Source organism: Mesomycoplasma neurolyticum (genome assembly GCF_900660485.1).
Taxonomy (GTDB): domain Bacteria; phylum Bacillota_I; class Bacilli_A; order Mycoplasmatales; family Metamycoplasmataceae; genus Mesomycoplasma_A; species Mesomycoplasma_A neurolyticum.
The window spans coordinates 1-57,671 of sequence record NZ_LR214951.1 but is presented as its reverse complement, the minus strand read 5'-3'; the positions used below and the strand labels follow the sequence as shown (position 1 = coordinate 57,671).

Below are 57,671 nucleotides of genomic sequence, written 5' to 3'. Positions count from 1 at the left end.
AATCAATTCGACTCTAAATAAAAACAAATAGTTTTTATTTTATAAATTTTATTACCTGTGTAACCCGAGATCCCGCATCATAAATTATATGAATGTCAATAATTAATTTCTTTTAAATATTTTAAAATTTTATTTGGATTATTTGTTGTATAAATATCAATTTCGACTTTCTTATATTTTGGATAAATAATATTAATAAAATAACTACTAATAAATATATATAAAATAGTTGAAAATGCTTGAACACCAAAAAAATGAATTATTTTTGTATTACCAATTTTAAAATTTGTAAAAAGTATTAATATGATAAATGAAAAAATAAATACATTTAAGTTAAATATAATAATAACTCTGCCAATAGATCTTTTCTTTTTGGTTGAATAATAATAAGTAAAAAAATCACTTCCACCACTAGTTGCACCATTTTTTCAAGCAATCCCAAGTGATAACCCTATAATAGTTGAACCCAAAAATGTGTAATAAATTATTGGTCAAATTTTTTTGTTTTCTTCAATTACCTTATCTATTCCCATTTCTTCAAATTCCTGATCAACAGCAAAATGAAAATGTAGTCATTTATTTAAAACTTCTATATTAAAAATTACATTGAAAATATTTTGAAATGCCATTCATAAAAGCGACATATAAATTAATTTTCTTTTAATTTTTTTTCAAAAAAATATAATCAATGGTATGTTAAAAGCTAAAAACATCAAACTAAAGTATGGTTTAGTTTCAGGAATTATATAAGTAATAATTGAAGGTAGTGCTGTTAAACCAGTTGGAATAGTTTTAGATTTTGCAAAAATAACGTTGATAGCAAAAGAAAACAACAAAGCACTAATAGCAATTAAAAATATTTTTCATGGTTTTTTTTTAATGTTGCTATAAAACTATCATTGTAATCAGAAAAATCATAATTAAAGTTTTTTTTGGTCTGCATTTTAATCCTAACTTTTAAATTAACTCATTTAAATAACATTTACTAATTTAATATAAAACTTTATATTAAAGCTTAATAAATAAAAAATATATAAAATTATAACTTTTTTTTGTGTTTTTTATGCTTAAAAAGTTATAATTTTATTTTTAAATAAAAAAAGAAAGGAAAAATGAGAATTTTTAATTATTTTCCAAAAAACAAAAGTAAATGACTAAGTTATTCTATTGTTGCTATTCCTATTATTTTTTCAGGTTTTTTAATTACACTAAATTCATTTATTGATAATTTTATGGTATCAACAATAAAAAATGGGTTAAATTCATTAAATTTTGCTAATATTTTTACATCTTTTATTGTTGGCATTTTTGTAAGTTTGAATATTATAATAACCCCTCTTTTAGGTAAATACTTAGGGACAAATCAAAAAGAAAATATAAAATCAATAGTTAGAGCAAGATATATACTATCTTTTGGTTTTGCAATTCTTTTTTCAATTATTATAATTCCTTTTTCTCGCTTTTTTATTTTACTAGTTGCTAAAAAAGAAGATAATTTTTCAGATAAAGAATTTGAACAAATAATAAACCAATCAGTGGAATATTTAGAAATCATTTTTTTACAATGAATTTTAAATTCAATATTATTTTCTGCTATTGAGTTTGTAAGACAAAGCAAAAAATCATGAATTTCGTTGCTTGTTTCTTGTGTTATTTTGACCATTAATATAATTGGAAATTTAATTTTAATTAATTTTTTAGGTGTTAAGGGTCTTGCTATTAGTTCTGTTATTTCTTCATTGATTGGACTCATTGTTATTTTTTTAATTATTGCAAAAACTAACAAAATATTTTTAATAAATTTTGCTAATATTTTTCGCATTAACAAAAAAATTTGAAAAGAAATTTTAAATAAAACCCCAGGTTTTATATTAAATTCTTTAACTTTTATTTTTGTTTTTTCAAGAAACATTCTTTGAGTTCAAGGGTTTAAAATCGGATCTTTAGGTTATGGAGAATATTCACAATATTGATCAATTGGAGCGGCTACTATTTTAGGATTGATTAGTTCTATTTCAGGAGTACTTTTTGCTGGCATAACATCTATTGCCCCAAATATTGCTGTCTTTGTTTCTCAAAACTTAGGAAAAAAAGATTATAAATTAGCACAACAAAATTCAAAAGAATTAAAAGGTTTTCATTTAACAATAGGTTTTATTTTATTCATAATTATGCTTGTAGTAGCATTTTTAATTCCAAATTTTTCATTTTTAACAAATGGAATATCTAAAAGCATTAAAATTCAACTAGAAAAATTAAAACTTGCTCCTGATATGATACAAAATGAAATAAATAAAGCATCAACATATTTTTTAACAGAATTAAAATTTTGTATTATTGTTTCATCTTTTTTTAGTTTAGTTTGAATTATATTTATTACAGATATTCAAATTTTAAACGCTAAGGGAAAAAACAATTTCACATCTATATTTCAATTCATTTTGAATATTATCCAAATATTAATATTAGCTATCTTAGTTTTTTTAATTATTCCTATATTTTCAAAAAGTGATAAAGTTTATATTTTCAGTTTTTATTGATTTATTCTTTTGTGTTTTGACATAGTGAAGCTATTTTTCTTTGAATATTTTTATTTTAAAGAAAAGTGGTCTTAATTTTATCTGAAATCATAATAAAAATTTAAAAATGTAGTAAAATTTAAATAAAATATTATATTAAGAGGTTGTTATGGTTTCAATTAAAAAAATATATTTAGATTTTGAAAAACACTTAGAAAAAACTATTAAAATTAAAGGTTGAGTTTCTAATTTAAGGGGAAATTTAAAGATCAAATTTTTAGATTTAAATGATGGTTCTACAGTTGAAAATTTACAAATTGTTTTAAAAGAAAATGATATTAATTTAGAACTAGTAGACAAAGCTAGGTTAGGTGCCGCCGTTGAAGTGGAGGGTATTTTAAAAGAAAGCAAAACTTCAAAGCAAAAGGTTGAGCTTGAAGCTAAAAAATTTAATTTACTAAAAAACACTGATGAAGATTTTCCGATTCAAAAAAAAGAAATATCAAGAGAAGCTTTAAGAGAAATACCACATTTAAGGCATAGAACTAAACTTTTGAAAACAATAATGTTGATAAGGTCAACATTAACTTTTGAAGTTCATAATTTTTTCAATGAAAATGGGTTTTTAAACATGGCTGCTCCGATTATTACATCAAATGATGGTGAAGGTTCAGGAGAAATGTTTATTGTTGATGACGAAAGTGAAAAACACTTTTTTGGTAAAGTGGCTAAATTAGGAGTAACAGGTCAATTGCATGCAGAAGCTTATGCAGTTGGGCTTAATAAAGTTTATACTTTTGCACCTATTTTTAGAGCAGAAAATTCACACACTAAAAAACACGCAGCGGAATTTTGGATGATAGAGCCTGAAGTTGCTTTTTATGATTTACAAAAAATTATTAAATTGGCTGATCAACTTTTAAAATATGTTATTAAAAATACATTGAAAAAAAATAAATCAGAATTTAAATTTTTAGAATCTACAATTTCACCTGGAATTATTGAAAAACTTAGTTCATTTATCTCTTCTCCTGTAAACATTATTGAATACAAAGATGCCATTGAAATTTTAAAAAAAGAAAGAGATGTATTTGAAGAAAAAAATATTTACTTTGGAATGGATTTAGCAACTGAACATGAAAGATACTTAGCTGAAAATGTTTTCAATGCTCCAGTTTGTGTTATAAACTATCCAAAAGGTATAAAAGCATTTTACATGTTTTTAAATCCTGATAATGAAACAGTTGCATCATTTGATATGTTAGTTCCGGGAATTGGTGAACTTATTGGTGGTTCACAAAGAGAAAATGATTATCAAAAATTAGTACAAAGAATTAAAGAATTAAATATTCCTCAAGATGAAATGCAATGATATCTTGATCTAAGAAGATTTGGAGATGCTGGATCTTCAGGTTTTGGTGTTGGTTTTGAGAGATTGATTATGTTTGTAACTGGGATAGACAATATAAGAGACACAATACCATTCCCAAGAACTACAAATAATTTAAAAACATAATTTTACTAGTTATAGTTAGTATGAAAGGAGGGATGGGATGAAATTATCATTATTAGTTTATACATATAAACAAAAAAATGAATTAAATATTTTTTTAGAAAATTGCACTAATCAAATTGATGAAAATTTTGAAATTATTTTAAGTTTGAACAAACCCACTTTAGAAGAATTAGAAATCATATATAAATACAAAAAGAAATTAGAAAACAAAATTCAGGTTTTAATCAATGATAAAAGACAAATGTTTTCAAGTGAATTTATTAAAATGTTGAATTTAGCTAAAGGTGAATACATTGCATTTATAAATCCAAGTACATTTTTAGAAAGTGAATTTACCCAATTATTTTCTACTTTTTCAAACAAACACAAAGCGGATATGATTGAATTCAAACCATCATATAAAGGTTTTTTTGAAATCGAACTAAGACAAAGAATTGCTGAGAAAAAAGTTTTTAATTTAAAAGAAGAGAAAAAAGTTTTAGCTTACATATTACCAATAATTTTTAATAAATTTTTTAACAGAGAAAAATTTATAAAAATTTTACCTAAATTAGAAAACAAAAATATTTCTAATTCTAAAATATGAATAGATTTAGTTTTTAAGTTTCTTTTAAACACTGAGACATATGTTTATATAAACACTGTTTTAATTAGCGATTTTAATGAAAAGAACTTTGTTAACAACCCATCTGCTTTAATTAAAGAATGAGACGGCATAGAGAAATATATTAAAAATGAATTTCCAGATTTTATTCAAGAAATACAATATAACAAAATTTATAATTTAGCTTTATTTTTGCCAGGTATTTTAAATCCTTATACAAAACATAGAATAAAAAACTTTATTTTTAAAAATCATTTGCCTACATCAATTTCAAGATTTTATAAAAAAATTAAAGATATGAAAGTTAATGAATTTTTCATAATAATTTCTTTAAATAAATATTTTTTAGATAATGATTGAGAAAAAATGGTTATTTTAAAAGATTTAGCCCCTAACAAATGAAAAAATTTAACTAGAAAGTTGTAGTTTAAATTGAAAAAACATTTAAAAGCAAGTTATAAAATTAGACTTTTAGCAGGTTTAATTGATATTTTATGTTTTATGCTTTTAACTTTTCTTATAACATTTATATTTTTTAATAATTTCAATTTTTGAGAGCAAAATTTTAATATTAATAAATTTAAATATTTTTATTATTTTTGATTTATTATTGAAATTTTTATAATAATTTTTTTACAAATAATTGTTCCAGCTTTTATATTTAAAGGATGCACCATTGGTCGATTAGTTACAAAAATTAAAGTTGTTTTAAACAGAGAAAACACATATAAAAAAAGTAAATGAGTTATTGCTTTGATTAAAAAAGAATGCTTTTATTCCCTTAATTGAATTATTTTAATTTTGATATTTCTTTTTGTGATCACACCAAAGGATTTTGTAATTTTATCCAAAGAAAACAAAATATTAAAAGATAAAATAATAAATATCGAAATTAAAGAAATAAAATCATATATAAAAATATTTTTAACAGTTTTTTGAACTATTAGCAATTTTTTTGTTATAAGTAACTATTTTATTTCTTTAACTATTTTAAAAAAAACACGTATTAGTTTGATTGATTCTTTTTCAAGTACTATAACTATTTACAAAAACAAATTTGAAACCGAAGATAAATTTAAAAATGCTTTCCAACCACAAAAATTAAATTGGGAAAGTGTAGAAATAATGCAATAAATTAAAGGAGGATTGTCATGGAAGCAAAAATAGAAAAATTAATTTCAATATTAAATCCACAACAAAAAGAAGCAGTGGTTTATAATGACTCTCATTTAAAAATTATTGCTGGTGCAGGTAGTGGAAAAACAGGTGTATTAACAAGAAAAATTGCTTACTTAATAGAAACTCAAGAAGCAGAACCAGATAAAATATTAGCTGTAACTTTCACTAATAAAGCCGCTAATGAAATGCTTGAAAGAGTAGAAGGTTTAATTACACACCATGAAAATGATAAAAAACCTTATATTATGACATTCCACTCTTTTTGTAATTTAGTTTTAAGAAGAGAAATACATAATTTTAAAAATTTTGATGCTAAATTCGATATTTTAGATACATCAGATCAAAAAACTATTTTAGAATCTATTTATAATAATTTAGCCTTAAGTCCAAAAGATATTAGTTATTCTAGTGCTTTGGAGACTATATCTAAATGAAAAAATTATGAAAAATCATATGATCAAATTGATAAAGAAATTTTAGATGAAAAAGAATTAAAAATTTTGCAAATCTACAAATTGTATGATGAAGAATTAAAAAAAATGAAAGTTTTAGATTTTGATGATTTGCTTTTGTATACTTTAAAATTGTTTGAAAAGTTCCCGTCTATTGCTCAGAAGTGAAAAAATAGATTTAGTCATATTTTAATAGATGAATTTCAAGATACATCTATTATTCAATTAAGAATTATTGAACATTTAATTAGTGAAAAAAACAAAATCACAATTGTGGGTGATCCAAATCAGTCTATTTATTCATGAAGAGGTGCTGATGCTAATCTTATTAATGATTTTGATAAAAAATTTCCAAATGTGCATATTATAAAGCTTTCACAAAATTATCGTTCAACAAAAAGAATTCTAGATTCTGCAAATAAATTAATTAAAAACAACAAAACTAGAGTTGATAATGATCTTTTTACTGAAAAAGAAAATTTTGAAGAGATTGAATTTTACCATGGCTTTAGTTTAGAAGCTGAAGCTAGATGGGTTATTAATAAAATAAATGAATTAAAAAAGAAAAAATCTCAATTGAAAAATATAGCTATTTTATATCGCTCTAATTTTTATTCTCGATATTTTGAAGATATGCTTATAAAAGAAAATATACCTTATAAAATTTTAGGGTCTCAAAAATTTTATGAAAAAAAGATAATCAAAGATGTTATTGCTTTTTTAAAAGTAATAGATCATGGTTCTACAATTGCATTAACTAGAATCATTAATGTACCACCAAAAAAAATTGGACCAAGTACCATTAATAAAATTTTAGAATTTGCTAAAAAAAGAAAATTAGAATTATTTGATTCACTTATAGAATATTTTAAAAACTTTAAAAATGCTAGTGATAAAAAGAGAAAAGAACTAGATTTAACCACTAAAACCAAACAAGAATTAGTTGAATTTTTAAATAAAATAAATTGAGCAAGAGCTTGCATTGCTAAAAACAAATCTATAGCCGATACAATAAATCAATTTTTAAAATTAATAAATTATTTTTCAATATATCAAAATAATACGCAAAACGTTTTAGATTTTAAAGAAGCTTATGAAAATTTCAATATTTTGCTTCAATCAATTAAAAATTGAGAAAAACAAAACCCTGAAAAAAAAATATCAGATTATTTAATTGATATTTCAGTTCTAACAGATTTAAACTCAATTTCTTCAAGTGTTGCAATCAATTTGATGACTGTACATAATTCTAAAGGTCTTGAATTTGAAAATGTTTTCTTAGTTGGAATGTCTGAAGGAATTTTCCCAAATAATAAAACATTAGATAATGATGAAAGTATTGAAGAAGAAAGAAGACTTGCTTATGTTGCTATAACTAGAGCTAAAGAAAGGCTTTTTATATCCAATTCAAGCAAAAATTATTTTGATAATAAAAGAGAAAACTTATACAAAACATCAAGATTTGTTGAAGAGTTAGAATTAAAAGCTTTTAAATTACAAACATTTACCAAAATAGACCAAATAACAGGCAAACTTAGTTATGCTAAAAATAAAAAAGATGATTTCATTGTTGGTGATGCAGTTAACCATTTAACTTTTGGTTTTGGTGTTATTGTAGAAATAATCGGAGATATTGCTCACATTTCTTTTAAAAACGAAAAAGAAATTAAAAAAATAAAAAAAGACCACAAATCATTAGAAAAGGTTATTTAAATATGTATATTGTTTGAATATTATTTGTTTTGATGCTTATATTTTTAGTTTTTACAATTATTTTTATTAGTGTAAAAATTTATTTTATAAAAAAAAGAAGTGCAGAAAGTAACTCAATTATATTGCCATTTATTTTTGAAATTCAAAATAATAGAATTAGAGTTTTTGATTCTAACTTTTTTAGCATTGCTAAAAAAGTTTTTTATACAAATGAAAAACTTTTAAATGGAGAATGACTGTCTATTGAAAAATTTGCAGATTTATTGATTACAAATGATAAAGAAAAATTTTTAAAAAATATAAAAACATTTGAGTATAAAACATTAGAACTATGTTTTAAAAATAATTTAAGCAACAAATATACTTTTATATTCACAAATAAAGAAGATAATTTTTTGATTTTATATAGAGATACAAGTATTTTAACTGAAAACAAAAGAAGAAAATGATTAAAAAAAGAGAGAAAAATTTATAATTTTCAAAATATAAACTTAAATAAAAAATATAATTTATTTTTAGCTTTTGAACTTAAGAAAATTTTCCAGCAAAACATAAATATTTTAGAACATATAAGAAATTTATGTGAAGAAATAGTGATCTTAAACTTTTTTAATTTTAAAACAATTTATCAAAATGAATATTTAGTTTTAGTTTTTGAATCGAATATAAAGAAAAAATTATTTTTAGTTAAAAAATATTTTTTAAAAAAGTTAAGAAAGTATAAAAATTATTTTTTCTTTAATAATTTTGCATTAGTTTTTGAAAAAAATAAAATAGATGAAAATTATTATACTTTAGAAAAAAAAATTGATTTCGCAATTAACAAAGCATCTGAAATAAAAAATGGTTTTGTTTTAAGTGATGATTTTATTTTGAGTAAAAGTTGAGAACTACAAAAATATAATGAAAAAATAGAAAACTATAAAAATATTGTTAATGAGAAAAAAATAAATTTACAAAGTTCTGAAATAATGATAAAAAACAAAGCTACTGCTTCTAAAATTTATATAGATAACACAATTAATGAAGCTTATAAATATTCTTTAGTAAAAAAAATAAAAAATGAACATGAAAATTTAATTTTAAAAAACGCAAATATAATTGGTCAAAATAATTTTATAATTATAAAACCAGGAGCTTTTTTTGACAATTATCAGAAGCTAAATTCTAAAAGCCCAAATATTGTTGTTGACATAGAAGACTTCACAGAATTTATATATAAATATAAAAAAATAAATCAGAAAAATTTTAATAAATGAGGAATATATTTACAAAAATACGGTAACTTAATTTTTAATTACTTATTAGAATTAAAACCTTTTTTCTTAATTATTTCTAAAAAGCTAACAGATGAATTAAACAACAACAATGAATTATTATTTTTTTTAGAAACACTTTCCAATATTTGTGATGAAAATAATATTTTTATTATTTATGAGATTGATTATAGCAAAACTTTGCCATCTATTTTAAAAAAAATAAAATGTAATTATAATTACAAAATTTAGTTTATTAGTTTATAATGTATAACATTATGAAAAAAATAGGTATTTTAGTAGACTCATTTTGTGGATTATCAGAAGACCAAGTAAAAAATGAGTATTTTGAATTTTTGCCTTTACAATTTTCCATTGATGGCAAAAATTATATTGATAATGGCAAAGAAATTTCAAAAAAAGATTTAGCAATTTTAATAGCAAAGTCAGAAAAAGCATTTACTTCTTTACCTTCTTTAAATACAATTGAAGAAACACTTGAAAGAATGGATAAAAAATTTGAAAAGGTTTTTGTTTTTTTAACATCTTCAGCTCTTTCATCAACTTTTCAAACAGTAAGTGTTGCAGCTAAAAAATATAAAGATAAATTTATAATGATTGACAATCATTTTTTTGCTAATCAAGTTATTGAAATCGGAAATTTTTTAATTAAAAAAGCTAAGCAAGGTGTTGGAATTGAAAGACTTATTGAATTAGCTAAAGAAATAAATGAAAAAAGTATTAATTTTTTAATTGTTAAAGATTTAACAAACTTAATAAAAGGTGGAAGAATTAAAGGAATAAAAAAATTAGTTTTAAATACTTTTGGTTTAGTTTTGATTTTAAAGGTTACACAATACGGCATAACTTTTAGTGGTATCAAAAAAACAATTAAAGGTTCAATGAAAAAAGTGAGTGAAAAATTAATTGATTTTATTGGTGGAATTGAAAATTTAAAAAATTATGAATTTAAATTTATGAATGCAGCTAATGAAGAAATGATAGTAACTGCTAAAAATATAGTTTCCAAGTTTGGAAAAGATATAGATGAAAAGACACAAGCATCAGCTACTGTTATGATTCATACTGGTGTTGAATGTTCATCATTGGGTATTTGACCAAAATTATCTGAACTAAAAATTTAGTAAAATAATTAATGCAAAAAAATAAAATAACCATTTTAATTCCTTGTTATAATAAAGAAAAATTTTACTCTCGCTTATTTAAAACATTGTTAAAACAAAAAGATCAAAGATTTAACATTATTTTTTTAAATGATGCTTCCATAGATAATACATTTGATATTTTGAATAAATTTAAGAAAAATAATTTAAATAAAAATATAAAAATTATTAATTTAGAAAAACAAGTAGGGATAGCTGAGGCTAGAAATATTTTAATTAATAATTGTGAAAGTGAATATTTTTATTTTATAGATGCAGATGATTTTATTTCAAAAAATACAATCAAAAACCTTAATAATATAATTTATAAAGAAGACAAAGAAATTGTTTTATCTAATTTTAGAACTTTAATTAAAAAAATAAATGTTTTTAATTTTCTTGTTAATCCATTTGTTAAAATTAAAAATAATATTGATTATTTACAAAAAGGTATTTTTTTTGTTTGAAATGTTTTAATAAACAAAAAATGATTTTTAGATAAAAATATTTTATTTAAACCTAATTTTATTTATGAAGATTTTTCAGTATCTATTCCTTTAATTCTAAGTGCTCAAAATTTTACATATATAAATAAATTCGCATATTCATATGATTTAAATTTGGGCGGAGCTTCTAAAAAACACAATAGTTTTAAAATTGAGTCTATTGCTGAAAATATTAATTATCTTTATTCAAATCTTGAAAATATGAATTTATATTCACAATTCAAACAACATAAAATTGAAAAACATTTTTTGAGCTATATTTGAATTCATATGTTTTTTGCTTGAAATTATAAAAAAATAATTAAAAATTTTGAGCAGTTTAAACCTTCATTAAATAAATTAATAAATATTGATGAAAAATATAATATTGAGAAAAAATTAAAAAAGATATATAAAACTAAGAATTTGTTTTTTAAAAATGCTTTTAATAATTATATAAAAGTAAAAAAAATACTAAAAAAAAATAAAACCCTTAACAATAAATAGGGGTTTTATTTTTTTAATATCATTTTATTTTTTTAATTATTTTATAGTTATTATATTTCATTAAAAATGGGATTGTTGGAACTAAAAATGCTGTATATAAAGGTATTGTAATAACCCCTTTTAAAATGATAGGAGCAAAATAGATATAATACTTGTCCGAAATATCAAATGCGCTACCTTTTTTAGCAATAAAACGATTGTAATACTTTATAAAAGCAAATGGGCCTCACAATCATCTAAAAATAACATTTATTATAAAAATTATGGAAATGATGAAAAAAATCAAATAATAAATTTCATTTTTAGTTTTTCATCATAAAAGAGATAAAACTATTAACCCTCCTAAAAAAACAACAAAAAAACAAATAAGTAAAATTGTTATATTGCTTTTATTAAAAATCTTTTTAAACGTTTTATCAATAGTTTTGTCAACAGGTTGTATTAATTCAAAAATAAAAACTGAAAGCATTAATGTCATTGTAGCTACTACAAATAATGATAAAATTATAAAATTTTTAATATTTTTTTTGTTATAAAAAAACATTAAAAGTCATGAAACAATTACTACTAGCGGGGGCACAATTGCGTATTCAATGGTTCAAAAAGGTATTAAACCTCTAATTAATAAATTAAGTGTGTCTGCTATAATAGCTAAAACAACACCTTTAAAAGGGCCTAAAACAATACCATAAACAATAAAAATAATATATTCAAATTGTATGTTTAATTTACCATGTAATACAGTAAGTCTTAACAAAAAAATTAGTCCTAAATAAATTGCTAAAAATATAGAACTAATTGCTATATCGTAAACTGTATATTTACAATATTTATTTATTATTTTTTGAAAAGAAATTAAAATTTTGTTATTTTCTTTTAGCTTCATTGCTATCTAAAACATCAACACATGTATCATTAAAACAAACATAATTTGAATTATTATCATTATTATCTTTTTTTGTTAAATGGTGGTGGTGTTCTACTAACTTTAATTGACAATCTGACTCTTTACCACAAATAGCACTTTTTTCTTTAGGTGTGACTATTATTTCTTCTTCATCAATGTTAGATTCTTCAACTAAAATTGGTTCTTCTTCTTCTTCTTCTTCAATTGTAGTTTCTTCAACTAAAATTGGTTGCTCTTCTTCAATTTCTTCAATTGTAGATTCTTCAAATACTGTCTCAACTACATCATCTTCAATAAGATTTTCATCAACAAAAACAACTTCTTGTTCTTGTGTTGGTTCAACATCATAAACATATTCTTCTGTTGGTAAATCAATAGTGTCATTTAAAAAGTATTCATTGGTTTCGTTGTTTGTATCATTTATTTCTTCAACAAATTCTTCAACTATATCATCATGTGATTCTTCTTCGAAATAATCCACTTCTTGTGTTGGTTCTTCAATATAGTCAACAATTGGTTCTTCAATTATTTCTTCAACTTCTATATCTTCCTCAGGATTATCATCAACTAAGTCAAAAGTCTGCATTACAAAATGTTTTAAAAAGTTATATTCAAAGTTGAAATGTTTATAAACTTGTTCACCAGGAGCTGAAATTCCAAAACTATCAATCCCTACATTGCAACGAGCATATTTTTCTCATCCAAATGTTGTTGCAGCTTCAAATGATATTGATTTATTTGGATCTCAAAGAACTTTACCATCTCAATTGGATGCTGAAATAACATTAAGGTTTAATCTTTTACCAATTCTTTGTGCAAGTTTCAATTCACTTCCTGTTGCAATCAATGCATAAGGTGAATCAGTTTTTTGTAAGAAATAACTTCCTTTTTTAAAACTTTCAAATGATGTTTCATCAAGTGATTTAATATTTTGTCTTGTTGTAACAATGATATGCGGTTTTCTTCTAGAATTTATTGCTAACTCAAAAGCAGCTTTTGTTTCTGTTTCATCTGCAGGTCTTAGAACTTTAACACCAGGAATTGAACGCAACATAGCTAATTGTTCTATTGGTTGGTGAGTTGGACCATCTTCACCAACAAAAACAGAATCATGACTAAAAATATATGTTACAGGTAAATTCATCATTGATGATAATCTAATAGCCGGTTTTAAATAATCAGAAAATACGAAAAATGTAGAAACAAATGGTCTTAATGTTGAGTGTAAAGCAATACCATTAGCAATACCAGCCATTGCAAATTCTCTTACACCAAATAAAATATTTCTTCCTGCACGATTAACAGGGCAAAAATCACCATCAGAACCTTTAACTTTTGTAGAAACTGATAAGTCAGCTGATCCTCCAATTCAATTGCTTGATTTTTCGCCTAAATAATCAACAATTTTTCCTGAATAATTTCTTGTTGAATCATTTTTAGATAAATCTAAATCAACAAACATTGGTTCAAAAGATTTTTTCAAGAAATCTTTTAAATATTCTGAAGCAACAAATTTATTTTCAGCTTCTTTAAATCTTTCATCTAAAGCTTGTCTATAGTAGTCTCTAACTTCATCAGGGAGAGCAAATTCATCATATGATCAATTTAATTTTTCTTTTAAAAGTTCAAGATCTTTACCTAAAGGTGTTCCATGAACATCAGTAGTATTTTCTTTTGTTGAACCTTCACCAATAATTGTTCTAACTTCAATAAATGAAGGTTTTAATGATTTTTTAGCTTTGGCAATAGCTTTTGAAATTTTCTTAATTTTGTTTGGAACACTTTGGTAGTGGAAACCTAAAGCTTCCATTTTTAATCTTAAATCTTCATTAAATACATCACTCACTGGTGTATCAAGTTGGATTCTATTTGAATCATGAAGAATAATGAGTTTATTTAATTGTTGTCTCCCAGCAAAAGATAACGCTTCATTAGCTACACCTTCTTGTAAATCACCATCTCCAACTAAAACATAAGTATAGTGATTAATTTCAGGATATTTAGAATTTAAATGGCTTTCAGCTACAGTTAAGCCAACAGCATTAGCAATGCCTTGCCCAAGTGGTCCTGTTGTTGCATCAACTCCTAATGTTTGGAAATTTTCAGGGTGACCAGGAGTTTTAGAATGAATTTGTCTAAATTCTTCTAAATCTTTTTGTGTAAGTAATCCTAATGCTCTTAATTGTGCATACAATAATGCTGAACCATGTCCCGCTGATAAAACAAAACGGTCACGATTAATTCATTTTGGAGCTTTTGAACTGAAAACTAAATGTCTTGTAAAAAGTGTGTGCATAATGTTTGCGGCACTTAAAACAATCCCTGAATGTCCTGAATTAGCTTTATTTATTGCAGCTAATGCATTAATTTTCAATGTATTAACTGCTAATAGGTCTAAATTTTTATCAAATTTCATTTTTTACCTCTTTTTATAATTTAAATTATTTTTTTTAGTTCCATTGTAACGGAGACAAATATTATCAGGTTCTACACCTATTAAAAATTTTACCACTTCTTTTATTGAATTTAACAAGAAGTTAGTAATTTGGCTGAAATTTTCACTTTCAGACAAAATTAAATAAGAAGCATTAATTATAACATTTGAATTTTCATTGTTAAATAAAATTTCAATTTCACTATCAAGCAATATTTTTTTGTTTTTCTTAAACACAATATTTATCGCTTGAATAAAAGCTTCTTTATGAACTAGATAAGAACCGTTAAGGCCATAATTTACAAAAACGTAATCTAACATTATTTGTTTGCTCTACCTACGTATTTACCTGTTTCTGTTGAGACAATAATAGTTTCACCCTCTTTAATAAACATTGGGGCATCTGTCTCAAAGCCAGTCTCTAATTTTATTTTTTTATGTGGGTTTGTTGCTGTGTTTCCTCTCACAGCTTCTGGTGCCTCTATTACTTTTAATTCAATATTGATTGGCAATTCAATATCCAAAATTTCCTCTTTGAATTTTCTAACTATAACTTTTTGACCATCTTTTAAAAAGTTCATTTCTCACTCAACATTTTTATTTGGAATAGTTACTTGTTCAAAAGTATTTTCATCCATCAAAACAATTCCTGTTCCATCATTGAAAAGGTAGTTCATTCCTACTTTTTCGATATGTGCTTTTGCTATTTTTGTACCCCCAGTAAAAGATTTGTTAGTAACTGCTCCAGTTCTTAAATTTTTAACTTTAGCTTTCACAGTCGCTTGGCCTCTCCCTTGTTTAGAGTGTTGAGATTCCAAAACTATAAAAATATCATTATTTTCTTGAAAAGTTATCCCTGGCTTAAAGTCATTTACATTAATCATAGTGCCTCCTTTCTTGGTTTTAGAATTTTTTATTATTATTATAAACTTTTTGCTATAATTTTACATATGTTTTTTTTAAAAAATTTTAATAGTACAACACAAATTGCACCTTTAGAAGCAAAAAGTATTAATTTCTTACCACAGTGAGCTTTGATTTTGTTAGGAACTTTATTCCTTCTTTTGGGTATTTCTTTATTAGCTTTATATCCTAAATTCAAAAGATTAAAAAATGAATATAAAGAAAAACAAATTCAAGAATATAAGTTTCAAAATAAAATAAATCAAAATACAAATATAAAATACGAGGATACAGGAATGTATTTACCTTTTTCACAAGTTGCAAAATATTCAGCTCCTATTTTTTTGGGAATAACTTTTTGTATTATTGGTGTTGCTTGAATAATAGGTTCAACTATTGTATTGTAATACTTTAATATTTTTTAAAAAATGGTATAATTAATAAAAAATTTTTTCTTGGTTTAAACAACGTTCGAGTTTATGCTAGGTTTAAATAATAAAAATAAGGAGGATACTTACATGGTATCAAAAGAACGTAAAAGAGAACTTACAATTGAATTTGGTGGAAATGAAAAAAACACAGGTAAAATTGAAGTTCAAATTGCTATTTTAACTGAAGATATTGAAAAATTAAAACCGCATTTTATTGAAAATAAAAAAGATAAACATTCAAAACGTGGTTTCATTGCTAAAGTTAACAAACGTAAAAAACTTTTAAGTTATTTAAAAGAAAAAGACTTTGATTCTTACAAAGCAACTATTGAAAAACTTGGTATTAGAAAATAGTGATTTTTTAAAATTAAAGCAGCTAAAAACTGAAGCTGCTTTTTTTTTATCAAAAAATAGACACTTTGTTTAATATATTCATAATTTATATATTAAACATTTACATAAAAAAAACAAATAAAAACCTGTACTATCGATAAAATGTATAAACTTGCTATAAAAAAAGTGAACGGACTTTTATTTAATAAATTTGAAGAAAAGAATGAAATGATCCAATTTTTGTAATTGCTTATGGATAAGATGGAATGTCATATGATTAAAAAGAGTTAAAAAGTAAAACTATTTATTTTAGAATCTAAAGTGCAACTGACAATAAAAAAAAATGAAATATATTAAAAAAAAGGTTGATTTTTTCTACCAAAATCTCAAAAAAACCTTTTGATTTTAAAACTTATATTGATACAACACATGTTTTTTTAATGAAAAATGATAAATTTAAGAAAATATATAAAGAAAAAGTTCTATTTGAATTAAAAAAAATTTTCAGCAAAAATTAATTGCATGGAATTTATGAAAAATTTGAATACTCTTATATTTAAATTATAGAAGTTTCATATGATATAAAAAATGACAAATTTAAAGAAAACCTAATTTATAGTCATGAAAATTTTTTAGTGTAAGACATAGCTTCAACTAAAAGAAAGGACAAAATTGATTTTATGTTTGAAACTTTTTAAAAAAATAATGTGTCTAATAAAACTAAACATTTTTTATTTGAATTATTAAATAAACTAATGGGTATTAGTCTAATCCTAGAAGAAAAATGAATAGCAAAATCAAAAAGTCAAAATAATTTTTTATAAATAGTTTTAAAAAAACAAATAATTAAGATAGTATTATCTCAATTATTTGTTTATCTTATTTTGCAACTTTTGGTAAAAAATATTTAATTTTAAATAATAAATTTACACTAAAAAATGTTTTCAATATTTTTAATTAATTTTTATTGCTTTAATAGCTTTATGGACTAATTCATTTGTTCTTTTTTTGATTTGTGCATCATTTCAGGTATTTTCTTTTACAAGATCTCGTGTAATAGAAAAGGAACTATTTATATACATATTTTTTTTATCTTTGAAAAGATTATTAGAAGCGGTGGAGTTTTGTCTTTGTGATAATAAAACTAAATTTCCTAAAGAATATTTTAATTTATCATATTTATTTTCATGATCTTTATCAATGATTCCTAATTCTTTTTTTCAATTATTATCAATTGCCTGGGGTAAAACATGTTCTAATGTTGTTCAATCAAAAGGAATATCAATATCTTTATACTTTCAACATTCTATTTTATTTAACAATATTTTTGCAAGATCACTTTGGTTTAAAAAACTATAATTAGATAAACAAAAACTAAATCTTTCATCATTTGGATATTCTTCTCAATTTAAAATTTTGTTTTTAATATATTCTTTTTTGTTAATAATATCATTTTTGCTTAACTCTAAAATAATGTCTTTAGTAAAAAAAGCAGTTAATTTAGAACCACCTTTATTTGAATTACATACCCTATATCTAACTAAAAATAATACAAATAAATTTAAAATATTTGCAAGTTCTTTTTCATCTTCAGGTTTATTCAATTTATAAAAAAGCAATAATAATAATGGTTTTAAAAAAGAGTATTTCAACGCTTTTAATTCTTTTAAATATTTATTAATATTTTTATTTTTAGTATTACATTCTAATATTTTTTTATAATATTTAGAATATTCTAAAAACTCTTTTAATATTTCTGTTCTATTATTGTTTTGCGATGTATATTCTTTAAAAAACAAAAATGTTTTTTTATTATTGAAATAACCTTTTGTCAAAAAGAAATTTTCCAAAAAATCAGGCAAATATTCAATACCTAAAATATTTGGATCTTCAAGTTTTGATCAATATTCATTGTATAATGAATTTTGTTCTTCTATTGTTGTTGACGATAAAAGTGAATTTCTTATTAAATCAGAATTTGCAAGCGGTCTTCCAGAAAAATTAATTTTTTCAAAAATAGTTTGTATATAATTCAAATTATTATTTTCTAATCTTATTTCAACAATATCCATTCTTTGAATTTGAAAAAATATTTTTTTAAATCACTCATTAATATTGCTTTGTTTTTCATTTTTTTTATTTTTTAATTTAGAGACAAAAAATAAATAATTTTTATAAAAATTAGTTTTTGTATGAACATTTTTTGAAAAAGCAATGTTCTTTAATTCATCATTTTGTGAGCTTATTATTTGAATTTTTAACTCTTTTGTAGTAGATGAGTCAGAGTAATTTTTCTTGAAAATCAAATCATTTATTTCATTTTCAATGCTTTTATCATCCGAAACATCTCTTAGTGCACATAATAATAGAAATAAAGTAATAATTCTTTGTTGACCATCTATCAATATCGTTCCCTCTTGAGGGAGATTAGTGTTATCAAAAAAATAAAAAATATTCCCTAAGTAATGAGGTTGTTTATTTTCAACCGAAATACATAGATCTTCTCATAATGTTTCACAGTTTTCTTTTTCTCAAACATAGTATCTTTGAAATGCTGGAATGATAAATGATTTACGATTAATAAATTCACCAATTTTACTATCATATGCTTTCATAATTGCTCTCCTTTTTTAGACTTATTTTTTAAACTTAATAATTTAATTTTACAAAAAAAAAAAAAGCAAAATTTTTACAAAAAATAACTATTTTTTCACAAAAAATGCGTTTATATTGCTTAAATTTTGCTAAATAAAAAAGCACAACTTTTATTTAGTTGTGCTTCCTATTTGCATTTTCTTTACATATAATGGTTGAATTTTTAATAAATTCTTTTGATGTTCAAAAACATTTTTGTTAACTAATTTTAAAAAATTGTTGATTATAAATAAATAATCAAAACTATTTACAACTTCTTTTGAAACAACTTCAATGTTGGACAAAATCTTACCATTTTGAGCAATCGCTTTATAAGCTGTTTTTCCTTTTGCATCAATAAAATAATTTTGTTTTAACTCATTACCAAAAGATATTAAATTAAAACTATTTGTTGTAAAAACATTTGCATTTGTAACTTGAGCAATTGTTCTCACAAAAACCAGAGCTATTCTTACACCTGTAAATGTCCCAGGGCCTAAATTTATATAAAAATTTTGAATATCTTTAGTTTTTAAATCATTTTCATATAAAAATTCTTCAAATAATTTTGGTAAAATTTCCGCTTTTTGCTTTAGTTTTTCTTTAATTTTATAACTTTTTAATTTTAGATCATGATTGTACAAAGCAATAACTAAATCTTCATGACATGTATCAATAAAAATATTCATTTTAATTAACCTTTTTAATTTTATATATTCGTTTGTCTAAATTATCAGTAAACAAAATTTCTAGTTTTATAATTTTTGCTTCTGTATTTAAAATTATATTTTCTGCCCATTCAATAATAACTTTTTTATCATCAAAAAAGTCTTCAAATTCTTCAAGATCACCACTCAATTTATATGCATCAATATGTATTAAATTATCATAAACTTTCATTAAATTAAAAGTAGGAGAGTTAACTGTTTCTTTAATATTTAATTTTTTTGCTATTTCTTTTACTAATGTAGTTTTACCTACTCCTAACTCGCCAGACAATAATAAAAATTGTCAATCAAATTTAAATATTTGATTAACAATTTTATTAATTTCATTTAGTGAAAAAATAAATTTTAATTCTTGTTCCATGATTAATAAGATTTAGCAAAGATAACAAATCTTCTTGTTGGTTTTTTAGTGATCATACAAAAGCTTTCTTGTGATTTGTCATAAAATTTGGATGGTATACATCTAGCTGTTGCGCCTGTTTCTTCTTGAATTCTAGCTTCCTCATGATCATCACCACTAAAAGGAGCTAAAACAAAATGATTTTCAGCAATTTTTTCTTTAAATGTTTCATAGTCTTTGACAATAACAATGTTTTCATACAATCTTTTTTTAGCATTTTCATATAAATCTTTTTGAATTTTTTCAAGTGTTTCAAAAACTACTTTTTTAACATCTGTAATTTTAACTTTTGTTTTAACATGTGTATCTCTTCTTACAAGAGTTACCTCATCATTTTCTACATCTTTAGGTCCTATATCAATTCTTAGTGGCACACCTCTAATTTCAGACCTTGCAGATTTGAAACCTGGTTGTTCATCACTTTTATCTACTCTTACTCTAAATTTTTTAGATAATTTTTTTTCTAAAAAATTAGTTGTTTTAGCAATTTTAGGTGATTTATCACTAAAAAATTCTAAAATATCAACTTGGATAGGAGCAACTTTTGGTGGAATTATCAATCCATAGTCATCACCATGTGTCATAATAAGGGCTCCAATTATTCTTGTAGAAAGTCCAAATGAAGTTTGATAACCAAATTCATCTTCATTTTGATCATTTTTAAAGCGAATTTTAAAACTTTTGGAAAAATTTTGCGCTAAATAATGTGATGTAGCTGATTGAAGTGCTTTTCCATCTTTCATCATTGCTTCTAATGTATAAGTTGAAAAAGCTCCAGCAAATTTTTCTCTATTAGTTTTTTTTCCAACAATAACTGGTATAGCTAAATATTGTTTGAAAAATCTTTTATATAATCATAGCATATCTTTCGCAAATTTTCGAGAATCTGCTGCATTAGAGTGAATTGTATGTCCTTCATGTCACAAAAATTCAGTATTTCTTAAAAAAGGATTTGTTGTTTTTTCTCAACGCATCACAGAAGTTCATTGATTATATAAAATCGGTAAATCTTTATATGAATTAATACTTCTTTTAAATAAGTCAGCAAATAAAACTTCACTTGTTGGTCTAATATATAATTTATCATGAAGTTTTTTTTCTCCAACATGAGTAACTGTAACTAATTCAGGTGCAAAACCTTTTATATGCTCTTTTTCAGTTTTGATAAAAAAATCAGGAATTAATGTTGGAAGATAAACATTTCTAATACCTTTTTTCTTAAATTGAATATCTAAAATAGTTTTGATATTCTCTCATATTTCAAAAGCATTAGGTTTGAAAATTATAGTTCCTTTAATTGGACCATATTCAATTAACTCTCCATTTTTAATAACATCTACATATCACCTCGCGAAATTTTCACTTATAGGTGTAATTTTATCTAACTTTTTCATAAAATAAATTTTACTATTTTTTTCAAATTTTACTTAACTTTTTTTGTTTTAAAAAAATAAATTTTTATACTTAAATATAGGTTAAAATTAATTTTTAACTAAACTTTGATAATTAACAACATAATTATTTTAATGATTAATAAAAATTAAGTTTTTTTAGTATAATTTAAAATATTAAATAATATTAAAGCATGAGTGAGGTTTTTATGATTTTTGATGATGAAAAAAAAGAAGAAGAAAAAAAAGAAGATTTTTTCTTTGATGAAGAAGATGAAATAAAAACTGTTTTTAAAAAAGAAGTCAAAATTTCAGATGAAGATGATTCAGAAGAAATACCACCACAAGAAAAAGAAGAATATAAAGTTCAATCACAAATAATTAATGATGAAATTCAAGGTATTGTCCCAAAAGATATTTCAAATGAAATGCGAACATCTTTTTTAGAATATGCAATGTCTGTTATTGTATCGAGAGCTCTCCCTGATGCTCGTGATGGATTAAAACCTGTTCACAGAAGAATTTTATATGGAATGAGTGAACTAGGTATTACAAATTCAGTTGCTCATAAAAAATCAGCAAGAATTGTTGGTGATGTTTTAGGTAAATATCACCCACATGGTGATTCTTCTGTTTATGATTCTATGGTAAGAATGGCGCAAGACTTTTCACTTAGATATCCACTAATAGATGGTCATGGTAATTTTGGATCAATTGATGGTGATGAAGCAGCAGCTATGAGATATACAGAAGCTAGAATGTCTAAAATAGCTATGTTAATGGTTGAGGGTATTAAAAAGAATACTGTTGACTTTACACCTAATTATGATGGTTCAGAAGTTGAACCGGTTATTTTACCGGCTAAATTTCCTAATTTACTTGTTTCAGGAGTTTCAGGTATTGCTGTTGGTATGGCTACAACAATACCTCCTCACAATTTAACTGAAGTAATTGATGCTCTAATTGCATTAGCTAAAAATCCTAAAATTAATATTTTAGAATTAACAAACTATATTAAAGGGCCTGACTTTCCAACAGGTGCTACAATTTTAGGGAAAAGTGGTATTTTAAAAGCTTATGAAACTGGGCGTGGTAGTTTTTACTTAAGATCTAAGGTGAAAATTGAACAACTCAAAAATGGAAAAAGTAAAATAATTGTTTATGAAATTCCTTATGAAGTTAAAAAACCTATGTTAATTGAAAAAATTGCTCAATTAATCAAAGAGAAAAAGCTTGATGGGATTAGTGATATAAGAGATGAGACATCACGAGAAGGTATAAGAGTTGTAATTGAAATTAAAAAAGGTTTTATTCCTGAAGTTGTGCTAAACAATTTATATAAACAAACTTCATTGCAAATTAGTTATTCATTAAATATGATTGCCTTGGTTAAAGGCGAACCTAAGTTATTGAATTTAAAACAAATATTAGAGGTTTATCTTGAGCATCAAATTGATGTATTTACAAGAAGACTTCAATTTGACTTAAACAAAGCAGAGGAAAGAATTCATATTTTAGAAGGTCTCAAAATTGCTATTGAAAATATTGATGAAGTTATCAAAATTATTAGAGGTTCAAAATCTGATGCCGATGCTCAAGAAAAATTGGCAAAAACTTTTAAATTAAGTGCAATTCAAACAAAAGCAATTATTGATATGAGATTAAGCAGATTAACTGGTTTAGCAATTGAAAAGTTAATTTCTGAAATGAACGAATTGTATGCAAAAATAAAGAACTTAAAAGAGATTTTAGGTTCTAAAGATAAATTAATTGAATTAATTATTAGTGAATTAGAAGAAGTTAAAAACAATTTTGGAGATGCAAGAAGAACTGAGATCAACAGTTATGAACTAGGTGAAATCCAAGATGAAGATTTAATACCTTCAGAAGAAGTTGTTTTAACTTTAACAAACAATGGTTATGTAAAAAGAATAAATTTAGATGAATATCGAATTCAAAATCGTGGTGGTGTTGGTTCTAATACAGCTACAACATACCAAGATGATAACTTGAGTTCTTTACTTATAACTAATACCCACACTGATTTATTAATTTTTACCTCAAAGGCTAAAGTTTATAAAATAAGAACACACAAAGTCCCTGAACAAAGTAAACAGTCAAAAGGTATGCCATTTGTTAATTTAATAAATATTGAAAAAGATGAAAAAGTTGTTTCAATGTTATCTATTAGTGAATACAAAAAAAATCAATCATTAATCACTGTAACTAAAAAAGGGATTATTAAAAAAACATCACTCGAACACTATACATCAATTAATTCAAAAGGTAAAATTGCTCTTAAATTATTTGAAAATGATGAGTTAACAAAAGTCTTTATTGCAGATGAAGAAGATGAAATTTTAGTAGCTGCATCAAATAATAAAGTTGTCCGTTTTGATAATTCTTCACTAAGAAGTTATTCAAGAAATTCTGCTGGAGTTAAAGCTATTGTTTTAGCTGAAAATGAATATGTTATAGGAGCAGCAACATCTTCAGAAGGTAAATACATTTTAGCTTTAGGTGACCTTGGTTTTGGAAAAATGACGGCTATTGAAGACTATAGAAAAACTTCAAGAAATGCAAAGGGTGTAAACACAATTAATGCAGCAAAAGCTGGACAATTAGTGTATTTTGCTGCTGTAAATGGTGATGAAGATATTTTGATTTTAACTAAAAAAGGAATAGCTTTAAGACTAAATCTAAAACAAATTAATGAAAGTTCAAGAAATACAAAAGGTGTTAAAGTTATTACCTTGAAAAATAACGATAAAATTAGATCAATTGCAAAAATTTCTTCTGAAAATGAAATAAATTAAACTAGGTAATCCTAGTTTTTTTTATATTTAAAATATAAAATATAAAAACTGAGTAATTATAATATATTTTTAAAATATAAATAAACAAAAAAGAAATTTTTTTTATTTATTTACATTTTTTTAACTTTTTTTGCACTGTATATCTTTTATTTATCAATTTGTTTGTTTAGTGTTTTAAAATCTAAAAGAGTAAATAATTGAAAGGTAAAAATGAAAAGAAAATTGAAAAAATCACTGTTATTATTATCAGCGACTTTGCCAACAATGGCTTTAGTTACTACTGTTGTTAGTTGCAACAATGAATACAAAGAAGATTCTAAAGAATTAAAACAAACAAGAGATTTATATTTTACAACTCTTGATAAGTATAATGAAAATATTGAGAAATTTTCTAAGGAATACGCTGAAGAATTTGCAAAAATTGATGGATTAGATAAAGAAATAAAAAAAATAGAAGAAACAAATAGTAGTGAAACTGATGAATCTAAAAAAAATGAAAACACTAAAAAAATTAAAGAAAAAAAAGGTGAACTTAGTTCTAAAAAAGAAAAACTTTATTCTTTACTTAAAACTTTAAATAACGTTATTAAACCACTTGAAAAAGAACTTGATGAAACATTGGTTAAATTAAGAATTTTAGAAAAAGATAGTAGATTTAAAACTATCAGAATTTTTCACACAAATGATGAACACGGAAGATTAAAAACTGATTTTGGAAAATATAATAAATATAGTGGTATGCAAGGTGTTAATAATTTTGTGGATGATAAAACATTCGACCTCTTGCTTTCAAGTGGTGATTTAATTCAAGGTCTACCACTTAGTGATTCAGATAAAGGCGAAACTATAACTTATATTGCAAAACTTATGAACTATGATAGTATTGCTGTTGGAAATCATGAATTTGACTATGATTTACCACAAATTTTAAAACTTAATTCATCAAATAGTAAAAAAGATGAAAATTCATTGTTAAATGAAGAAGGAACACCATTTATTTCAGCGAATATTTATTATAAAGAAAGCGCTGGAGAAGATAAAAAAGACAAAAGAGTATTTAAACCATACAAACTTAAAACTTTAAAAAATGGTTTAGAAGTTGCTATCATAGGTATAACAACACCAGATACCGTCTACACTTCTCACCCTGATCATTCAAAAGATGTTGTATTTAAAGATCCAAAAACTGAAGCTGAAAAAGTAATTGCTGAAATTAAAAAAGATCATCCAAATGTTAAACTTATTATTGCTACAGTTCATCTTGGAGTTGCTAGAAACCAAATTGATTGATCTTCTGAAAGCTTAAAAGATATTAAAGATTTATCATTAATTCTTGATGGACATAGCCACACTAAAGTACCATTAGAATATGATAAATCTAAAATCACTCAAACTGAAGCTTACACTAAATATTTAGGTGATATTTCTTTAATTGTTGACACAAAAACTAAAAAAATTATTAAAGTTCAACAACATTTAAGAGACATAAATCAAGTTATTTATTCAAAAGTAAGTTTTATTGATAAATTGATTGAAAAACTTGAAATAGAATTTAACAATAAATATGACGTTCTTGCTTTCAAACTTTCAAAAGATTTAACACATATTGGTGAATTTAATATTGGTGAAACAAAATACAATTTAGGAAGAACACAACCTTCTGAATTAGGTGTAATTTTTTCTAATGCTTTAGGTTATGAATTTGTAAACAATGTTTATCAAGCACAAAAAGATAATGAAAAATTCAAAACATCTCCTGCAACATTAGATAATACAATAGTTCTCACAAATTCAGGAAATATTAGAACAAACTTAGAAAAAGGTGATGTAAAATTATCAAAAATGTTAGAGGTTAATCCTTTCGGAAATAGAATTAAGGCAGTAAAATTAAAAGGTTCTGTAATTTTGGAAGTGTTTAAAAGTTCAGCATCAAGAGGAACAGAGGGTGGTTTTGGTCAATGATCCTCTAATGTTAGCTACAAAATGACTGTTAGTCCAGAAACCGATAAATCAAAAGGTGCTAATTTTAAATATACATTAGATGAAGATAGCATTAAAATTAATGACAAAGCTTTAGATTTAAACAAAAATTATTACTTAGTGTCTAATGATTTTATTTTTGATGGTGGAGATAAATACTCTGTTTTAGACATAAGAAAAGAAGAAAACAAAACTAAATTAGATGTTGTTTATGAAGGTGGTTCATTATTTGAGGAAGTTAACAAATATATTAAAATGTTTGCAGCCGATAATATTGAAGATACAGCAAAAAACAAACCTTTTGCTCAAGTAATAAAAGACTTTAATCTTGATGATATTAAGAAAAAACAAGTTGTTGTTTTTCCAGAAACTAAAAAATAATAATTTAGTTTATTAAATCAAACTTTATTTAAAAAATGTGCGTTTTTTAAATAAAGTTTTTATTTTTTGCAAAAAAAAAAAAAAGATGTAAATTGATGCAATAGTTTGGTATACATTTATTTTGCAATATATTGTTAATTTAAAAAAAATATAATAATAAAGAAAAGAAGAAATATGAAAAAAGCAAAATTATTTTTATTAACACCTTTAGTTGCATTACCTGCTTTTGCATTTGTTGCATGTGGAAAAACTTGAGCAGCAAATAATAGATAATACTAAAGCACAAGCAAAAGCTGTAAAAGCTAGCGATGTAAAAAAAAGCTGAAAAATTAAAAAAGAAAATAAAAACTTATGGATCAGTTAAAAAAAGAATATAAAAAAAATTATTCAAAAGCTGAAGCTGAATCTAAATTGTTTGAATTTAGTACAAGCCTACTTGTATACTTATTATAAAATAATAAAAAAATAGTAACTTTTTAAAAAAATATTCAAAAAAATATTCATACTTTTAAAATTAACAAATAATATTTTTTTTATAGTCAAAGTTTTATTGTGAATGTTTTTTTATTTATAAATAAAAATTGTTTATTAATTAATTAATTATTAATTTTGTATAATTAAAAATATGAAAAATTTGCAGCATTTTATAAAAATTAAAGGAGCTAAAGAAAATAACTTAAAAAATATAGATATTGAAATACCTAAAAATAAATTTATTGTTTTTACAGGTGTTTCAGGTTCAGGCAAGTCTTCTTTAGCTTTTAATACAATTTATGAAGAAGGAAAAAGAAGGTATGTCGAGTCTTTAAGTTCTTATGCAAGACAGTTTTTAGGCTCAACCAAAAAACCCGATGTATTATCAATTGAGGGTTTATCACCAACTATTGCAATTGAACAAAAAACTACACACAATAATCCTAGATCTACAGTTGGAACAGTTACTGAAATTTATGATTATTTAAGACTTTTATATTCAAAAGCTGGTAAACCTTTTTGCCCTAGACATAAAACAGCTATCTCAAGTCAAACAACAAAAGATATTTTAGATTCTATATATAAATTTCCTATTGATTCAAAGCTTTTAATTTTATCACCTTTGGTTAATAATGAAAAAGGTAGTCACCAATTATTAATTGCTAAATTAAAAAAAGAAGGTTTTGTAAGGCTAAAAATTGATGATCAAATTATTTCATTAGATGACGAAATAAATTTAGAAAAAAACAAAAAGCATAATATTTCTATTGTTGTTGATAGAGTTACCCTAACAGAAGAAAATCGAAGCAGAATTTCAGAAGCAATTGATGTTGCTGCTAAATATTCAAAAGGATTAATTAATATTGAAATTATAGGACAAAAAACTATTAATTTTTCAAAACTCCAAGCATGTCAATATGGTGATTTTAATATGCCAAAAATTGAAACAAAACTTTTTTCATTCAACTCACCAGCTGGTATGTGTAATGAATGTAAGGGAATAGGAGTAAAGCTTAAAGGTGATTTTAATCTTCTAATTACAAACAAAAATTTATCAATTAATGAAGGAGCAATAGTATTTTTCCCTATAACTAAAACAAAAGGAAAAAAATCACTTGAATACCAAGAATTCGAAGTTTTACTAAATGTATATAATATTTCAAAAACAAAACCAATTAGTCAACTTTCAAAAAAAGAAATTGATATAATCAAATATGGTTCAGACCAAGAATTAGAATATGAACTATATAATGATAGTGGAAATGTCTATTCAAAATTTCAGAAAATAGAAGGTATTATGGATAAAATAGAAAGAAAATACCTAGATACAACTAGTGAGGAAGTTAGAAGTTGGTGCCGTAAATTTATGTCTGAATTTAAATGTGAAAAATGTAAGGGTGCAAGACTAAATGAATATGCATTAGCTGTAAAAATTAGTGAATTGAATATTTATGAATTAAATAATTATGCAATAAGTGATATTTTAAATATTATCGAAAACATAAAAATTAGTGATTTTGAACAAGAAGTTTTAAAAATGGTTTTAAACGAATTAAAACAACGACTTGGTTTTTTAATTAATGTAGGTTTAGATTACTTAACTTTGAATCGTAAATCTGAAACACTTTCCGGTGGCGAATCACAAAGAATAAGACTGGCTACTCAAATTGGTTCAAATTTAACAGGTGTTTTATATGTTTTGGATGAACCATCTATTGGACTTCATCAAAAAGATAATCAAAAATTAATTGACTCACTTAAAAAAATGGTTGATATAGGTAACACTTTGATTGTTGTAGAACATGATGAAGATACAATAATACAAGCTGATTATATAGTTGATATAGGACCTTATGCAGGTGATAATGGTGGTCAAGTAGTTGCTCAAGGTACATTTGATGAAATAATAAAAGCTGAAAATAGTGAAACAGCAAAATATTTTTCAAAACAAAAAGAAATTGAAATTCCAAAAAAAAGAAGAAGTGGTAATGGGCAATTTTTAATTATTAGAGGTGCTGAAGAAAACAATCTCAAAAAAATTGATGTTAAAATTCCTTTGAATAAATTTGTAACTATTACAGGGGTTTCAGGTTCTGGAAAAAGTACTTTAATTAATGAAATTTTAGTTAAAGCGATTGAAAATAAACTATTAGACAAAAACATTAGAGTTGGTAAACATAAATCTATTGATGGGATTTTTAATGTTGATAAAGTTATTCAAATAACTCAATCACCGATTGGTAGAACACCACGTTCTAACCCAGCTACATATATAAGTGTTTTTGATGATATAAGAGATGTCTTTGCTAATTTAGAAGAATCTAAAGCTAGAGGTTATTTAAAAGGTAAATTTTCTTTTAATGTTTCAGATGGAAAATGTGAAAAGTGTTTTGGTGATGGGCAAATTAAAATTGAAATGCACTTTTTACCAGATGTCTATGTAATTTGTGATTTTTGTGAAGGAACTAGATATAAACCTGAAATTTTAGAAATTAAATATAAAAACAAAAACATTTCTGATGTTTTGAATATGACTGTGGAACAAGCTTATGCTTTTTTTAAAAATCGTTCAAAAATTGCACTAAAACTTAAAACTTTAGTTGATGTGGGTCTTGAATATATTAAATTAGGTCAATCTGCCACAACATTATCTGGTGGTGAAGCTCAAAGAGTTAAATTAGCAAAATATCTCCAAAAAAAACCAACAGGAAAAACAATTTATGTTTTAGATGAGCCTACTACAGGACTACATATTTATGATGTTCAAAAATTACTTAATGTTTTAAATAATTTAGTTGATAATGGTGATAGTGTTATTATTATTGAGCATAATCTTGAATTAATAAAAGTTAGTGATTATATTATAGATTTAGGACCTGGGGGTGGAAAAAATGGTGGTAGCATTATTGCAACAGGAACTCCTGAAGCAATTGCTAGCAATCCCGATTCTTTTACAGGACAATATCTAAAGAAAATATTGGTGAGAAATGAAAAAAATTAGTGTTAAAGAAATAATTAAGGATTTTAATTTAGAAGTTTTAAATGATTTTTCAGAAGGTTATATTAAAAGACCTTCAATCAAAAGATTAGGTTTATTACTTGGATGTGGTTTTTCACAAGAAACTATTTCTCTTAATTTAGCCGCTTGAGGAACAGATGAAGCAATTTTTCTAGAATCATTAGAATTCAACAAAAGAAAAAAAATATTAAATAAAATTTTCAAATTGAAGCCTCCCGCTTTATTATTATCTGTTGGTTTTATTGAAAAAGCAACAGAAGGATTAATTAACGAATTAATTACTATTTCAAATCAATTTGCAATTCCACTAGTTAAAAGTAAAGAACACTTATCAACTTTAATGATTAATATTGGTACAGTCTTAAGTGAGCAATTTGTTGATTCGGTAAATGTTCATGGTTGTGCTGTGGTTGTAAATGGTATTGGTGTTTTAATTATTGGAGAATCAGGTGTGGGAAAATCTGAAACAGTTTTAGAACTAATTCAAAAAGGTTTTACTTTTGTTAGTGATGATACAGTCACAATTTCAAGATTAGGACATATGTTTATTGGGAAACCTGCTAAAATAACAAGAGATATTTTGGAAGTAAGAGGTATTGGTTTAATTGACATTAGAAAAATTTATGGTGTTTCTAAAATTTCTTATAAAACAAAAATCGATTTAGTATTAGAATTAATAAACTACTCAAATAAAACAGAATTTGATCGTTTAGGTAATGATTATTTAAAATATGAAATTTTAAATAGTTATATCCCTAAAAAAAATATTCCTGTTAACAAAGGAAGAACTGTTTCTGATTTAGTAGTTGCAGCTGTAAATACTTTTATCGCTGCCAAACATGGCATTGATGCTGTAAAAAAAATTCAAGAAAGGATACAAGAAAACTAACATGGGATTAAGTAGTGAATTATTAGCTAAAGCACCTTTTTTAAAAGATGCAAGACCATTTCAAAGTGGTGAAGCTTTTTGATTAATAAAAGGAGCTATACCTATTTATAGCTTTATGATATTTTTAGGTATTATTGCTTCAATTATTTCGATATTTTTCTTTTGAAAAAGAGAAAAGTTGAGTTTAGAGCACTTATATTGACTTATCATTATAACTGTGCCAACTGCAATTATAGGTGCAAGACTAGGATTTATTTTTGAACAAATTATCGCTGGCAATGCAGCAAGTTTAAAAAATAACTGATGAAATCCAAGAGATGGAGGTCTTTCTGTTCAATGGGGGGTTATGATTTCTGCATCTTGTGATCTTATTTATGTAATGACAAAAAGAAAAGTGTTAGATTACAGAAAGGCAATGAGTTATATTTTACCAACCATTTTAATTGGTCAAGCAATTGGAAGATGAGGAAATTTTACTAATCATGAGCTTTATGGTAAAGTTGATAGCGATGGTTCAACTGTGTTGTGATTAGGCGAATCTATTGTTAAAAATATGTATATTAGAGATAGCGTTAATACTGATGGAGCACTAAGAGTTCCTTTGTTCTTTTATGAATTTTTAACATCTATTATTGGTTATATTTTAATAGTTTGAATTTTAAATTTATTCAACTGATTAAAACCAGGGACAACAGGAGCTTTATATTTTGTTTGATATGGAATAGTTAGAAGTTCAATGGAATTTTTAAGACAAGAATCTTATGTATTTTACTTTGTAATTTCAATTTTATATATAATTTTTGGTCTTACTTTTGCAAGTTATTATCAGTTTTTAGGAAATTATAGATTTAATTTTAAAGAAAAAAAACTTGAAAAAGTTATTAGATATAAAAGTGAAAAAAGAAAATGACTAAACATTAATTGAAATTATTATCAAAAACTTTATTAATATTAAAATAATTAAAGAGGGAAAAATGGCAAAAAAATATGATGTTGTAATAATAGGAGCAGGTCCTGCTGGAATGGCTGCAGCAGTTTATGCTTCAAGGGGTAATTTATCTGTTGCACTAATCGAAAAAAGTGCTCCAGGTGGTAAAATGGTTTCTCAATCTAAAATTGAAAATTGACCAGGTGATAAAATGGTAGTTGGTGGTGAATTATCACTAAGAATGTATGAGCATGCACTTGCTTATGGTGCTGAACATTTATATGGTAATGTTAAAGAAATAAAATCAATTAGCGAATTTGAAAAAGAAGTTTATTTAGAAGATAATTCAGTTATTAAAGCAAAAGCAATAATAATTGCTTCAGGGATGAACGAAAGAAAACCAATGGATGTAGAAAATATCTTGAAATTTGAACATCATGGAGTTTCTTATTGTGTTATTTGTGATGGACCTTTTTACAAAAACAAACCTTCAATCATAATTGGTGGTGGTAATTCAGCTGTTGAAGAAGGAACATTTTTAGCTTCTATTGCTTCTGAAGTTTACATTTTTGTACGTGATGATAAATTTAATGCTGAACCAATGCTTATAGATGAATTAATGAAAAGAGAAAATGTTAAAGTTTACTTTAATTCTAAAGTATTAAAACTTGAAGGTGATGAAAACTTAGAAAAAGCAATTGTTGATATAAATGGAGAAATCAAAGAATTAAAAATTGCTTCCTTATTTCCATATATAGGTTTTGTTCCAGCAACAGAATTTGCAAAAAATCTTAACATTTTAGAACCTAATGGTTTAATTAAAGTAGATAAATTCCAAGAAACAAATGAAAAAGGAATTTATGCAATTGGTGATGTTGTTTTAAAAGAAATAAGACAGATAGCTACTGCAACTGCTGATGGAACAATTGCAGGAAAAATTTTAACCAATCGTTTAGGAAAAAAATAATTTATTTTAAAATTAATTTTTTAACTAAAAAAAATATAATAAAAAAATACTTTTTACCTTATTTGGTAAAAAGTATTTTTAATTTAAGCTTTAGAAAAAAATATAAATATTTTTTTAAAATAAATTATTTTAGCAATTTAAAACATGCAAAAAAATGAAAAAATATTGTTTTTTTCAACAAAAATACAATATTTTTACTGAAAAATTGACTTTTTTTTTTTTTTTATAAAATCAATTTAGTTATACATTGTTATAACTATTTTATTTTTTAAAAAAGGTGGTGTATTATTTTAAAAAAAATTAAAATATTAGATTTTAAAAATAAATCACGTTCTTTTTTAACTAGATTATCACAAGCATTTATGCTTCCAATTGCTATATTACCAATTATGGGTTTACTTTTAGGAATTGGGGGAGCAATCGGTGCTAATGATAAGTCAGCTTCAGGACAAGAAGTTGCAAATTTTTTTAAAGGAATGTCAGAAATAATTTTTGCTAATTTACCTGTTTTATTTGGTGCATCTGTAGTTGTTTCATTTACAAATAAAAATAGAATTTATTCAACATTTATGTTTTTGATTGCATATTTAATTTTTCTATCTATTCAATCTGTTTTTATTCATTATGAAAAAGTACAATTTGATGTAGAAGGACAACTTTTTGAAAAAGAACAATTTAAAGATATTTTTTATATTTATAAAAAAGATACCGATAAATATATAGTTGGTAAAACGTTAGGAATTACTTCACTACAAACATCAATTTTTGGTGGAATTATTGTTGGTGCCATTGTTGTTTTTGTTATGAATCGTTGAAGTAATATTCAACTACCATATTACTTAGGATTTTTTTCAGGAATTAAAATTGTTCCAATGATATTAATTCCTATTGCAACAATTTTAGGATTAACTTTTCTTTTAGTTTGACCTTTAATTGGTATGGTAATTGCTACAATAGGAAAGTGAGCAGCTAAAACACCTGGTGGAATTGATGGTTTAGCTTATGGTATTTTAGGTAGAAGCTTAATGCCATTGGGTTTACATCATATTGTTATTGCAATAGCATGACAAACAAAACTAGGTGGAAATTTAGATAAAAATGAAATTATTAAAGTTGCTAGTGAACTAAAAGTTTTAGACAGTGCTGAAATTAAAGAATTTTTAAATGCTTTTAAAGAAGGTAAAACTACTATTGAAGGTGATCATAACATTTGAAACTTTGTTAATGGCCTTAAAATAAACCGTCTTCCTTATAATAACACAGGAGGTTCTTTACCTGTTTTTGAATGAATGGCTAAATATATGAATGTTTATGCTGGTAGATTTATTCAAGATTACCCTATATATTTAGGAGCGGTACAAGGTTTGGGATTAGCTATGATTTTAGCTGCTTACCCTAAAAATCGTAAAAAAGTTGCTGCAATAGTTGGTTCATCAATGTTAGTTGCATTTTTAACAGGCATTACAGAACCATTAGAGTTTTCATTTTTATTTGTTGCTCCATTGTTTTACTACATATTTTATGTACCATTATCAGGATTAGCTTATATGTTTATGAAACTTGCTGGTTCTCATATTGGTGTTGGTTTTGCAAGAGGATTTATTGATTTTATTATTTTTGGAATTGTGCCATATCAAAAAGGCACACAATTTTATTGAGCTATTATATTTGCCCTTATTTTTGCTGTTATTTCATTTTTTGCATTTTATTTTTTCATTAAAAAATTTGATTGAAAAACACCTGGAAGAACAGAAGATGAAATAACCTTAATAACTAAAAGTAAATATAATGAATTAAAAAAACAAGATGATTTTTTAAATAAATTAATAAATGCTTATGGTGGAATTGATAACATTAAAAATGTAACTGCATGTGCTACAAGATTAAGAATTGAAGTAAAAGCTCCAGAGTTAGTTAACAATTCAATTTTTAAACAACTAGGAGCTAGTGGCTTTATTCAAAAAGGCACATCAACACAAGCAATTTTTGGAAATAAAGCAGCTATTTTAGCTTCTGAAATTAATGATTTATATTTTAAAAAATAAATTAAAAACACAAAAAGTTTTAATGAAATAAGCCTATTTTTCAAAACTTTTTGTGTTTTTTTTATTCATTTTTTTAAAAAAAGTACAAAAAAAATGGCGATCCCGAGAGGATTCGAACCTCTGACAACAAGCTTAGAAGGCTTGTGCTCTATCCTGCTGAGCTACGAGACCACATTTCATACAATTATACAATAAAATTAATATTTTGTTTCAATTCTTTTTAAATTTATTTTTGCTTTTAAAAAATAAGCATCAACCAATTCTTGCTCTTTTATATTTAATAAATCTAAAAATCCTAATGTTTTTTGAAAGGTATCTAAAAGATTTTCAGAATTAACATTATTTTTTAAATTGATAGCACTTGTAAATAGAGCACTTAATTGCTTATCTAAATCATTACTTACAACTTCTTTTTTTATCTCTGAATTTAATTTTTGATCTATTGCTAATGAGCTAAGAAAATGTATAATATCAGCTCATTCTTCTAAAAGTTTATCTTTCTTAATTTCTTTGTTGTTTTTTCAATATTTAAATGATTGAATTTCGTTTGCAAATTCAGCTATCTCTACAATAATGGCTAAAGTAATTTTGAGATGAAATCCATCAAATCTTTTTTTCTGATTCATTGCTTCTAAAAACTTTTGATCAAGTTTTTTTTGAAATTCAAATATGTCTTTAAAATTCATAATATTAATTATAAATTATTAATTAAATTAATGATGTTTTTTTTTGACAAAAAAAATATTTTAAAAAATTTTGTTTTTTTTGTTTTTTTGTTATAATAAGTAAGCGCTATTGCTCGAATGGCGAAATTGGTAGACGCAAGGGACTTAAAATCCCTCGGTAGCAATACTGTGCTGGTTCAAGTCCAGTTTCGAGCACCATTATATGCGCCCTTAGCTCAGCAGGTAGAGCAAATGGCTTTTAACCATTGGGTCAGAGGTTCAAATCCTCTAGGGCGTACCATTCTGTATTTACAGACCTACTTTATATTTTTTTTAAAATATACAAATTGTGTGTGATATTAAACAACAAAGTACATTATTTAAATTTGTATTTATATATTTTTCATTTCTTAAATCCACTGCTATTAATAAAGGCGGTGGATTTTCATTTCAATTCAAATATTATTATTTGAATAATTAAAACTATTTATAAATAAAAATACATAAAAAAAGTAAATAATAAAAATTAAAAAAATTTAGTATTTTAAATAAGTGGTTTTTATTTTTAGAATTAATTATTAATTCATGATATTATTTATGGAGTGAATAATAAAAGCATACCGCTTTATGATAGAATATATTTAAAAATAAAAGATACTTTTTTAAAAAACACAAACATTTTTTTGTTTTAATAAAATACCACGTTTTAAAAGATAAAACTATATTATTAGTTGATTAAACTAATAAGTATACCAATGAATTAATTGATATTTTAATTTTAAAAAATACAAATATAAGGATGATAATTAATTAAATAAAACCCATAATTTATAAAGACACTTATAAATTATGGGTTTTATTTAAAAATATATTGCTAAAAAATTAAATCATTAAATTTAAAATAAAATAAAAAATTTGGAAATAATTTTCAAATAAAAAAGCTGTTTCGTTTAGTGTAGGAAGCATTATTTGATTATTTCTTAATTTTTATTTTTTTATAAACTAATGTTTCATAAATTATTTCTAAAACATTTAATTCTTGTTTAAAATCCTCCCAATATTTTGTAACTGTATAAATATCTTTAATTTCTGAATAAAATAACAAGTCTAAATCATTTGCTTCTCTTGATAACATGTTATTGTCAAAACTACCTTGTATTACAAAATTAAATTGTGAAAATTTACTAGATAAATATTTTACTAAATTTAAAATTATTTATTTTTTATTCATTTGCAAAAAATATGTTATTTAGATTCAACATCATGAAACACATCATCATCTAGAATATCATATTTAAAATGTCATAAAATTAACAAATCTTTTAAAATATTTTTTTTTGATTTAATTTTAATATAATTATTTGTAATTTTTTCATTTGTTCTAAGATGTTTAATATAACTATTAAGTTTTTTCCTAAAAGATAATATTATGCATAAATAAAAAATTATAAAACCAAAAGCAATAGCTAATATTCAACAAAATAATAAAATTAAACCATTTTTTTTGAAATCACTTCATTCTATATAATTGATAAAAAATGAAATAGAGAAAAAAAATATAAATAAAGAAAAAATGAAATATAATAACTGTTTTAAACTAAATTTATTTAATTCTACTTTTAAATTTAAAATTTTTAATAAATTTTTTTCTTCAATTTCACCTAGCGTTTCTTCTTGATTTATAGAATATATTTTTTTATAGATCAATTTTAAATCTGTAAATTTTAAAAAATTTACATCTATATTGGCATTTAATAAACAATTCATTCAAATTGTATTAATTTTTTTAAATTTCAGAAAATTTAAATTAACTTGTTCTGTTTGAATGAAGTGAAAAATAGTTTTTTTCAATTTAACATATATAAAAAACCAAATAATAATAATTATTAAAAAAAATAAACATAAAATAACTGAAATAGGTAAAAATACATAAACAGCTAATATTAAATTGACTGTATGTTCTTTACTTTTGTTAAGAAAAAAAAATACTTCAAAAATTAAAGGAAGCAAAATAAGTGATGCTATAATATGAAAAAGAAATAAATTAGAAAGAAAAATATTTAATTTTAGTTTTAATTTATAGTTTTTTTTATTTTTGTCTATATTATTCATTTTTTTAATAAGAAGATCCTATATACATATTAAAATATGAACTATTGTTTGAAGAATAATATCCATCATCTTCATCATCGTTGTTGTCATAATTGCTATTATATATATTATTGTTTATTATTAAAGCATTATAGTTTAGTAAATGTTTCTCTTTTTCATTAACTTCATCAACTAATTTTTTAAAAATAAAATTAAAATCTTTGTAATTAAAATTGCTTAATTCTTGTATTTTTTTAACATATTCAATTTTGAATTTTTGTGCATTTGTTTCATCTAATGAATTTAAAAACAAATTTATATTGTTTTCAATATTTTTTTTATCTGTAGCTTCGTTATTTATAGGTGATGCAAAAACACTTGGAACATATGTAATGTCATTTAATGTTGAAATTAAATTTAATATGGTTTTCATAAATATAACCCCTTTTTTAAAAAAATAAAAATAATAAATTGTGTGTATTATGTATATTATTTTTTGCCACACATTTTCATTATAAATTAAATAAAAAATAAAAACCAAAAAAAATAAAAAAGTAAATTTCTTTTGGTTTTTTATATATTTTTTTCTTTTTTTAAAATAATTAAAGAATTTCTCATCCAAAATATCTTCATTTAATATGCAATAACTTATTTGAATCGTGAAAATTCTTTTTTTCTTCATAAAATTTTTTATATCATTCTAGATTGAAAAAAGGAACTCTTCCAGCATATAAATGTTTAAAACTTTTAAAATCTAAATGAACAACTACATTCTCAATTATATTAAATTTAATAATCGAATCTTTAGTAAGATTTATTCATTCTTTATAATTAATTTGAAAATCTATTTTTTTAAATTTTAAACATTTATTTAAATTTTCAAAATTTTTATCACCATTAAAAGAAAGAATTGCATTTTTTTCTGCTAATTGACTTTGAATGAATAAATCTTCAAGAGTTCTAAATTTAGCTAATCTTGATTTTGAAATTGATGAAGCAAAAACTCTTCAAAATTGTGGCACTAATCAATAACCATCAATATTTTCGTTAATTTTGATCACTGTTTTCATTACTCAAAGTGTTTTTCAACAAAATGAAAAATTCCATCTTCATCATTTGATTTAGTGATAAAAGTAGAAACTTTCTTTACATTAACAGGAGCTTGCTCCATTGCAACAGAATATTTAGCTTTTTCAAACATAGAAATATCATTGCTTTCATCACCAAAAACTAAAGTTTTATTTAAGTCAAAATTATATTTTTTAGCAAGCATTTCAATTCCTGTACCTTTTGTTGATTCATTTCTCATTATATCAACAACTTCAGGGTGTGATTGAACAGCATAAATCCCAGGTATTTCATTAAGTTCTTTTAAAGCTTTTTCTAAATCTAATTCATTACTATCTGTTTTAATCATTAAAAATTTAACAATTTTATTTTCTTGATTTAAAAAATTTTTTTGTTGTTCTTTATTAAGAATAACAAATTCTGGTTTGTGCTCATTATCACGACTTTTAATTGTATCTTCAACTCATTTAAATCATTTTGATACTTTTGCTTCAGGATGATAACCTTGCATTTTATCTACTTGATAAACTAAAAATGTAATATTATTTTTAGTTAAAATATTTCAAATTAAACTAACTTGATCTTTTGTAAAACTATTGTAAAAAATCACTTTGTTTAATTTATAGTCAAAAATCAAAGCTCCATTACATGAAATAATTGGAAAATCTGGTTTTAGTAAAGTGATTTCTTTCTTAACAAAATAATATGGTCTTCCTGTAGCAACACCGAATAATTTATTATTGTTTTTTAACTTAATAATTGTTTGGATGCTGTTAGGTGAAATACTTTTATCACTTTGTAAAAGTGTACCATCAAGATCGGAAAAAACAACTTTTACATCTTTTTTTATGCTGAAACTACTTTTTATTGCTTTGTCCATAATACGAATTTACCCCGTGCTTACGTGAATAATGTTTTTCTTGTAATGTTTTATTTGCAGAAATTTTTTTTGGATTAATTATTTGAGTAAAAAAAGCCATTTTAGCTACTTCTTCAAGTGTTAGTGCTAAGTCCACAGCACTTTTTGAACTTTTATCTGATCAAGTAAAAGGTCCATGTTCTTTTACAAGCACAGCAGGCATTGCACTAAAATCAATTTTGTTTTTAATGAAATGTTCTAAAATAACCAAACCTGTATTATGCTCATATTCACCATTTATTTCTTCATCACTTAATTCTCTTGTGCATGGCACAGGACCATAAAAATTATCAGCATGAGTAGTTCCAAATAGTGGAATATTTTTTCCCGCTTGTGCTCAGGCCACAGCATAAGGTGAATGAGTATGAACAATTCCTTTAATTTTAGGGTTATTTTTATAAATTAATGTATGTGTTGGTGTATCTGTAGAAGGATTGTTTTTTGAATCAATTATGTTGTTGTCTAAATCAACAACAACCATATCTTTATATGTCATAGTTTCATAACTAACACCACTAGGTTTAATTACCATATATTTACGATCTTTAGTAATACCTGAAACATTTCCTCATGTATGAATTGCTAATTTATAATTGTGTAAAAGTAAATTTGCTTCAAAAACTTCTTTTTTTAAAAGTTCTATTTCTTCTTTATTCACATTTAGCCTTCTTTCATTGTAAATTATAAAACTTTCTTGCTTTAACTAATTTATCAACATTTTCTTCCAAAGTTTCATCACTTTTGTTTTCTGATCACATCTCTATTAACATCGGACCTTTAAAGTTAATTTTTTTAATTGCTCTAAGTGCTTTAGGAAAATTAACACTTCCTTGGCCTCATTCTATTTTTTTAAAAACTTTTTTTGTTGTATCTTTGAAATGGAAGGCAACAATTTTATCACTAGCAAGAGTAATTTCATTTTCAACATCTTTTGTAAATTGAGATAAATTACCAATATCAGGATAAATATAAAAATTAGGCATATTAATTTCTTTAAGAAAATTCATACACTTAGTTATTGTTCCTGCAAAAGCTGTATCCATTGTTTCAAAAGCAAGTGTAATGCTGTATTTTTGGGCAAGTTGTGCAGCTTTTTTCATACCTTCAATAAAGCGTTTTTTTGATACTTTATTGGATTTTTCATAATAAACATCATATGCTGCAATTTGAATAATTCTTATTCCTAATTTTTTAGCTAAAATAAGAGCTTTTTCCATGATTTCGAAAGCTTTTTCTCTAACTTTCTCATCTTTTGAACCAAAAGGAAAACGACGATGAGCACTCAAACACATAGAATTAAAATAAAAGTTATGATAAAATAATACATTTCTTAATTTATTAATTTTTTTATCATCTCAGTCTAAACGACTTAATCTTGCATTACTTTCATCAATGCTTAGTTCAATAAAATCATAACCTGCTTTTTTAGCTATTTGGATTTTTTCTTCTCAATCAAATTTAGCATTAATAGCTTTTTCATAAATACCTACAAGTCTTTTAATTTCAGTATTTTTTGAACTCATTTTTAAACTCCTTTGCAGCTTGCGATGGATTTTGGGCATCACGAATTGAACGACCTGCTATAAAGATATAAATGTTTATATCTTTAAAAAGTTTTATATCTTCAACAGTGACGCCACCAGTTACAGTAACTTTAAAGCCCATATCTGCTAATTTTTTTACTATTTCTAAATCTTTATCTGATCAATTTTTCCCTGCAGCTTGGGCATCACGTGCTCTATGTCAAACAACTTGTGTTACTCCCACTTCTTTTCATTGTTTTACTTGTTCCCAAGTAAAATTTGATGTCATTTCAATTTGAACTTCTTTTGATGAACTATATGTTTTAGATAAATCAACAAGTTCTTTGACTGTTGCTGTTTCAGCAGCACAAATAGCAGTTGTAAAATCACCACCATTATCAAAAAACATTTTTCCAAAAATTTTTGCTGCATCTGCAATTTTTCCATCAACTACAATAATTTTGTTTGGAAAACGTTTTTTTAGTTCAACAATTGCTTTTTTTCCTTCTGAAGCTAAAAGTATTGTTCCAACTTCAATCACATCAATATCATGTTCAACTTTTTCTACTATTTCAATAGCATCCTTAATAGTTAAATTATCAAGTGCTATTTGTAATAAAGGTAACGCCATATTATTCCTTATCTACTTTTTTTATTATGATAAATATTTTGTGAAATCTATTTTTTCAATAATAGCAAAAACTTCTTCATCATTTTTAGCATTTAAAATTTCATTAATTGTTTTTTCTTCTTCAAAAACAGCAGCAATTTGTGGTAGTGCTTCTGAAGTGTGAACTTCTGGCGAAGTTGCAGCTAAAGTTATTAAAATTCTTACAGGTCTTTCATCATTATCAAAATAAACAGGTTTTTTTAATGTAATTAATGAAAAAGAATTTTCATTAACTCCTGAATCACTACTTGCATGTGGCATTGCTAAATTATCAGCAATAATATAATATGGCCCATGCTCTACTGTACTTTTAATAATTGCTTCATAGTATGAATTTAAAACTAAGTTTTTATCAATTAATGGTTTAGTTGCTAAATAAACAGCTTCTTTTCAATCTTTGGCTTCTAAATTTAAATTAACTGTTTTATGTTTTTTTAAAATTTCTAATAAATTAATTTTTGCCATATTATAGTCCTAATGCTTTTTTGAATGCTTCTTTAATTTCTGCTTCATTCATTAAATTTTTAACACCAATAATTTTAGCCTTTTGATCAGTTCTAAATTCTGGAGCTAAATGGATTGAAGTAATGATAATATCAACACTATTAGTCATTCCTTTAGATTGACCCATGCTTAATGCTTCAACAGATGCTTCAAGTCCTAATTCTTTAGCAATTTTTTGCACTTTAAGCTTGATTAACATAGATGTTCCCATTCCATTGCCACAAGCTGCTACAATTTTTAATGGATTCATATTTTTCTCCTTTTTTAAATATGGAAATAAACTAACATATGTTAAATTTATTTCCATATTTTATGTTTTTTATATTAACTTTTTTTAATTATGAACAACTAATTCTGGTTTTATTCTAAAAAGTTTTTGGAAGTATGTTTGTTTGGTTTGCATTCCTGTGTCAATTAATTGAGCTAAAATTAACATACCAACAATTGTAATTACAATAATTACTCATGCTAAATATGTATTTCATGCTGCAAACAACATAAATACACCGAAGAATAATGTTCAGTCTGCCATACCAATATATCCATCTTTTACTGGATTTTCTGTAAATTCTGGCTTATTATTAACAATATTATGAGGGAAAGCCTCACCTTGAACAGCTACCAATTTTAAAGCAAATGAAATAATAATTATTTCTAAAAAACCAATAATTCCTGGAACAAGTAAAGCTGCTTTTCATCCTCCGGATGCATTTGCATAAACTCCTAATGAACCGGAGTTAAAGAATAATGTTATAAATAACGGAATTGTTAATGTAATAATGTTTTGGTTTGGAATAGATGTAAGACCTATAACAATAAATACAGCTAAGAATTGCCCTATAACCCCTGATAAAAATCCATAAGTTACAGAGTTAATACTGAAGCCATAAACAGCTGCAACGTCAACAGCAACCACTGAATTTGGAATTATTTTCTCACTAATTCCTTGGAATGATTGTTGAAGTTCTGTAATGAACATTCTAACACCTGTGATTAAAGCAATTAAAGCAGCTACTATTCTTAATGAACCACCAATAATTAAAAACACAATATTTGCATCTTTAAATGTTCCATTTCATGCTTCTAATCCTTTACCAAATACTGTTTTTCCATCTCCATTTTTGATTTCTTTAAATGCATTGAAATTATCATTAATAATTCCTGGTTTACTTGCAATTAAAATTATAAATAATACTAAAAATAATAATAAAATTATTACTGTTTGAGTAAAAATATTATCTTCAAATATTTTCAAATATGAAGGTAATTTACGATTTTCTGCAGTATCTTCTTTTTTACCAAAAAATCTACCTAATTTATATGAAGTTGCAATACCAAACATTTGTTGGTGTCCAATTGCAAATCCTGCATTTTCAGTTACTTTGTTAGTAATTTTAAGAGTTGATGAAGAACCAACAGCTCAATACACACCTGTAAAAATACCTGAAATTAAAATTAATGGAATTTGTACTTCTGCTAAGTTTCAATCATACCCTCTAAATAATAAAACAAAGAAAATTGTTGTAACAACAGCTGATTGTTGTAACATAATATGACCTGTTACCATTAATGTGTTAATATTAGTTCATTTTTTCAATAAAACTAAAACAATATTAATGGCAAAAGCAACTAACATTGTAAAGGCAATAGCTGAAACTAGACCACCTCTTAAATATGCGTTTGCATTAGCTAAAGCAAAATAAGGATCAAGTGGGACAATATCACCACCCCCTAATTCTTTAATATTTTCAAACACTGGTTTAGCCATACCTACAAGAATACCTGAACCAATGCCTAATAATAAAAATCCAATTATTGTTTTAAGTGCACCTATAAATGACTCACGAAAGCCACGGCCAATAATTAGATAACCAACAAAGACTAAAAATCCAAGTACTAATGCTGGTTGTTTTAAAAAGTTATCTAAGTAAATAGTTTTAATTGTAAAATTAAAAGCATTAACTCAAGCTTCGCTAGTTCATGACCCTTGTGACGCTTTTACTAAAAGCGAAGTGAAAAAGATGATTAAATTAGCTACCAAAAATAAAATTCAACCAATTAAAATTTTATTTTTTTTACTTTTTTCTAAAAAACTTTTCATTTTATCCTTTCTTTTTTTTTTTTTTTTATTTATTCAATACTTAAAGTAAATTACTCAACTTTAAGTATTTTTTTAAGTTCTAAAACTCTTGGGTTAACTTTAGAATAATCAAATGTTCTTTTTTCATCAAAGGTTAATATTTCTCTTGGGTTATTGATTAAAATATCATCAATCGCCTCTTGAGAAACCCCTACTTGTCTTAATAAAGGAATAAAACGATCAAATAAATAACCTAATCCAAAAGTTTGTTTTCCTTTTGTAAGACCATAATTTCTTTGGTATAAAATACGTCCTGCATCTAATGAAATAGTGATATGTTTTTGTAACCCTTTATCAACTAAATACTTAATATTTTCTGCTAATGTTGCATCTGTATAATACTTAACACGATCAGGACCATCAAAACAAAGTGTTACCCCTAATTCCTTAATTATTTTTTCATAATAATATTTATCAGGATTTTTATTTAAATGTGAAAGTTGAATTTTACGAGGATTAACCCCAAAATCAATTAGATGTTGTGCTGCTTCATAAGCCATTGTCCCTAACTGAGTATGAACAAGAACAGGCGCACCTGTTGTAATTGAAGAACGAGCTGCAATCTCTAATGATTTTAATTCTAAACGATCAATAGCTGCATAACCTGTTCCAGCTTTAATAATGCCAGCCTTGGATTTTGATCTTTTAACTACAGGACCGCTGTAGTTATATTCATCCATTCCTTCCTCAATTTCAGCTACTATCATTTTTGTTATTTCTTCAATTGGAACTAGCGAAAGCCAAGAAGCTCCTTTGTCATAAAATGCTGATTTATGGAAACCAGTAGCCATAATAATATGTGCTTTGTTTTTTAAAGTGTTAGCAATTTCTAACATTTTTTGAACATCTCTACCTACATTAGGTGGGTCCATTGTAACCATTGTTTTACCACCTTTAGCTACATATTCCTCCATTTCTTTTACTGCTGCTTCTATTGAAAGCATAACAAAATCAGGATGTTCATGCGCTTCTGGACCATAATTTTTAATTAAATGGTCGTGGCAATCTACAACTCCTAAATTTTTAGGATCAATATCACCTAAAACTGTACGTGCAAATTTAAACATTTTTTCTCCTTTCTAGATTATTTTTTACACTTTTATATTATAAAGTTTAAATTTTAAAAGATGAAATAATTATGCAAAAAATAAAAAAATACCATTTTTTTAATAAATAAAAATTTTTTTAATCAAAAAATAAAAAAAATCTCATCAAAAAATGATGAGGCAAAATATAAATTAAAATTTTATTTTTCTTAAAATAAAAAATTATTTTGATAATTGAATTTTTTGTTCTAATTCTTTAATAATATTTCTTTTAAAAATTAATTTTTCAAGATAAAAGTTTAAAAATGGAATTGAAATTGCAAAAATTAACATCAAAAAGTAAAATAACAATCCAACATATGATGGAATAGTTGAAGCGTCACCATCAATAAATAAACCTCATGTTGTTTCAAAATTTTCATTAAATACATCACTTATTAATAAAACAAAATATGTTACTTCAATTATTGAAATCCCTATTACAAAAATTAACGCTGCAGTGTAAAAAATAATATTATTTAATTTAGTGGTTTCTGTAATTTTTTTTCTTTTAATTGTATAAACAACAACATTAAATGCATAAACCATAAAAAAGAAAATAGTTGGATAATTTGTTACCCCATCTATTAAACGATCATTATTTAAAATGATGGATGGTAATATAGAAATTACAAAAACAATTAAATATAAAGCAAAAACGTAAATAAATTTTGTTTTTGTAATTCCAAATTTATTTTTTAAAAATTTAATTCCAAATATTGTTTCTACTTTAGCAGCTGTTTCTAATTCTGTTAAAAATGCTAATGTAACACCATTATATGTCCCAAAAATTGAAACCATGATAAAAAATGAAACTATAGGTAAAATAAAGTTAGCGGCTGTCTTTGGAAGTGAAGTTTCTATTAATTTATGAATAACACCTTGGTTATGTAATATTGAAGATATTGCTATTAATGAATATAATGTAATAACAATTGACATACCAACTAAAATTACTAAAAATTGATCTCTTTTTGGTTTTTTTAATTTTGAAGAAATACTCCCAACAATTAAAAATGAATCATATGCAAATAAAATAGCGGGTAGCGCAACTATTAAACCTTTAAAGCTGAAAAAACTTTTTTTATTAATAAAAGCATTAAAACTTTCACTATTTAATTCACTATTTAAATTATTACTTTTAAAAAATATTATACCAATAAATACAGAAGCAATTAAAGGTAAAAATTTTAATATAACTGTTGTTGATTGAATTAATCCAGATGATTTTGTTGAAAATATGTTAGTTACAACTATAAATGCACCCATTATAAAGCCTAAAAGTGCAGCCACTCAAAAAGGAACATTGCTAAGATTTATTGCACCTAAAGAGCCTAAAAAAAATAAAATAGCTTCTGCTAAAAAAATGCCTAACGCACTAAACAAAATACCATAATAAAATATTATAAAAGTTACATTAATAGCATAACCAACTTTAGCTCCTTTAACTCTATAAATTCACGAAGAAAGACCATTGAGTTTAGGAATTTTTGATGTACCAATCTCTGAAAAATTCAAAGCAGCAGCAAAAGAAATGATACCGCCAACAATTCATGCCATTAATCATGTTCAACCATCATGGTTAGTGGCTTTTGAAACTGAATTATTTTTAAAAAATATCCCAATTCCTACAACCGAACCAATAAGCATGGTTAAAGCAATGAAAAAACCAAATTTCTTTGTTTGTTTTAACATTAAAAAAAATATATCCTTTCTTTTTGTTATATAAAAAATAGTATTATAACATTATTTATTTTTTTTGTAATTAAAATTATTTATTTTTTTCAACAATTTTTTTTAACTTAATATTTCAATGATTAAGAGCACTTTTAGTTTTAAAAATTTTGTATTTAGTTGCTAAAATATTAGTTATTTCATTTAAATTTAAAAAAGGTTTTTCTTTTTTTAATTTAAAAAAAATTAATTGTTGTTCATCAAAATAATGCTCAAGATTATTTTTAACTATAAATTCATAATTTTCAATTATTTTATTTGAGGCGTCAACTAATTTTTTTTGGTTATAAACATCTAAACTAGCTATTCTATTAGCACTATTTTTTATATCTCTTATGCTTTTTATATCAAAAAAAGTTTGAAAACTCTCCATTGCCCCAATTGCATTTAGAAAATCTAAAATATTTTCTGATTTTTTTTCATAAATGACATATTTATTACTTTTGGAAATAAGATGAAAATTAAAATCATATTTATTTAATTTATTAACCATTAATAATGCAATATTTTTATTTAATGTTGTAATTTGTAAGTGATATGATGTGGAATTATAATTAGATATAGTCCCACCAGCTAAAAATGCCCCAGCAAAAAAATACCTTGGTTCTTTTATTTGCATAGAAATTTTAATATCTTTTTTATTAATATAAAATCAGTTTTTATTTTTTGGATAAGGTTTATAGTCAATTTTTAAAAATTGCATTTTTTCTTTTAAAATTGATGAAATATTAGACTTATTAATCTTAATTAAAATTTCTTTTTGTTTTACATCACAAGAAGTTAAAAGAAAACCATTTAAAAATGAAAGTAATGAACTTAATTTCATTTTTTTATTTAAAATTTCTAATTTTATTTGATGGCTAAAAGTCATTATTCACCTTTCCTGACAAACAAAAAAATAAAAAAAAGTAGCTCCCTATCTTCCCTTATTTCAGGTATTTTCGGCGTAAAAGGGCTTAACTACTGAGTTCGGAATGGTATCAGGTGCTCACCTTTGCTATGGCTACTATTGATATTATTATACACATTTTTTTTAAAAAAACAAATATTTTTTTTATAATTAGTTTATTATTTAACAAAAAAACAAGGAGAAAAATGATTATTTTAGGTATAGAATCAACACATGATGACACATCGCTTGCAATTTTAGAAGACAAAAAAATTATTGCCAATATAATTTTTAGTCAAATTGATTTGCATAAAAATTTTGGTGGGACAGTTCCTGAATTAGCTTCAAGAGAACATGCAAGTAATATAGCTATTATATTAGAAGAAATTAAAAAAATTATTTCACTAGAAAAAATTGACTACATTGCATATGCTAATAAACCTGGATTGATAGGTGCTTTACAAATAGGTTATTTATTTGCAAAAGCATTATCACTTGCATTAAATAAACCACTTAAGCCTATAAATCATTTAAAAGGTCATTTTTTTTCCGCTGCTATTAACAATGATATTATTTACCCTGCTTTAGGTTTGCTCACTTCAGGTGGACATTCTCAAATTTTATTAGCAAATAATGAAAATGATATAACCATAATTGGTGAAACTCAAGATGATGCAATTGGCGAAGTTTATGATAAAGTAGCACGTAAATTAAATCTTGGTTTTCCAGGTGGACCATTAATTGATAAAATTTTTTATGAATTTAAAACTGATTATGAATCCAAAATAAAACTAACAACACCTAAAATATTAAATGAATTTGATTTTTCATTTAGTGGCATTAAAACACAAGTTATTAATATAATTAACAATTTTCAAAATAAAAATATCGAAATTCCAGTTAATGAAATTGCATTTAGTTTTCAAAAAACAGCAATTAATTATTTGTTAGATGTTTTTAAAAAAGCTTTAAATATATATAAAGTTAATTCTATTGTGTTGTCAGGCGGTGTTTCAGCTAATAAATACTTAAGGCAAGAATTTTTAAAATTACATAAAAATGCTTTAATTCCTGATTTAAAATATTGCACAGATAATGGAGCTATGATTGCAAAAGCTGCAGAAATAATTTATAAATTAAAATAACAATTTTAACTATTTTTTGTTTAATTTTAAATGTATAAAATTTGTATATTAAAAAATAAAATGTTAAGTTTTAATAAAAAATAATTTTTAGTTACTTTTTTAAAAAAATATTTTTAAAATGTAAAGTTGAATTTAATTAGATGATAAAAAAAGCAGTCGTAATGACTGCTTTTTTTGTTATAAATAAATAAAATTATTTTTTAAATTTTTCTAACTGATGTACAGCACTTCTTGCTGCTTCTCACAATACTTCACTAAATGTTGGATGTGGATGAACTGCTGATGCAATTTCATAAATTGAAATTTCATTTTCTATTGCTAAAACAACTTCGGAAATTAAATCAGTTGCTGTTCCACCAATAATGTGACAACCTATAATTTCACCATATTCTTTATCAATAATAAATTTAGCAAACCCTTTTGGCTCGTTAGCTGCTAATGCTTTACCAATGAATGAAAATTGGTGTTTTACACTAATGAAATCTAATTTTGCATCTTTAGCTTGTTGTTCTGTTAGTCCTACACTGGCAATTTCAGGACTTGTATAAATACATGCTGGAACAGTTTTGGCATTAAATTTAACTGTTTTCTTCAAGATATTTGATACAGCAACAACAGCATGACGATAAGCAACATGAGCTAACATTGCTTGACCAACAACATCACCAATTCCATATACACCTTCAACATTAGTTTCACAGAATTCATCAATTAATAATTCTTTTCTAGAACCAAGTTTTATTCCAACTTCTTCTAAACCAAGAGATGAAGGCACTCTACCGACAGAGACAAGTGTAACATCTGATTTTATTAAGTGTTCTTTTCCATCCACTTCATAATATAGTGTGTCATTTTCAAATTTTGTTGTATTAGCATTAGTTATAACATCAACACCTAATTCTTTTAAGTCGCTAGAAACTTGTTTGATAATGTCTTGATCTAACATAGCTAATACTGTAGGCATATTTTGAATAATAACAACTTTTGTTCCTGCTGCAGCAAAAATTTGAGCAAATTCAACACCAATTACACCACCACCAACAATTGTTAATGATTTTGGTTTTTCTTTTAAATTAATTGCTTCTTTTGAAGTAATTAATTTACCTGTTTTGTAACCTTGTTCAAAACCTGGTAGTGTTAATTCACGATCAGATGAACCTGTTGCAACAATAATATTTTTTCCACGGTAAACTTTATTTTCAACCTCAATTTCATGAGCGCCAACAAATTTTGCACTACCAAAAATTGTTTTTACTTTGTTCATTCTCATTAAAGCTTGAATTCCGTTTGTTAGTTGACTAACAACTTTTGATTTACGCTCGTGCATTTTGCTTCAATCAATTTTTACATCAACTTGTCCTACTATACCATATTCATGAGCATGTTTAACACTATGGTATATTTCAGCTGTTTTTAATAATGCTTTAGTTGGAATACATCCAACATTTAAACAAACACCACCTCAAAACTCTTTTTCAACAATTAATGTTTTAAGTCCTGCTTTACCAGCTTCTTCAGCCGCTAAATAACCACCAGGACCTGAACCAATTACAATAACATCAAATGTTTCTGTAATGTTTTTATCATATAACTTACCAGTTTCTTTTCCAGGTTTTGTTAATGTAGTTGCAGTGGTTTTGGTAGGTCTATCTTTTTTAGCAAAACGATTGAATGTTTTTTTTGCAGGTTTTGCTTCAGATGAAGTGCTTGGAGAGACAAATGCTGAAAGATCAAATAAATCATTTGATACTTTTACTTCTCCTACAACAGAAGCTCCACCTTCTTGAGGTGCTTCTTCCTTAACAACTTCTTGGCTTGAAGCTGTTTCAGTTGTTTCTTCTGTGTCGCCTGATCCATCATCAATATAATAAATTTCTTGTCCTACATGAATTGTGTCTCCAACTGCCATTAAAATCTTAACAATTTTCCCGGTTGCTGGAGAAGGTATATCAGAAGTAACTTTATCTGTTTCTACAGAAAAAAGTGAATCACCTTCTTTAACTTCATCCCCAACATTTTTATAGATTTCAGCAACTACTCCTTCATGTAATCCTTCACCTATATCAGCGAATTTAAACTTATGCATAAATTATAACACTCCTAAAACTTCTGGTTTTTCAAGCAACTCTTTTACTCTTGCGATAAATCTTCCAGCATCTGCACCATCAATTCATCTGTGGTCAGCTGAAATTGTAATATTCATTACTTTAGCTGGTTTTACTTCACCTTGTTTATTGAATACAACTCTATCAACAATAGCTCCTACACCAGCAATAGCAAGTTCAGGATAATTAATAACAGGTGTTCCAAATAAAGCACCCACTGATCCATAGTTAGTGATAGTGAATGAACCATTTTGCATTTCTGTTACTTTGATAGTTTTGTTTCTAGCTGCTAGCGCAAGACGACTAATTTCTGCTGCAAGTGCAGTCATACTTAAAGTTTGTGCATCTTTAACAACAGGTACCATTAATCCTGTTTCTGTATCAACAGCAATTCCAAGGTTTAATGTAGCTGGATAAACAATTTCATTTGCAGCTTCATCATATTTAGCTGCCATAATTGGAAATTCTTTTAAAGCAATTAGTATAGCTTTTGCAATAAATGGTAAAAATGTTAATTTTACACCAGTTGTTTTTTGAACATCTTCAACAATTTCTTTTCTTAAGTTTCATAATTTTGTTACATCAATTTCGTTAACCAAACTGAAGTAAGCAACATTATCTCTTGAATTAATCATTGCTTTTGCAATGGCTTTTCTAATTGGAGTAATTTTAACTCTTTTAGTTTCTAAAGTTGAACTTTGATTTGAAACTGTAGATGTAGTTGTAGCAGTTGTAGTAGTTACTACCTCAGGAGTTGGAGCTTGAGTAGTAACAGTTGTACTACTAGACATTTGCTTTTGACTAAAAGCAATAACATCATCTTTAGTGATTCTATTGTTAGGTCCGCTACCTTGTGTAATTAGGTTTAAATCAACACCTAATCTTTTAGCAACAGCTCTAGCAATAGGGGTTACTAATGGTTTAGTCATGTTTTTTCCTTTCTTTTGTGTTTTAAAAATTATTAATTTAAATTCTAACTTATTTATTTATAAAACAATGTTTTTTTATTATTCAGTTGGTTCTCAATCTACCACTTCAATTATTTTATCAACAACTTTTTGTGCTGTAATTGCATGATAATTTTCACCACGTGCTAGTGGAACTGTAATATCATAACCAGTTAATCTTGCTGATGGTGCTAATAAAAATTCAAATGCTTTTTCATTAACTCTTGAAATAATTTCAGCTGACACTGAGAATGATCTAACAGCTTCATGAACAACCAAAAGTCTTCCAGTTTTTTTAACTGATTCAACAATTGTTGTTGTATCAATTGGTTTAATTGTTCTTAAGTCTATTAATTCAACACTAATATCTGAACGTTTTTCTTTTAACTCTTTAAGAGCAGCTAAACACTCATGTACTTGTGCACCATAAGTTACAACAGTAATACTTTCACCAGGTACTAAAACATTAGCTTTTCCAATTGGCACTTCATAAATACCTTCAGGAATTTCTTGTTTAAATGAACGATATATTTTTTTAGGTTCTAAAAATACAACTGGATCTGGGTCATTAATAGCTGCAATCAATAATCCCTTTGTATCATAAGGAGTTGAAGGCATAACAACTTTCAATCCTGGAATGTGTGCAAATAATGCTTCAATAGCTTCTGAGTGGTGTTCTAGAGCTCTAACACCTCCAGCCATTGGCATTCTTAGTACTAAAGGAATTGTAACTCTTGATCTAGTTCTATTTCTATATCTAGCAGCATGAGTCATTAATTGTTGGAAAGCTGGGTAAGCAAATCCTTGGAATTGCATTTCAGCAATAGGTTTTAGGCCATTAATAGCTGCACCAACAGCAACTCCCATGATACTTGCTTCAGCAATAGGAGCATCAAACACTCTTTCTACTCCATGTTTTTTTTGCAACCCTTCAGTTGCTCTAAAAACCCCACCTTCATAACCAGAGTCTTCACCTCAAAGAACAACAGTTTTGTCCTTTTCCATCATTAAATCAATTGCATTTGTAACTGCACCAATATTATTTAAAGCAATTTTTTTATCTGACATTATTTAGCCTCCTTTGATTTGAAGTAAGCAATCGCTTCATCTTTTTGCTCTTGTAATTCTTCTGGTAATTCTGCATATGTATGATCAAAAATTTCTTCAATGTCCATATCTAATTCTTTCAATGATTCATTGTATTGTTCTTTTACATATTCCATTGATTCATCTCAAATTTTAGTTTTTTCTTCCTCAGTTAAATAACCGTGGTCAAAAAGATATTTTTCCATTCTGTGGAATGGTTCTCATTTTTCATTTTCTTTTTCTACTTCTTCAGTTCTATAAACTCTTGGGTTATCTGAAGTGGTATGTGGCCCTTGTCTTCATGTTACAAATTCCACTAAAACAGGTCCATGTCCAGCTCTTGCATACTCAACAGCTTCTTTCATAACTGCATAAGAAGCAAAAAAGTCATTTCCATCAACTCTAACACCAGGGATACCTGCTGCGTGTGCTTTAGCAGCAATAGTTTCAGAACCAGTTTCTAAGTGATCTGGTGTTGAAATTGATCATTGGTTGTTATTTACACAGAAAACTGTTGGTCATTTTCAAATTGAAGAAATATTCATTGCTTCATAAAATTCACCTTCAGCTGTCCCACCATTTCCAATAAATGAAACTGAAACCGCTTTTTCTCCTCTTAATTTAGCAGCATATGCAATTCCTGCTGCGTGTGATGTTTGTGTTCCAATTGGTATATTAATAGGTAATAAATTAATTCCTTCAGGAACAACATTTCCTCTTTCATTTCCATTTCAATATAATAATTGATTTTTCATAGGCATTCCCATGTAAAGCATAGTTGCATTAGATCTGAATGCTGGTACAAATCAATCTTCTTTTTTTAACACCATAGCTGAAGCTACTTGTAGCGCCTCTTCACCAAAGTTAGGCGCAAATGTTAACATTCTACCTTGTCTTTGAAGTTGAGTCATGTATGTGTCTTGTTGTCTTGATAAAACCATTGTTTTATAAGCTTTAATTAATTCTTCTTTTGATAATTTAGGATCAAATGATTTATCAACTGTCTTAATTCAGTTTCCATCAATATCAATAAAACGAATTAAATCATTTTTACTTAACATTACATGTTTTGGTTTAACAAATTTAAATTCCATATAATTCTTCTTTAATTCTCCTTTTGATTTTCAAAAAAAATATAAACATTAATAAAACTTTTTATAAAAAATATATTATAAAGCAGAATAAATTAGATCTTTTTTTTAATAATGTTTATAAAATTATTATACTTTAAATTTAATATTTTTATACTGAAAAACTAAAAAAGTTATATTTAAATTTCAAATGGTAAAGATAAAATAAATAAAAGCATTGCTAATAAAAAATCTATAAGCAAGTTTAAATTAGTTTTATTTTTTTTATTTACATAATATTTTTTTAAATGTTCATCTAATTTTTGGTCATGTTTTTTTTGTTTTATTTCTTTGTTATAACTATAAATCTGTTTTTTTAAACTAAAAGTTTCGAACAAACCTAAACGCAAAATAATTGTAAATAACAATTTAGCAATATTTAATCCTGCTATAATCATGGCAGCTTTATATCAAACCAGTTTATTAAATGAAAAAATTAATAATAAAAACATTATTAAAAAAATAATAAACCATATAAAAATAAATGAATAATCTCATTTTGTTATTTTTTTAATAATGTATTTTTTTCAAAAATAATTAATTTTCTTCATTATTTAATCATTCTTTTAATTGTTTTTCTGTACCACTTACAAAATGGCTTTCACTATTTTTAACTTGTTTTGTAATAATAGGATTTTGTTCTTGTGTTTGTTCAATTAAGTAATTATTTTGAAATTCAGAAGCTATAAAAGGAATATTAGCATTTGAAATTTTCGGTATTGATTTGAATAAATTAATTGTGTAAGGGTGTTTTGGATTTTCATAAATTTCTTTAACATTACCTTGTTCTACAACTTTACCAAAATGCATAATCATAATTTTATCAGCTACATATTCAACCATTGATAAATCATGAGCTATAAAAATCATTGAAATTTTCTTTTTTGCAACAATTTCTTTTAATAAATTAACAATTTGCGCTTGAATTGAAATATCTAAGGAAGCAATTGGCTCATCAGCAATAATTATTTTTGGTTCACTAATTAGAGCTCTTGCAATAACAATTCTTTGTCTTTGCCCACCTGAAAATTCATGTGGATAACGATAAACAAATTGTCTTAATAAACCTACTTCTTCTAAAATATTAAATATTGTTTCACTATAAAGAATACTTTTAATTTGTTTTTTAGTGTTTCAATTAAGTTTGTTGTTATGTATTCTTAATAAAAATAATATTTTATAATAAAGTTTATTTATTTCTACCATTTCTTCATCATATCTTTTAAAATTATCTTTTTTATCATTATTTTTTTGTTTGAAATGATTTATAATAGATTTTATAAAGTTTTTATCATGTTTTTCATCAAGCATTTTATTTTTTAATCAAATTAAAAATTTCTGATAGATTTCACGATAATGGCGATCTAATTCCTTTTGTTTTTCATGAATTTTAATAATTTCTTTATCTTTTAACGAAATTAAATTTTGAATTTGTTTTAATCAAGCATTAAAATTTACTAAATATTTATTAAGTTCACTTTTAAACACACATTGAGCTTTTTTATATTTTTTATCTGCAAGTTGATATTTTAATAAATTATATTTTTCATGGCTTTTGGTTTTAATAATTTTTGAGTTAACAAACAAAATTTCTTCTTTTATTTCAGCAATTTCTTGTTCAAATTTTTTCTTAGCATTATTAGCTAGTTCAAAATAATAACTTAAATCAAGTTTTTCATATTCATCGATAATTTTTGCTTCTAAGTCTTTAGTAGATAAAGAAATAAGATTATTTTCATCAATAATTTTTACATATTTATTTGCAAAAAGTTTTAAAGTATCTTCATTAAAATATTGAATTTTTTTAATTAAATCATCAATGTTTTCAATAGATAAATACTTTAAATTTTTTAATAAATGTTCTTTATTTTTTGAATAATATTTTTTAGATAAAATATTTTTAGATTTTTTATTAACTAAATATTTTTTGTAAAAATTAGAGAAAACATAAAAATCATATTGGCTATAAGCTTGATTTTTGTTTAACAATGCTTCATTTTTAAATTGATCAATAAAATTTTTTAAATATTTATTAGAATTACTTATATTTTCTTTATATTCTTCAGTTTTTTCTTTTAATAATTTTTTTAATTTTTTTAATTTTTCTTTATTATTATAGTTTTCTTCTGTATCATAAAGTAATTTTCTTCTAAATAGTAATTCTTGTTTTGTTTCAACTAAATCTTTTTCATCAAAAGAAAATTTCTTTTCACGATAATCTTTTTGTTTTTCAAAATAAAAAGATAAAAGCTTAGATGAATTTTTATAAAGTTGATTTATTGCATTAGATTCATAAAACTGTCTTTGTGTTATATAAAGATAAAATGAATTAAAAACTTCTTCATATGATTTTGTTGTATGATAAATTTTATTAAAATTAATTTTTCGAAATGTGTTTCTTCAATCACCAAAATAATTTTCAGCATTTTGAATAATAATATTATTATTATCTAATTTAATTTGATGATATTTCTTAATAAATTCATATTTAAAATTATCTGTTATGTTTTCTCAATCAGAAAAAATATCCTGCATTTTTTCTTTAATTACATTATTAACTTTTAAAGGCTCTTTCAAAATAGAATAAATGTTTTTTTGTGGATTTAAAGATGCATGTGGATCTTGAAAAATCATTTGCATATTTTTTCTTAAAAAACGATCTTTTTTTCTTGAAATTTTTTTACCAGTAATAATTTCATTATTGAGAATAACTTGACCATTTTTATCTTCAATTAATCTTATAAGAGATCTACCTACAGTTGTTTTACCACTTCCAGATTCACCAATTAGACCTAAAATTTCACCTTCATATAAATCAAAAGATAAACCATCAATTGCTTTTGTAATTGAGTTTTTATTTTGAAAATATTTTTTTAGATTTTTAACACTTAAAACTATTTTTTTATTATTTTCCAT

Annotated in this window: 48 protein-coding genes, 3 tRNA genes and 1 rRNA gene (1 of these 52 running past the window's edge); 20 read left to right on the top strand and 32 right to left on the bottom strand. The window is 24.6% G+C overall.

The window, feature by feature from the left end; genetic code table 4:
- Positions 1-836, bottom strand: partial view of a YitT family protein gene (locus EXC65_RS00255; protein ID WP_165001305.1) — the 5' portion only. It extends 97 nt beyond the left edge of the window; only the first 836 of its 933 coding nucleotides appear in the window; its start codon is at positions 834-836; its stop codon lies beyond the left edge, outside the window.
- 276 nt (positions 837-1,112) lie between these two features.
- On the opposite strand from EXC65_RS00255, the gene EXC65_RS00250 reads away from it, so the two are divergent.
- From EXC65_RS00250 to EXC65_RS00215, 8 genes are all read left to right on the top strand, one after another.
- Positions 1,113-2,615 (top strand): MATE family efflux transporter, encoded by a 1,503-nt coding sequence (locus EXC65_RS00250; RefSeq protein WP_129719486.1) that lies wholly within the window; start codon positions 1,113-1,115, stop codon positions 2,613-2,615.
- A 73-nt stretch (positions 2,616-2,688) separates the two neighbouring features.
- Positions 2,689-4,035: an asparagine--tRNA ligase gene (gene asnS, locus EXC65_RS00245; RefSeq protein ID WP_129719485.1), complete on the top strand. Its 1,347-nt coding sequence runs from the start codon at positions 2,689-2,691 to the stop codon at positions 4,033-4,035.
- Positions 4,036-4,072: 37 nt separating this feature from the next.
- The gene (locus EXC65_RS00240) at positions 4,073-5,065 is read left to right on the top strand and encodes a glycosyltransferase (protein WP_129719484.1); all 993 of its coding nucleotides are present in this window, start codon (positions 4,073-4,075) and stop codon (positions 5,063-5,065) included.
- 6 nt (positions 5,066-5,071) lie between these two features.
- A complete protein-coding gene (locus EXC65_RS00235; protein ID WP_129719483.1) occupies positions 5,072-5,773 on the top strand; it encodes an RDD family protein in 702 nt (233 codons plus the stop codon).
- Between the two features lie 17 nt (positions 5,774-5,790).
- Complete coding sequence (locus tag EXC65_RS00230; RefSeq protein ID WP_129719482.1) at positions 5,791-7,983, top strand: ATP-dependent helicase; 2,193 nt, start codon at positions 5,791-5,793, stop codon at positions 7,981-7,983.
- A gap of 2 nt (positions 7,984-7,985) precedes the next feature.
- On the top strand, positions 7,986-9,491 hold the full coding sequence (locus EXC65_RS00225; protein WP_129719481.1) for an MHO_4530 family protein: 1,506 nt from the start codon (positions 7,986-7,988) through the stop codon (positions 9,489-9,491).
- A 26-nt stretch (positions 9,492-9,517) separates the two neighbouring features.
- Positions 9,518-10,384, top strand: coding sequence for a DegV family protein (locus EXC65_RS00220; RefSeq protein ID WP_165001304.1), 867 nt, complete (start codon positions 9,518-9,520; stop codon positions 10,382-10,384).
- An 11-nt stretch (positions 10,385-10,395) separates the two neighbouring features.
- Positions 10,396-11,394: a glycosyltransferase family 2 protein gene (locus EXC65_RS00215; RefSeq protein WP_129719479.1), complete on the top strand. Its 999-nt coding sequence runs from the start codon at positions 10,396-10,398 to the stop codon at positions 11,392-11,394.
- Between the two features lie 13 nt (positions 11,395-11,407).
- On the opposite strand, the gene EXC65_RS00210 is transcribed toward EXC65_RS00215, so the two are convergent.
- The 4 genes from EXC65_RS00210 to efp are packed head-to-tail and all read right to left on the bottom strand — an operon-like array spanning position 11,408 to position 15,619.
- A complete protein-coding gene (locus tag EXC65_RS00210) occupies positions 11,408-12,280 on the bottom strand; it encodes an ECF transporter S component (RefSeq protein WP_129719478.1) in 873 nt (290 codons plus the stop codon).
- The gene (locus EXC65_RS00205) at positions 12,261-14,717 is read right to left on the bottom strand and encodes a transketolase (protein ID WP_129719477.1); all 2,457 of its coding nucleotides are present in this window, start codon (positions 14,715-14,717) and stop codon (positions 12,261-12,263) included. The genes EXC65_RS00210 and EXC65_RS00205 overlap by 20 nt, the downstream gene beginning before the upstream one ends.
- A 3-nt stretch (positions 14,718-14,720) precedes the next feature.
- A complete protein-coding gene (locus EXC65_RS00200) occupies positions 14,721-15,056 on the bottom strand; it encodes an MMB_0454 family protein (RefSeq protein ID WP_129719476.1) in 336 nt (111 codons plus the stop codon).
- Positions 15,056-15,619: an elongation factor P gene (efp, locus tag EXC65_RS00195; protein ID WP_129719475.1), complete on the bottom strand. Its 564-nt coding sequence runs from the start codon at positions 15,617-15,619 to the stop codon at positions 15,056-15,058. Before efp ends, EXC65_RS00200 begins: the two co-directional genes overlap by 1 nt.
- Positions 15,620-15,685: 66 nt before the next feature.
- Here efp and EXC65_RS00190 point away from each other — a divergent pair, with 66 nt between their 5' ends.
- Together EXC65_RS00190 and rpsO are read left to right on the top strand one after the other, a co-directional pair.
- Positions 15,686-16,045, top strand: coding sequence for a hypothetical protein (locus tag EXC65_RS00190; protein ID WP_129719474.1), 360 nt, complete (start codon positions 15,686-15,688; stop codon positions 16,043-16,045).
- Between the two features lie 111 nt (positions 16,046-16,156).
- Entirely contained in the window at positions 16,157-16,423 is a 267-nt protein-coding gene (gene rpsO / locus EXC65_RS00185) for a 30S ribosomal protein S15 (RefSeq protein ID WP_129719473.1), read from the top strand.
- A 932-nt stretch (positions 16,424-17,355) separates the two neighbouring features.
- Here the strand turns inward: rpsO and EXC65_RS00180 are convergent.
- The 4 genes from EXC65_RS00180 to proS form a co-directional block, all read right to left on the bottom strand.
- Positions 17,356-19,017 (bottom strand): DUF262 domain-containing protein, encoded by a 1,662-nt coding sequence (locus EXC65_RS00180; protein WP_129719472.1) that lies wholly within the window; start codon positions 19,015-19,017, stop codon positions 17,356-17,358.
- 150 nt (positions 19,018-19,167) lie between these two features.
- On the bottom strand, positions 19,168-19,725 hold the full coding sequence (gene tsaB, locus EXC65_RS00175; RefSeq protein ID WP_129719471.1) for a tRNA (adenosine(37)-N6)-threonylcarbamoyltransferase complex dimerization subunit type 1 TsaB: 558 nt from the start codon (positions 19,723-19,725) through the stop codon (positions 19,168-19,170).
- Position 19,726: 1 nt separating this feature from the next.
- The gene (tsaE, locus tag EXC65_RS00170) at positions 19,727-20,125 is read right to left on the bottom strand and encodes a tRNA (adenosine(37)-N6)-threonylcarbamoyltransferase complex ATPase subunit type 1 TsaE (RefSeq protein WP_129719470.1); all 399 of its coding nucleotides are present in this window, start codon (positions 20,123-20,125) and stop codon (positions 19,727-19,729) included.
- Positions 20,126-20,127: 2 nt separating this feature from the next.
- Positions 20,128-21,558: a proline--tRNA ligase gene (gene proS / locus EXC65_RS00165; protein WP_129719469.1), complete on the bottom strand. Its 1,431-nt coding sequence runs from the start codon at positions 21,556-21,558 to the stop codon at positions 20,128-20,130.
- A gap of 206 nt (positions 21,559-21,764) precedes the next feature.
- Between proS and gyrA the strand changes: the two genes are divergently transcribed.
- The 7 genes from gyrA to EXC65_RS00130 all read left to right on the top strand — a co-directional run bounded on the left by gyrA (position 21,765) and on the right by EXC65_RS00130 (position 35,054).
- On the top strand, positions 21,765-24,371 hold the full coding sequence (gene gyrA / locus EXC65_RS00160) for a DNA gyrase subunit A (RefSeq protein ID WP_129719468.1): 2,607 nt from the start codon (positions 21,765-21,767) through the stop codon (positions 24,369-24,371).
- Positions 24,372-24,581: 210 nt separating this feature from the next.
- Entirely contained in the window at positions 24,582-26,732 is a 2,151-nt protein-coding gene (locus EXC65_RS00155; protein WP_129719467.1) for a bifunctional metallophosphatase/5'-nucleotidase, read from the top strand.
- A 625-nt stretch (positions 26,733-27,357) separates the two neighbouring features.
- A complete protein-coding gene (gene uvrA / locus EXC65_RS00150) occupies positions 27,358-30,207 on the top strand; it encodes an excinuclease ABC subunit UvrA (RefSeq protein WP_129719466.1) in 2,850 nt (949 codons plus the stop codon).
- Positions 30,194-31,114 (top strand): HPr(Ser) kinase/phosphatase, encoded by a 921-nt coding sequence (hprK, locus tag EXC65_RS00145; protein WP_129719465.1) that lies wholly within the window; start codon positions 30,194-30,196, stop codon positions 31,112-31,114. Before uvrA ends, hprK begins: the two co-directional genes overlap by 14 nt.
- Before the next feature lies 1 nt (position 31,115).
- The gene (lgt, locus tag EXC65_RS00140) at positions 31,116-32,063 is read left to right on the top strand and encodes a prolipoprotein diacylglyceryl transferase (protein WP_232018815.1); all 948 of its coding nucleotides are present in this window, start codon (positions 31,116-31,118) and stop codon (positions 32,061-32,063) included.
- A gap of 25 nt (positions 32,064-32,088) precedes the next feature.
- Complete coding sequence (locus EXC65_RS00135; RefSeq protein WP_129719464.1) at positions 32,089-33,009, top strand: NAD(P)/FAD-dependent oxidoreductase; 921 nt, start codon at positions 32,089-32,091, stop codon at positions 33,007-33,009.
- Positions 33,010-33,371: 362 nt separating this feature from the next.
- Complete coding sequence (locus EXC65_RS00130; RefSeq protein WP_129719463.1) at positions 33,372-35,054, top strand: PTS transporter subunit EIIC; 1,683 nt, start codon at positions 33,372-33,374, stop codon at positions 35,052-35,054.
- 94 nt (positions 35,055-35,148) lie between these two features.
- Here EXC65_RS00130 and EXC65_RS00125 read toward each other — a convergent pair.
- Both EXC65_RS00125 and EXC65_RS00120 read right to left on the bottom strand, forming a co-directional pair.
- A tRNA-Arg gene (locus EXC65_RS00125) sits at positions 35,149-35,225 on the bottom strand.
- 26 nt (positions 35,226-35,251) lie between these two features.
- On the bottom strand, positions 35,252-35,740 hold the full coding sequence (locus EXC65_RS00120; RefSeq protein ID WP_129719462.1) for a dUTP diphosphatase: 489 nt from the start codon (positions 35,738-35,740) through the stop codon (positions 35,252-35,254).
- Positions 35,741-35,851: 111 nt separating this feature from the next.
- On the opposite strand from EXC65_RS00120, the gene EXC65_RS00115 reads away from it, so the two are divergent.
- Positions 35,852-35,938 (top strand) — tRNA-Leu (locus tag EXC65_RS00115).
- Between the two features lie 6 nt (positions 35,939-35,944).
- Positions 35,945-36,020: transfer RNA gene (locus EXC65_RS00110), tRNA-Lys, on the top strand.
- A gap of 672 nt (positions 36,021-36,692) precedes the next feature.
- Here EXC65_RS00110 and EXC65_RS04430 read toward each other — a convergent pair.
- From EXC65_RS04430 to rrf, 15 genes are all read right to left on the bottom strand, one after another.
- On the bottom strand, positions 36,693-36,854 hold the full coding sequence (locus EXC65_RS04430; RefSeq protein WP_165001303.1) for a hypothetical protein: 162 nt from the start codon (positions 36,852-36,854) through the stop codon (positions 36,693-36,695).
- A gap of 110 nt (positions 36,855-36,964) precedes the next feature.
- A complete protein-coding gene (locus EXC65_RS04425; RefSeq protein ID WP_165001302.1) occupies positions 36,965-37,486 on the bottom strand; it encodes a hypothetical protein in 522 nt (173 codons plus the stop codon).
- A gap of 349 nt (positions 37,487-37,835) precedes the next feature.
- Complete coding sequence (locus tag EXC65_RS00100) at positions 37,836-38,243, bottom strand: hypothetical protein (protein WP_129719460.1); 408 nt, start codon at positions 38,241-38,243, stop codon at positions 37,836-37,838.
- A 169-nt stretch (positions 38,244-38,412) separates the two neighbouring features.
- Entirely contained in the window at positions 38,413-38,880 is a 468-nt protein-coding gene (locus EXC65_RS00095; protein ID WP_129719459.1) for an MPN499 family protein, read from the bottom strand.
- Entirely contained in the window at positions 38,880-39,758 is an 879-nt protein-coding gene (locus EXC65_RS00090) for an HAD family hydrolase (protein WP_129719458.1), read from the bottom strand. The genes EXC65_RS00095 and EXC65_RS00090 overlap by 1 nt, the downstream gene beginning before the upstream one ends.
- A complete protein-coding gene (locus tag EXC65_RS00085; RefSeq protein ID WP_129719457.1) occupies positions 39,736-40,455 on the bottom strand; it encodes an L-ribulose-5-phosphate 4-epimerase in 720 nt (239 codons plus the stop codon). Before EXC65_RS00085 ends, EXC65_RS00090 begins: the two co-directional genes overlap by 23 nt.
- A complete protein-coding gene (locus tag EXC65_RS00080) occupies positions 40,448-41,320 on the bottom strand; it encodes an L-ribulose-5-phosphate 3-epimerase (protein WP_129719456.1) in 873 nt (290 codons plus the stop codon). Before EXC65_RS00080 ends, EXC65_RS00085 begins: the two co-directional genes overlap by 8 nt.
- The gene (locus EXC65_RS00075; protein ID WP_129719455.1) at positions 41,295-41,951 is read right to left on the bottom strand and encodes a 3-keto-L-gulonate-6-phosphate decarboxylase UlaD; all 657 of its coding nucleotides are present in this window, start codon (positions 41,949-41,951) and stop codon (positions 41,295-41,297) included. The genes EXC65_RS00080 and EXC65_RS00075 overlap by 26 nt, the downstream gene beginning before the upstream one ends.
- Before the next feature lie 24 nt (positions 41,952-41,975).
- Positions 41,976-42,455, bottom strand: a complete 480-nt coding sequence (locus EXC65_RS00070) for a PTS sugar transporter subunit IIA (RefSeq protein WP_197724528.1) — start codon at positions 42,453-42,455, stop codon at positions 41,976-41,978.
- Position 42,456: 1 nt separating this feature from the next.
- A complete protein-coding gene (locus EXC65_RS00065; protein WP_129719454.1) occupies positions 42,457-42,744 on the bottom strand; it encodes a PTS sugar transporter subunit IIB in 288 nt (95 codons plus the stop codon).
- Positions 42,745-42,828: 84 nt separating this feature from the next.
- Positions 42,829-44,595: a PTS ascorbate transporter subunit IIC gene (locus EXC65_RS00060; RefSeq protein ID WP_129719453.1), complete on the bottom strand. Its 1,767-nt coding sequence runs from the start codon at positions 44,593-44,595 to the stop codon at positions 42,829-42,831.
- A gap of 50 nt (positions 44,596-44,645) precedes the next feature.
- Positions 44,646-45,701, bottom strand: a complete 1,056-nt coding sequence (locus EXC65_RS00055) for a phospho-furanose lactonase (RefSeq protein WP_129719452.1) — start codon at positions 45,699-45,701, stop codon at positions 44,646-44,648.
- Between the two features lie 201 nt (positions 45,702-45,902).
- A complete protein-coding gene (locus EXC65_RS00050) occupies positions 45,903-47,414 on the bottom strand; it encodes an APC family permease (protein WP_129719451.1) in 1,512 nt (503 codons plus the stop codon).
- A 76-nt stretch (positions 47,415-47,490) separates the two neighbouring features.
- Entirely contained in the window at positions 47,491-48,324 is an 834-nt protein-coding gene (whiA, locus tag EXC65_RS00045) for a DNA-binding protein WhiA (RefSeq protein WP_129719450.1), read from the bottom strand.
- 32 nt (positions 48,325-48,356) lie between these two features.
- Positions 48,357-48,464 (bottom strand): 5S ribosomal RNA (gene rrf / locus EXC65_RS00040).
- 84 nt (positions 48,465-48,548) lie between these two features.
- On the opposite strand from rrf, the gene tsaD reads away from it, so the two are divergent.
- Complete coding sequence (tsaD, locus tag EXC65_RS00035; RefSeq protein WP_129719449.1) at positions 48,549-49,487, top strand: tRNA (adenosine(37)-N6)-threonylcarbamoyltransferase complex transferase subunit TsaD; 939 nt, start codon at positions 48,549-48,551, stop codon at positions 49,485-49,487.
- Between the two features lie 193 nt (positions 49,488-49,680).
- Here tsaD and lpdA read toward each other — a convergent pair whose 3' ends face one another.
- From lpdA to EXC65_RS04655, 6 genes are all read right to left on the bottom strand, one after another.
- Positions 49,681-51,573, bottom strand: a complete 1,893-nt coding sequence (gene lpdA / locus EXC65_RS00030; RefSeq protein ID WP_129719448.1) for a dihydrolipoyl dehydrogenase — start codon at positions 51,571-51,573, stop codon at positions 49,681-49,683.
- Positions 51,574-51,576: 3 nt separating this feature from the next.
- The gene (locus EXC65_RS00025; RefSeq protein ID WP_129719447.1) at positions 51,577-52,521 is read right to left on the bottom strand and encodes a 2-oxo acid dehydrogenase subunit E2; all 945 of its coding nucleotides are present in this window, start codon (positions 52,519-52,521) and stop codon (positions 51,577-51,579) included.
- A gap of 78 nt (positions 52,522-52,599) precedes the next feature.
- A complete protein-coding gene (locus tag EXC65_RS00020) occupies positions 52,600-53,607 on the bottom strand; it encodes an alpha-ketoacid dehydrogenase subunit beta (RefSeq protein WP_129719446.1) in 1,008 nt (335 codons plus the stop codon).
- Positions 53,607-54,719, bottom strand: a complete 1,113-nt coding sequence (gene pdhA, locus EXC65_RS00015) for a pyruvate dehydrogenase (acetyl-transferring) E1 component subunit alpha (protein ID WP_129719445.1) — start codon at positions 54,717-54,719, stop codon at positions 53,607-53,609. Before pdhA ends, EXC65_RS00020 begins: the two co-directional genes overlap by 1 nt.
- Positions 54,720-54,895: 176 nt before the next feature.
- Complete coding sequence (locus tag EXC65_RS00010) at positions 54,896-55,153, bottom strand: hypothetical protein (protein WP_129719444.1); 258 nt, start codon at positions 55,151-55,153, stop codon at positions 54,896-54,898.
- A 139-nt stretch (positions 55,154-55,292) separates the two neighbouring features.
- Positions 55,293-57,671, bottom strand: coding sequence for an ATP-binding cassette domain-containing protein (locus EXC65_RS04655; protein ID WP_129719443.1), 2,379 nt, complete (start codon positions 57,669-57,671; stop codon positions 55,293-55,295).